The 40,377-nt window shown below is 68.1% G+C and carries 37 protein-coding genes and 1 tRNA gene (1 of these 38 running past the window's edge); 27 read left to right on the top strand and 11 right to left on the bottom strand.

All coding sequences use genetic code 11. From position 1 onward, the window contains the following. The first annotated feature begins 443 nt into the window (after positions 1 to 443). The 9 genes from Q7J39_RS05065 (at position 444) to Q7J39_RS05025 (ending at position 9,641) form a co-directional block, all read left to right on the top strand. The gene (locus Q7J39_RS05065) at positions 444 to 1,295 is read left to right on the top strand and encodes a flagellin (RefSeq protein ID WP_304821077.1); all 852 of its coding nucleotides are present in this window, start codon (positions 444 to 446) and stop codon (positions 1,293 to 1,295) included. Between the two features lie 310 nt (positions 1,296 to 1,605). Beyond that, positions 1,606 to 2,427, top strand: coding sequence for a flagellin (locus Q7J39_RS05060; protein ID WP_304821075.1), 822 nt, complete (start codon positions 1,606 to 1,608; stop codon positions 2,425 to 2,427). Between the two features lie 123 nt (positions 2,428 to 2,550). Beyond that, complete coding sequence (locus tag Q7J39_RS05055) at positions 2,551 to 2,838, top strand: hypothetical protein (protein ID WP_304821074.1); 288 nt, start codon at positions 2,551 to 2,553, stop codon at positions 2,836 to 2,838. Between the two features lie 184 nt (positions 2,839 to 3,022). Next, positions 3,023 to 3,850: a flagellin gene (locus tag Q7J39_RS05050; protein ID WP_304821072.1), complete on the top strand. Its 828-nt coding sequence runs from the start codon at positions 3,023 to 3,025 to the stop codon at positions 3,848 to 3,850. Positions 3,851 to 3,996: 146 nt separating this feature from the next. Then, the gene (locus tag Q7J39_RS05045) at positions 3,997 to 6,798 is read left to right on the top strand and encodes a hypothetical protein (protein ID WP_304821070.1); all 2,802 of its coding nucleotides are present in this window, start codon (positions 3,997 to 3,999) and stop codon (positions 6,796 to 6,798) included. A gap of 57 nt (positions 6,799 to 6,855) precedes the next feature. Continuing rightward, positions 6,856 to 7,557: a hypothetical protein gene (locus tag Q7J39_RS05040; RefSeq protein ID WP_304821068.1), complete on the top strand. Its 702-nt coding sequence runs from the start codon at positions 6,856 to 6,858 to the stop codon at positions 7,555 to 7,557. Positions 7,558 to 7,608: 51 nt separating this feature from the next. Continuing rightward, positions 7,609 to 7,986 carry a hypothetical protein gene (locus Q7J39_RS05035; protein WP_304821066.1) on the top strand — a complete coding sequence of 126 codons (378 nt, stop codon included), beginning with the start codon at positions 7,609 to 7,611 and terminating at the stop codon, positions 7,984 to 7,986. 155 nt (positions 7,987 to 8,141) lie between these two features. Then, a complete protein-coding gene (gene ssb / locus Q7J39_RS05030) occupies positions 8,142 to 8,633 on the top strand; it encodes a single-stranded DNA-binding protein (protein WP_304821064.1) in 492 nt (163 codons plus the stop codon). Between the two features lie 78 nt (positions 8,634 to 8,711). Next, positions 8,712 to 9,641 carry a hypothetical protein gene (locus Q7J39_RS05025; protein ID WP_304821062.1) on the top strand — a complete coding sequence of 310 codons (930 nt, stop codon included), beginning with the start codon at positions 8,712 to 8,714 and terminating at the stop codon, positions 9,639 to 9,641. Here the strand turns inward: Q7J39_RS05025 and Q7J39_RS05020 are convergent. After that, a complete protein-coding gene (locus tag Q7J39_RS05020) occupies positions 9,638 to 10,081 on the bottom strand; it encodes an SRPBCC domain-containing protein (protein ID WP_304821059.1) in 444 nt (147 codons plus the stop codon). The two genes, Q7J39_RS05025 and Q7J39_RS05020, sit on opposite strands and share 4 nt — an antisense overlap. A gap of 51 nt (positions 10,082 to 10,132) precedes the next feature. Between Q7J39_RS05020 and Q7J39_RS05015 the strand changes: the two genes are divergently transcribed. Continuing rightward, on the top strand, positions 10,133 to 10,462 hold the full coding sequence (locus tag Q7J39_RS05015; RefSeq protein WP_304821057.1) for a helix-turn-helix transcriptional regulator: 330 nt from the start codon (positions 10,133 to 10,135) through the stop codon (positions 10,460 to 10,462). Here the strand turns inward: Q7J39_RS05015 and Q7J39_RS05010 are convergent. Together Q7J39_RS05010 and Q7J39_RS05005 are read right to left on the bottom strand one after the other, a co-directional pair. After that, entirely contained in the window at positions 10,459 to 11,511 is a 1,053-nt protein-coding gene (locus Q7J39_RS05010; RefSeq protein ID WP_304821055.1) for a 2OG-Fe(II) oxygenase, read from the bottom strand. The two genes, Q7J39_RS05015 and Q7J39_RS05010, sit on opposite strands and share 4 nt — an antisense overlap. 248 nt (positions 11,512 to 11,759) lie before the next feature. Then, positions 11,760 to 12,287 carry a superoxide dismutase family protein gene (locus Q7J39_RS05005; protein ID WP_304821053.1) on the bottom strand — a complete coding sequence of 176 codons (528 nt, stop codon included), beginning with the start codon at positions 12,285 to 12,287 and terminating at the stop codon, positions 11,760 to 11,762. 110 nt (positions 12,288 to 12,397) lie between these two features. Here Q7J39_RS05005 and gyrA point away from each other — a divergent pair, with 110 nt between their 5' ends. The 6 genes from gyrA to Q7J39_RS04975 all read left to right on the top strand — a co-directional run bounded on the left by gyrA (position 12,398) and on the right by Q7J39_RS04975 (position 18,202). Further along, a complete protein-coding gene (gene gyrA / locus Q7J39_RS05000) occupies positions 12,398 to 15,178 on the top strand; it encodes a DNA gyrase subunit A (RefSeq protein WP_304821052.1) in 2,781 nt (926 codons plus the stop codon). A gap of 64 nt (positions 15,179 to 15,242) precedes the next feature. Further along, entirely contained in the window at positions 15,243 to 15,746 is a 504-nt protein-coding gene (gene coaD / locus Q7J39_RS04995; RefSeq protein WP_304821049.1) for a pantetheine-phosphate adenylyltransferase, read from the top strand. A 105-nt stretch (positions 15,747 to 15,851) separates the two neighbouring features. Continuing rightward, positions 15,852 to 16,724, top strand: coding sequence for a peptidylprolyl isomerase (locus tag Q7J39_RS04990; RefSeq protein WP_304821047.1), 873 nt, complete (start codon positions 15,852 to 15,854; stop codon positions 16,722 to 16,724). Next, the gene (locus Q7J39_RS04985) at positions 16,724 to 17,185 is read left to right on the top strand and encodes a peptidylprolyl isomerase (protein WP_304821046.1); all 462 of its coding nucleotides are present in this window, start codon (positions 16,724 to 16,726) and stop codon (positions 17,183 to 17,185) included. The genes Q7J39_RS04990 and Q7J39_RS04985 overlap by 1 nt, the downstream gene beginning before the upstream one ends. Beyond that, the gene (locus tag Q7J39_RS04980; RefSeq protein WP_304821044.1) at positions 17,182 to 17,739 is read left to right on the top strand and encodes a phosphohydrolase; all 558 of its coding nucleotides are present in this window, start codon (positions 17,182 to 17,184) and stop codon (positions 17,737 to 17,739) included. Before Q7J39_RS04985 ends, Q7J39_RS04980 begins: the two co-directional genes overlap by 4 nt. Positions 17,740 to 17,749: 10 nt before the next feature. Next, the gene (locus tag Q7J39_RS04975) at positions 17,750 to 18,202 is read left to right on the top strand and encodes a hypothetical protein (RefSeq protein WP_304821042.1); all 453 of its coding nucleotides are present in this window, start codon (positions 17,750 to 17,752) and stop codon (positions 18,200 to 18,202) included. Here Q7J39_RS04975 and Q7J39_RS04970 read toward each other — a convergent pair. Next, complete coding sequence (locus Q7J39_RS04970) at positions 18,199 to 19,173, bottom strand: endonuclease/exonuclease/phosphatase family protein (RefSeq protein WP_304821040.1); 975 nt, start codon at positions 19,171 to 19,173, stop codon at positions 18,199 to 18,201. The genes Q7J39_RS04975 and Q7J39_RS04970 overlap by 4 nt on opposite strands. 64 nt (positions 19,174 to 19,237) lie before the next feature. On the opposite strand from Q7J39_RS04970, the gene queA reads away from it, so the two are divergent. Together queA and tgt are read left to right on the top strand one after the other, a co-directional pair. Then, on the top strand, positions 19,238 to 20,308 hold the full coding sequence (queA, locus tag Q7J39_RS04965; RefSeq protein WP_304821038.1) for a tRNA preQ1(34) S-adenosylmethionine ribosyltransferase-isomerase QueA: 1,071 nt from the start codon (positions 19,238 to 19,240) through the stop codon (positions 20,306 to 20,308). Beyond that, positions 20,305 to 21,417: a tRNA guanosine(34) transglycosylase Tgt gene (tgt, locus tag Q7J39_RS04960; protein WP_304821037.1), complete on the top strand. Its 1,113-nt coding sequence runs from the start codon at positions 20,305 to 20,307 to the stop codon at positions 21,415 to 21,417. Before queA ends, tgt begins: the two co-directional genes overlap by 4 nt. Here the strand turns inward: tgt and Q7J39_RS04955 are convergent. Together Q7J39_RS04955 and Q7J39_RS04950 are read right to left on the bottom strand one after the other, a co-directional pair. Next, the gene (locus Q7J39_RS04955) at positions 21,414 to 22,001 is read right to left on the bottom strand and encodes a hypothetical protein (protein ID WP_304821034.1); all 588 of its coding nucleotides are present in this window, start codon (positions 21,999 to 22,001) and stop codon (positions 21,414 to 21,416) included. The genes tgt and Q7J39_RS04955 overlap by 4 nt on opposite strands. 79 nt (positions 22,002 to 22,080) lie before the next feature. After that, a tRNA-Lys gene (locus Q7J39_RS04950) sits at positions 22,081 to 22,155 on the bottom strand. Positions 22,156 to 22,349: 194 nt separating this feature from the next. Here Q7J39_RS04950 and Q7J39_RS04945 point away from each other — a divergent pair. The 4 genes from Q7J39_RS04945 to Q7J39_RS04930 all read left to right on the top strand — a co-directional run bounded on the left by Q7J39_RS04945 (position 22,350) and on the right by Q7J39_RS04930 (position 25,744). Beyond that, positions 22,350 to 22,784 carry an RcnB family protein gene (locus tag Q7J39_RS04945; protein WP_304821032.1) on the top strand — a complete coding sequence of 145 codons (435 nt, stop codon included), beginning with the start codon at positions 22,350 to 22,352 and terminating at the stop codon, positions 22,782 to 22,784. 207 nt (positions 22,785 to 22,991) lie between these two features. After that, a complete protein-coding gene (gene cysT, locus Q7J39_RS04940; protein ID WP_304821030.1) occupies positions 22,992 to 23,861 on the top strand; it encodes a sulfate ABC transporter permease subunit CysT in 870 nt (289 codons plus the stop codon). After that, positions 23,858 to 24,697, top strand: a complete 840-nt coding sequence (cysW, locus tag Q7J39_RS04935) for a sulfate ABC transporter permease subunit CysW (protein ID WP_304821028.1) — start codon at positions 23,858 to 23,860, stop codon at positions 24,695 to 24,697. The genes cysT and cysW overlap by 4 nt, the downstream gene beginning before the upstream one ends. 12 nt (positions 24,698 to 24,709) lie before the next feature. Beyond that, a complete protein-coding gene (locus Q7J39_RS04930) occupies positions 24,710 to 25,744 on the top strand; it encodes a sulfate/molybdate ABC transporter ATP-binding protein (RefSeq protein ID WP_304821026.1) in 1,035 nt (344 codons plus the stop codon). Between the two features lie 184 nt (positions 25,745 to 25,928). Here the strand turns inward: Q7J39_RS04930 and Q7J39_RS04925 are convergent, their stop codons facing one another. From Q7J39_RS04925 to Q7J39_RS04915, 3 genes are read right to left on the bottom strand one after another with little or no spacing between them, the layout of a single operon-like run. Continuing rightward, complete coding sequence (locus Q7J39_RS04925) at positions 25,929 to 26,906, bottom strand: transglutaminase family protein (protein ID WP_304821024.1); 978 nt, start codon at positions 26,904 to 26,906, stop codon at positions 25,929 to 25,931. Then, positions 26,906 to 27,847: an alpha-E domain-containing protein gene (locus Q7J39_RS04920; RefSeq protein WP_304821023.1), complete on the bottom strand. Its 942-nt coding sequence runs from the start codon at positions 27,845 to 27,847 to the stop codon at positions 26,906 to 26,908. Before Q7J39_RS04920 ends, Q7J39_RS04925 begins: the two co-directional genes overlap by 1 nt. Further along, positions 27,844 to 29,256, bottom strand: coding sequence for a circularly permuted type 2 ATP-grasp protein (locus Q7J39_RS04915; RefSeq protein WP_370689996.1), 1,413 nt, complete (start codon positions 29,254 to 29,256; stop codon positions 27,844 to 27,846). The genes Q7J39_RS04920 and Q7J39_RS04915 overlap by 4 nt, the downstream gene beginning before the upstream one ends. Before the next feature lie 294 nt (positions 29,257 to 29,550). Between Q7J39_RS04915 and Q7J39_RS04910 the strand changes: the two genes are divergently transcribed. Both Q7J39_RS04910 and Q7J39_RS04905 read left to right on the top strand, forming a co-directional pair. Continuing rightward, positions 29,551 to 31,341, top strand: a complete 1,791-nt coding sequence (locus tag Q7J39_RS04910) for an autotransporter assembly complex family protein (protein WP_370689993.1) — start codon at positions 29,551 to 29,553, stop codon at positions 31,339 to 31,341. Beyond that, the gene (locus tag Q7J39_RS04905) at positions 31,338 to 35,519 is read left to right on the top strand and encodes a translocation/assembly module TamB domain-containing protein (RefSeq protein ID WP_304821021.1); all 4,182 of its coding nucleotides are present in this window, start codon (positions 31,338 to 31,340) and stop codon (positions 35,517 to 35,519) included. Before Q7J39_RS04910 ends, Q7J39_RS04905 begins: the two co-directional genes overlap by 4 nt. A gap of 48 nt (positions 35,520 to 35,567) precedes the next feature. Here the strand turns inward: Q7J39_RS04905 and phhA are convergent, their stop codons facing one another. Continuing rightward, positions 35,568 to 36,425 (bottom strand): phenylalanine 4-monooxygenase, encoded by an 858-nt coding sequence (phhA, locus tag Q7J39_RS04900; protein ID WP_304821019.1) that lies wholly within the window; start codon positions 36,423 to 36,425, stop codon positions 35,568 to 35,570. 111 nt (positions 36,426 to 36,536) lie between these two features. Beyond that, the gene (hspQ, locus tag Q7J39_RS04895) at positions 36,537 to 36,923 is read right to left on the bottom strand and encodes a heat shock protein HspQ (RefSeq protein ID WP_293492923.1); all 387 of its coding nucleotides are present in this window, start codon (positions 36,921 to 36,923) and stop codon (positions 36,537 to 36,539) included. Positions 36,924 to 37,151: 228 nt separating this feature from the next. Here hspQ and Q7J39_RS04890 point away from each other — a divergent pair, with 228 nt between their 5' ends. From Q7J39_RS04890 to Q7J39_RS04880, 3 genes are all read left to right on the top strand, one after another. Beyond that, positions 37,152 to 38,276 (top strand): Ppx/GppA phosphatase family protein, encoded by a 1,125-nt coding sequence (locus Q7J39_RS04890; RefSeq protein ID WP_370689992.1) that lies wholly within the window; start codon positions 37,152 to 37,154, stop codon positions 38,274 to 38,276. Then, a complete protein-coding gene (locus Q7J39_RS04885) occupies positions 38,273 to 39,001 on the top strand; it encodes an RlmE family RNA methyltransferase (RefSeq protein ID WP_304821016.1) in 729 nt (242 codons plus the stop codon). The genes Q7J39_RS04890 and Q7J39_RS04885 overlap by 4 nt, the downstream gene beginning before the upstream one ends. A 191-nt stretch (positions 39,002 to 39,192) precedes the next feature. Then, positions 39,193 to 40,377, top strand: the 5' portion of a protein-coding gene (locus Q7J39_RS04880; RefSeq protein ID WP_304821015.1) for a sensor histidine kinase. Its footprint extends 162 nt past the window's final position; 1,185 of the gene's 1,347 nt are visible here — the first part of the coding sequence; the start codon lies at positions 39,193 to 39,195; the stop codon falls past the right edge of the window.

The following is a 40,377-nucleotide window of genomic DNA, read 5'->3' as shown; positions in this document are numbered from 1 at the left end:
CGGACGATCCCAAGCAGCGCCAGCCCGACATCTCCAAGGCCCGCGCCCTGCTGGACGACTGGCAGCCCACCATCGCCCTGGAGCAGGGCCTGGCGCGCACCATCGCCTACTTCGATGGCCTGCTGAAGAGCGGCGCGGCCTGACCTCCGGCGGCCAATGCGGCGAAGCGGCGCCCCTGGGCTTGCCGCACTAGGCAGAATCGAGTCCTGCCGACCGGGGCGTTGCTTTCCCCCCGGCAACTCATGCCGAGGCGGCAAATCATCCCCGGTGTGATTAATGCGCCCCTTGTCGGCCGGTTATAAAGCGCAATAAAAACAATGAGATAAAATGTGAACGCGCGGCCGAAATTGGCCCGCTGCTTGCGAGAGTGTTGGCAAGGCGAAAAACCCGCCCCGCAGGCAAAAGCCGCAAACTCTCTCCCGACCAGAATGGAAGGATCCCAAATGCCGTATAATTCGGTGAATACCAACGTGGGCGCGATGGTCGCGCTCCAAAACCTCAATGCGACCAACTCCGACCTGGCGATGGCTCAAAACCGCATCAACACTGGCAAGAAGGTGGCAAACGCCAAGGACAACGGCGCTGTCTGGGCTATCGCTCAGAACCAGCGCGCGGCGTCCGGATCGTTGAACGCCGTCCGGGATTCACTGCAACGCAGTCAGTCTACGGTCGACGTCGCCATTGCTGGTGGGGAGACGGTTTCGGACCTTCTGCTTCAGATGAAGGAAAAGGCTCTCGCGTCTTCCGACAGCAGCCTGGATGCTGCATCTCGCAATGCCCTGAACGAAGACTTCATGGCCCTGCGCGACCAAATCCAGAAAGCGGTCGGCAACGCATCGTTCAACGGCGTGAATATGTTGAACGGAGCCCTCCCGAGTGGTGCGGTGACGATCTCGGCCCTTGCCGATGAGTCTGGGATTTCCAGGCTCACGGTGCTGGCTCAGGATATGTCGCTGGACACTCCCGGGAGCGCGGTGGGGCTGTTGGCGACCGACTCCATTGGGACCCAAGCAGGCGCCACGGCTATGATTGCGACAGTCGGGGCCGCTATTGCGAATGTCTCGACCGCCCTGTCGAAGCTCGGCACCGGTTCCAAGTCGCTCGCCAATCACCTGACCTTCATCAACAAGCTACAGGACGCGGTCGACGCCGGCGTGGGCAACCTCGTCGATGCTGACCTCGCCAAGGAGAGCGCAAGGCTCACCTCGCTGCAGACGAAGCAGCAACTCGGTGTCCAAGCGCTGTCGATCGCCAACCAGATGCCACAGACGATTATGTCTCTGTTCCGCAGCTAGTTGGTCGCAGCGCCGGGCGGGCGCTCCCCCGAAAGGGGTGGCCCCGCCCGGCGAGCTCTTTGAACTGCTGGGCGCCGTTTGCCGCATGAGGTCGGCAATTTCTGCCCAAGCGCCGTTGAGGTAGGCAAGTCCTGCCGTGCGCAAACGTCCCTAACAAGGGTTTAATCCAACCATTTCAATATCTTGTGGCGGGACGATAGCCCGTGGGCCCTGCCGCTGACCTGGCCCAAAACTTGCTTTTAACCACGTGGGCAAAATGCCTGCGGTCAGCAAAATGCAGACCGGTGACCTGAGAACAAGGACACCTCTGATGCCGAATAGCGTCAATACCAACGTCGGGGCGATGGTCGCCCTGCAGAACCTCAACGCCACCAACGCCGACCTGATGACGGTTCAAAACCGCATCAACACCGGCAAGAAGATCGCTTCGGCGAAGGACAACGGCGCCATCTGGGCCATCGCTCAGAACCAACGCGCCACCTCCGGCTCCCTGAACGCGGTCAAAGACTCCCTTCAGCGCTCGCAATCCACCGTCGATGTCGCCATCGCCGGCGGTGAAGCTGTCTCCGATTTGCTTCTGCAGATGAAGGAAAAGGCCTTGGCCGCCTCCGACTCCAGCCTTGACACCGCCTCGCGGACCGCCCTGAGCGACGACTTCAACGCCATGCGCGACCAGATCGCGAAGTCGGTTTCGAACGCCACGTTCAACGGCGTGAACATGATTAGCGCCACCGGCACCACCATCGCCGCCTTGGCCAATGACGACGGCAGCTCGAAGATCACGGTCCAGGCCCAGGACCTTTCCCTGGCCGGCATCAGCCTGAACACCGGCTCGATTTCGACCCAGGCGACAGCCGAAGCCATGATCGCCACCGTCGGCGCCGCCATCACCACGGTCTCGACCGCTCTGTCGAAGATGGGTACGGGCTCCAAGTCGCTCGGGGCCCACCTGACCTTCATCGGCAAGCTGCAGGACTCGATCGACGCCGGGGTGGGCAACCTCGTCGACGCCGACCTGGCCAAGGAAAGCGCGCGACTCACCTCGCTGCAGACCAAGCAGCAGCTGGGTGTCCAGGCGCTCTCGATCGCCAACAGCTCCTCTTCGGGTCTGCTCAGCCTCTTCCGCGGCTAGGGCAGGCGCGCGAGGCGGAAACGCCTCGTCACCGGCCGGACCTGGCGGGGAGGGCGAAGTCCTCCCCGCCGATTTCGGTCAAACAGGGACGTTCACGGGTCACCCCCGTCAACGAAGGGAGAAATGGAAACCAAGGCGACAAATCTGGCGGCCATCACCGACCAAAACCTCAATCAGCAGCAGCATCCCGCACCGCCCGAACCCGCACCGCGCGCGGCCCGGGTCGCCGAAGGGGCTGAAGATCAGGCGGATATCCGGCTGATCATCGAGGAGCAGGACGGTTCCTACGTCTACAAGACAGTCGACCGGCGGACCGGTGACATTGTGGCGCAGTATCCGAGGGAAGAGCTCCTGAAGATGCGTGAGGAAGACGGCTACGCCGCCGGCACGGTCATCCGCGCCAAGATCTGACGGGGCTCAACAGCCTCTGAATCTGAAGGTTTTACTGCCCCGGGGACCCGGTTGGCAGGCGCTCGCATGTGGGCGTTAACCTTCTGGACACCATGATTCCATAGCTTCCAGCGCAGGAAGACCGCACCCACCGACTCGCAGAAGAGCCGGTTGAAGGGGGCGGGCGCGCCAAGGAGGCCGGGTAGTGTCAATCAGCGTTCACACCAACAAGTCCGCGCTCGTCGCGCTGCAGAACCTGAACAAGACCAACGACGAACTGAGCGACGTCCAGAACCGCATCAACACCGGACTGTCGATCGCGAACGCCAAGGACAACGCCTCGGTCTGGTCCATCGCCCAGGGACAGCGCGCCGACATCGGCGCCCTCTCGGCGGTGAAGATGAGCCTGGACCGCGCCCAGTCCATCGCCGAAGTCTCCATGGCGGCCGGGGAGTCCATCTCCGACCTGCTGGTCCAGCTGAAGGAAAAGGTGGTCTCGGCCCAGGACCCCTCCCTGGACGCCAACTCCCGCACGGCCCTTGACGCCGACTTCAAGTCGATCCTGCGTCAGATCACCCAGGTGGGCCAGAACGCCAACTTCGACGGCGCCGACATCCTGGACGGCACCACCACCTCGATCCGCTTCCTCGCCAACGCCGACGCCAACGCCTACATCACCCTGTCGGGCCAGGACATGAGCCTGGGCGCCGGGATCATCACCATGGTCGCGACGGCGTCGATCAACACCGTCGCCGACGCCCAGCAGGCGCTGGTCGATCTCGACGCCTCCATCGGCAACGTCAACCAGGCGCTCGGCGCGCTCGGCGCCCAGGCCAAGCAGATCGAGAACCACAACAAGTTCGTCTCCAAGCTGACCGACGTGCTGCAGGCCGGGATCGGCAACCTGGTGGACGCCGACGTCGCCAAGGAAAGCGCCCACCTGCAGGCCCTTCAGGTCCAGCAGCAGCTTGGCGCCCAGGCGCTGTCGATCGCCAACCAGGCGCCCCAGATCATCCTGTCGCTGTTCAAGTAATTGCGCGTGTCCCGCCGCTGGGAAGGTCTTGAGGCCCGAGCTCTCGAAGCTCGGGCTTTTGCCGTCTTAACGCTGCGGCTTAACCCCTCGTCATCCCCTGATGTGCAAAGGTCTGGTCGCGGATCTGCGTCCGCGGACGGCAGGTCATGACGATCACCTTCGACACCAATATTCTGCTGAACTACTATCAGGGCCGCGCCGGCGTGCCCCTGACCTCGGCTGGCGGCTCGACTGCGCCGGCCAAGAAGTACGCCCCGAGCGCCCCCTGGCTGCCGGGCGCCCAGACCGCATCCAACACGCCGGCCCTGATGACCACGGCGGTCAAGAACGCCATGCTGGGCCGCAAGCTGGTGGACGAGGGCGCCGCCCAGCTCGACCTGGCGGGCGCCAGCGCCGACTACAAGAAGCTGTTTGCGCTCTATCAGGGAATCGACACCCTGGCCGGCGTCGTCGACCAGATGGGCGGCAAGAACCTCAGCAGCACGGACAAGGCCCGGATCCAGTCGGTGTTCGCCAAGGGTCTGGCCGAGATCACCACCTATACCGAACAGCTCGACATGGACCAGTTGCGCCTGACCCGCGCGACGGTGGCCGACAAGGCCAAGTCCACCGTCGGCGTCAACCGCGTCAAGACCGACTACACGACGCCGCCCCTGGTGTCGGGCAATGTCAGCGCGCCGATCGACGCCTTCCAGGGCGAGGTGAAGTTCAACATCTCCATCAAGCGGGTCAACGTCATCCACGACGTGGCCATCGACCTGGACGAGATGGGCGCGACGCCGCGCAACATGGCCAACGTGCTGTCCTACATCAACGGCAAGCTCGGGGACGCCGAGGTGGGGACCAGCGTGTCTTCCCTGCGCATCCCCGGCGGCGACCGGATGATCACCATCGGCGGCAAGTCCACCAAGGTCGGGGTCAATCCCGACCAGTGGGCGATGAAGTTCAACATCGATTCCGGCGACACCCTGACCTTCTCGGCCCCCAAGACCGAGCCGGCCATCTACCTGGCCCAGAGCGTCGGTAATCCTGATCCCGACGGCAAGGCGGCCACCAAGGACGGGGTGATCATCAGCCAGCTGCTGAAGGTCCAGACCGACACCGCCGACGTGACCCCGCCGCCCCAGGCCACTGGGGAGGCCAACTACATCGACGGCCGGGTCTGGGCCAAGGACATGGAAAAGTCGGTGGGCGCGGTCCACGCCACCCAGGTCGCCGCCGACGGCTCGGTCTATGTCCTGGCCGATGTCTCCGACAAGGTCGGCGGCCAGCAGATCAAGGGCGATCAGGACGTCGCCCTGCTGAAATACGACTCGGCCGGCAAGCTGCTGTTCACCCGCACCCTGGGCGCCTCCACCAGCGCCAGCGGCCTGGCGCTCGCGGTCTCCGCCGACGGCAAGATCGCCATCGCCGGCAAGGTCACCGGCGCCCTGAGCGGGGCGGTCGAGGGGGCGCTGAACTCCGGCGCCACCGGCAGCTTCGCCACCCAGTCCGACAGCTTCGTCACCGTCATGGATGGCGACGGCCAGGAACTCTGGACCGAACGCCGCGGCGCGCGCCAGAACGACGAGGCCACCAATATCGCCTTCGGGGCCGACGGCAGCGTCTATGTGGCCGGCCGCGCCCAATCCAGCCTGCCCGGGACCACGGCGCTCGGCGGCTGGGACAGCTACATCGAGGGCTTCAAGGCCGACGCCAAGAACAAGGTCTCGACCCTGTTCGTCCATAGCGTCGGCTCGACCGGCTCCGACCGCCCAGGCGGCCTGGTGGTGGACGGCGACTCCCTGGTCATGGCCAACAACGAGGGCGGCCGCGCCGTCCTCCACCGCTTCGACATGTCGGGCGGCGGCGCCGTCGAGACCGCCACCCGCGACCTGGGCGACCTCTCCGGCGGCGCCATCGCCGGCCTGGCCCTGGACGGCGGCCAGCTGGTGATCGCCGGGTCGGCCGGCGGCGACAGCCTGTCGGCGGGCGTCACCACCCGGGCCTATACCGCCGGGCTCGACGCCTTCGCCGCGCGGATCTCGGCCGACCTCAGCGCGGGCGCCGGCGACCGGGTAGCCTATTATGGCGGGACCGGAGACGACAAGGTCGTGGGCATGGCCGTTTCCGAGGGGCGGGTTTTCCTGACCGGACAGGCGGGCTCTGATCTCCCCGACCTCGACGCCAAGGGCAAGAAGGACGGGTTCCTCACCGAACTGAACCTCGACACCGGCGCCACCGGCTTCACCCGCCGGTTTACCGGCAAGGACGGCTACGCCACCCCCACCGCCATCGCCGTGGACACCTCCGGGGCCAGCGCCCTGGACCGCCTGGGCCTGCCCAAGGGCACGATGGACATGACTGACGCCGTCCAGCTCAGCGCCGTCAGCGCCGTGCGCCCCGGCGACCAGTTCCAGGTCAAGGGCGGCAACGGCGGCACGTTCAAGACCATCACCATCGAGGCCGGCGAGACCATGGAGTCCCTGGTCGCCAAGCTGAAGCGGGGCCTGAACTACCAGGCCGACGTCAGCGTCGTGACCTCCGACGGCCAGCGCAAGCTGCAGATCAAGCCGCAGAACCCGCGCAACATCCTGGAGTTCGCCGCCGGCAAGGCCGGCAAGGACGCGCTGTCCCTGCTGGGCATCCCCGAGGGCGTGGTGCGCGCCACCGTGACGGGCAAGGACGGCAAGACCACCGCGGCGGACGGCAAGGGGATGTTCTACGGCCTGGGCATGGACATGGAGATGAACCTCAACAACGCCGAGGAAATCGCCCACACCAAGGCCGAGCTGGCCTCGGCGCTCAACGTGATCCGCACCGCCTACAAGGACCTCAAGGAAGCCGCCACGCCGGAGGCCCAGAAAAAGGCCGAAAAGGCCCAGGCCACCGGCACGGTCCCGGCCTATCTGACCAACCAGATCGCCAACTATCAGGCCGCCCTCGACCGCCTGAACGGCGGCGGCTAATTCGCCTGCCGATCACGAGCGCTTGAAACCGTCACACGCGCGGTCTAGCGAGAAGCCATGGATATGTTCAATGACCGACGGATTGTGCTGGCCCTGATCGGCGGCGCGCTCGCGCTCATGGCGGGACTCGGCATCGCCATCGGCATGGTGTCCAAGACCCGCAACGACCGCCACACCGCGCCGGCCGCCTCGCAGGGCGGCCTGGTGGTGGAGACCACCACCGCTGACGACGGCGGGATCGACCCGGCCCGGCCGCTGCGCTGCTTCGTCGCCGGCCAGTATGTCGGCGAGGTCACCCTGGCCGAGTGCGCCAAGAAGAACGGCGTGGCCACCGGCGCCCTTGATGTGGGCGTCGACTCCAGCGGCAATCTCGCCGCCGCCGACGACGCGGGCATGGTGCTGACCCCCCTGCCGCCGATCCAGACCGCCGCCGTCGAGCCCGCCCTGCCCACGACGGCGCCCACCGCGCCCACCGCGGCCTCGGCCCCCGTCTCGCCGGCCGCCGGCGGCCCGGCCGGAGCCTGCTGGCGCTATTCGGGCAACGCCTGGTCCCGGCTGCCGTCGGAGATGTCGCTCAACGGATGCGTCCAGGCCCTGTTCGCCGGTCGCTGCGAGCGTCCCGGCGGGGCGACCTATGGCCGCTGGATGACCCAGACCTTGCGTCTGGTGCCCGGCAAGGTCGAAGTCTCCGGCGACAACCGCAGCTTCCGCAGCCTGGTGGACCAGGGCGGCGGCTGCGCGATCCCGGCGATCGGCTAAGAACGACGAAGGCCACTCGCGCGCCGCAATCGGCCTGTGTAGTCTATGGCCATGGTTCGCAATCTTCTCCTGCTCGGCGCCGCCCTGATCGCCCTCGGCGCCTGCGCCAAACGCACCGTCCCGCCTGGCGACGTCGGCGTCTGCTACATGGTCGCGCCCCAGAAGGACGGGTCGCTGAAGTACAACAAGCTGCCTGCCGCCCAGTCGGACCTGGAGCACTGCGCCGCGGCCCTGGAGGCCATGCGCGTCCGCTTCCTCAGCCTCGGCGGCAGCCAGTACGAGATCACCGGCGCCTATCAGGGCAACTTCATCTTCCTCCAGAAGGAGGGGATCTTCACCGCCCCGTCCCTGGAGGCGCACCGCTATCCCGCCCTGGTCCGCACGGGCGACGGCCGGCTGGCGGTTCCGGGCGCCATGCCGCGCCAATAGGGCCGCGCGACTTCAGGCCGCGGCAATGGCCTGTGGACGGCGGGCGTCAAACGTGAACGAACCCAGAACATTAATATTGATCGGCTGATCCCGCTCGTCTAGCGTGCGCGCAGGACGTGAACGTCCGCATCTACGGAAAAGACAGGGAAAGCATCATGGCGGGCAGCGTCAACAAGGTCATTCTGGTCGGCAATCTGGGCGCCGATCCCGAAATTCGCAGTCTCGGCTCGGGCGACCGGGTCGCCAATCTGCGCATCGCCACCTCCGAAACCTGGCGCGACAAGTCCTCGGGCGAGCGCAAGGAAAAGACCGAGTGGCACCGGGTGGTGATCTTCAACGAGAACCTCGTGAAGGTGGCCGAGAACTACCTGAAGAAGGGCTCCAAGGTTTACATCGAGGGCTCGATCCAGACCCGCAAGTGGGCCGACCAGTCGGGCGTGGAGAAGTTCTCCACCGAGGTCGTGCTGCAGAAGTTCCGCGGTGAACTGACCATGCTGGACGGCCGCGGCGACGCCGAGCGCGAAGAGGGCGGCGGGTTCTCCAGCGGCGACCGCGGCGGCTTCTCGTCAGGCGGCGCCCCGCGCGCCCAGAGTTCGGGCCCGCGCGAAGACTTCTCCGCCGACCTGGACGACGAGATCCCGTTCTAGGCTTTGCGGCCGATGGGCTTGTAGAAAGAGCGGCCGGTTCCCCTGGGAGCCGGCCGTTTCTCGTTGTCGGGGGTTCCGATGTCCGCCTTCCAGACCGCTCTTGAAGCCGGTGATCTCGCCGGGGTCCGGGCCTGTCCCAAGGCCGACCTGCATCTTCATGCCATCGGCAGCGGCAACCGCGACTTCCTGCGCGCGCGCACCGGACGCGACATCGTCCCCGTCGACCGTGTGCTCACCTCCATGGACGACATGCACGCCTGGACCGGCGAGCATCTGGCCGGGCTGTTCCAGGGGCAGGGGAGGGCGTTGGCCTTCGAGGCCACCTTCGTCCAGGCCGCCTGTGACGGCGTCACCCGCATCGAGGTCGGCGCCGATGTCTGGGAGATCACCCACTACGACAACCAGGCCCAGCCGGTCTGGGACATGCTGCAGGCCGCCCATGCGGCGGGCGGGCCGCAGGTCGAGTGGATCCCGCAGATGAGCTTCTCCCGCCACTGCCCGTTCCGCGCGCTCGACTTCTGGATGACGCCGATGCTGGAGCTTGGGGTGTTCCGGACCCTGGACCTCTCCGGCGACGAATTCGCACAACCCATCGAGGTCTTCGCGCCCCTCTACCGCCGCGCCAAGGCCGCCGGTCTGAAGCTCAAGGCCCATGTGGGGGAGTGGGGGACCGCCGACGATGTCTGGCGCGCGGTGGAACTGTTGGAGCTCGACGAGGTGCAGCACGGCATCGCCGCGGCGCAGTCTCCCCAGGTGATGCGCGCCCTGGCCGATGCGGGCGTGCGCCTGCACATCTGCCCGACCTCCAACCTCAAGCTGGGCCGGGTGGGGCGGATGGAGGACCACCCGATCCGCGCGCTGGTGGACGCCGGCGTCAGGGTCACCGTCAACACCGACGACGTGCTGATCTTCGGTTCCAGCCTGTCGGAGGAATACCTGGCCCTGTTCCAGGCCGGCGTGCTCACCGCCGCCGAGCTGGACGCCATCCGCCTGGAAGGTTTGGCCTAGAAGGCGCCGCCGGCCCGCAGGTCGATGCCGTATTCGATATTCGCCTTCAGACAGCACATCATGTGCATCCAGCCCCCGGCGTTGCCGTGCGAGGCCTTGCTGCCCGCCGCCGTATCGGGCCAGCCGCCCTCGCGGATCTGGACCATGGTGTTGTCGGCGTCCAAGGTCTTGAAGATCATCTGGACATGGGTGCTGCCGCCGCCCGGCACGTCGGAGGGCCAGTCGAAGACGATCGTCTCGTCCTTCACCACCTGGCCCACCACCACGTCGTAGGTCTGGTCCACCTCGGCGAACTTCCACGTCACGGTGGACCCTTCGGCCAATGGCCCGCTGGAGGTCTGGAGGAAGTAGCCTGTGAGCTTGGCGGGGTTCACCACCGCCTCGAACACCTCGGCGACGGGCTTGCGGATCTTAAGCTGCACCTCGAATTTCGCCTCCATGGGAGCACCTTCCTGTTGCCTTCGCCGCCAAATATGTTATGAAAATATAACATGTCAACCGACGACGCAGATGACCTGGTCTTCAAGGCGCTCGCCGACCGCCGCCGGCGGGAAATCCTGGACCTGCTGAAGGCCGGGCCGCGCACCACGGGGGAGCTCTGCGCGCACTTCCTCGGCGCCCTGGATCGCTGCACGGTCATGCAGCACATCGGGGTGCTGGAGCGCGCCGAGCTGATCATCGCCCGGCGTGAGGGGCGCAGCCGCTGGAACTACCTGAACGCCTCGCCGGTGAAGGCGATCTCGGACCGCTGGATCTCGCCCTATGCGGCCCACGCGGTGGACCTGCTGACGCGTCTGAAGCGGGACCTGGAAGAAGTCTAGGCCTCGGCGCTGCCCAAAGCGTCCTGATTGGCCTCGCGGATCGCGGCGGCCGCCGCGTCGTAGAAGAACGGCAGGAAGGCGTAGCGCTTGCCGCGGGTCACCGGGGTCGCCTCGTGCAGCAGCGAGCAGGAGAACACCACCGCCCCGCCGGTGGGCGGGCGATAGGTCTTGGGCCCGAACTCCGCGAAGGTCAGGTCGCCGCCCTCGAAGTCCTCGGCGTTCAGGTTGATCGAACAGGCGAACCGCCGGTGGGCGGTGCCGCGCGTGGTGTCGTCCCGGTGCGGTTTGAAATAGCCGCCATCCTGCGCGTCATAACAGGCCACCATGTAGCGCTCGATGTAGCCGACCCGGAACTGGAAGACCTTGCGGATCTGCGGCAGCAGGCGCGTGCTCAGGGCCTCGCGGGTCTCGCGCGCCAGGTCGGGGTCGGTGATCATGGTGTCGCGGCGCTTCTTGTAATCGTCCAGGATGCCCACCGTCTTGCCGTCGATCTCCCGCATCACCCCGGAGGGCGAGCCGCCGTCGGCCTCGTAATAGGCGATCAGCCGGCGGCAGAGGTCGGGTTCGAAGATGCGGGGCGCGATCAGCACCGGGGCGTGCAGCGGAACCCCGGCGTGGTCCTGCGGCGCGGGCAGGGCGGCGATCTGGGCGAACAGGTCGTCGGTCTTGTCGATATCGGCGATCGCCAGCACGCATTCGGCGGGGTCCAGCAGCACCCAGCGGGGGCGGGCCTCGCCGTCGGCCGTCAGGGCCTCGAACAGCCGGCTCACCGCGCCGTCGCGGTCCAAGAACCAGCGCAGCCCGGTCTGGTCGCGGGCCATCTCGATCGCCTGGGCGTCGCGCAGAACGCCGTAGGCCGACAGCTTCACGTCGTCGAACAGGGCCCGGTGCGCGCCGATCGCCCCGAGCGCCGCGCGCCGTCCGGCCAGGTCGGTGGGCAGGAAGGCCAGCAGCACGTAACGGCCGCCGAAGGCCGCGGAGGTGTAGCGGGGATTGCTGGTCGTCGCACAGACAAACCGCGGCGCGAGCGCGCCCACGACGATGGACATTCCACAGGTTGCCGCCGGACGCCCGGCCTTGCAAGGCAAGGATTTTCCCTCTCTCCCTGCGGGGTCGATAGCCCCGTCCGGCAAAACCAACACGTCATCCCGGACGCAGCGCAGCGGAGAGCCGGGATCCAGGGGCGGTGCGCTGGGCCCCTGGGTCCCCGATCGGCCTGGCGGCCGTCCGGGATGACGGGAATAATTTGAGAGCGGAGCGCTCCCCCGGAAAGGGAGAAGGCGAGCAAACGAAGCGCCTACCCCTTCGGAATGACCCCGCAGGCCACCCGCGCGCCGGCGCCGCCGATCGGTTGGGTCTTGTGGTCGTCGGCGTTGGCGTGGATCACCAGGGACGAGCCGTCGGCATCCGTCAGGGCGGACCGGGCGCCCTGGCCGCTCAGCGAGACGTAGCCGGAGAACAGTTCGGCGGTCCCGGTCCCGTCGGCGGCGACATAGAGGTTGGGCAGGTCGCCGGCCTCGTTGCCGTCCGGGTTCAACAGTCCGTGAACCACGCTCGCCTGGCCGTGCACATGGGCCCCGGCCGAGGTGAATCCGGCCGCCGAGCAGTCACCCTTCTCGTGGAAATGCAGGCCGTGCCAGCCGGGGGTCAGGCCCTTGGCCTCCACCTTCAGCATCACCCCGTTGGGGGCCTCGGTCAGGGTCAGGGTCCCGGCGGAGCCGCCGGTGGAATTCTTGAGATCGATCCGAAGGTTGGCGGGGGCGGCTGCCGCGATGGCGGCCGTGGCGGCCAGACTGATGATCAGGCCGGGGAGGGCGAATTTCATACTGTCTCCATAGGCGTTTCCCAGGCTCACGAAGGTTGGCCTCGGGGGTCCTGGGATGGTAACAACTGAAGTCTGATTTCCAGTCCGATTCCAACGGCGAAAAATTCCCCTTGAGCGACGACAGCACTATCCCTCCGGACGACGGCCGGCGCGGGGGCATCGCCCCTATCGCCATCGAGGACGAACTCAAGAAGTCCTACCTCGACTACGCCATGAGCGTCATCGTCAGCCGCGCCCTTCCGGACGTGCGCGACGGCCTGAAGCCGGTTCACCGGCGCATCCTCTTCTCCATGAGCGAACAGGGGCATACGCCCGACCGCTCCTATGTGAAGTCGGCCCGCGTCGTCGGCGACGTGATGGGTAAGTACCACCCGCACGGGGACCTCGCGATCTACGACACCCTGGTTCGCCTGGCCCAGCCGTTCTCCATGAGCCAGCTGCTGATCGACGGTCAGGGCAACTTCGGCTCGGTGGACAACGATCCCCCGGCCGCCATGCGCTACACCGAGTGCCGCCTGACCAAGGCGGCCATGTCGATCCTGGCCGACCTCGACAAGGACACCGTCGACTTCAAGGACAACTATGACGGCTCGGAGCACGAGCCCACCGTCCTGCCGTCGCGCCTGCCCAACCTGCTGGTCAACGGCGGCGGCGGCATCGCCGTCGGGATGGCCACCAATATCCCGCCCCACAACCTGGGTGAGATCGTCGACGCCTGCCTGGCCTATGTCGACAATCCCGAGATCGGGCTGGACGAACTTCTGGACATCGTTCCGGGCCCCGACTTCCCCACCGGCGGTGAGATCATCGGCCGCACCGGCGCCCGCAACGCCCTGATGACCGGCCGCGGCTCGGTGATCATGCGCGGCAAGGCCGCCATCGAAGAGATCCGCAAGGATCGCGAAGCCATCATCATCACCGCCATCCCCTATCAGGTGAACAAGGCCGGTCTGGTGGAGCGGATCGCCGAACTGGTGCGCGAGAAGCGCATCGAGGGCATCGCCGACCTGCGCGACGAAAGCGATCGCCAGGGCATGCGCGTGGTGGTCGAGCTGAAGCGCGACGCCTCGGCCGACGTGGTGCTGAACCAGCTCTACCGGTTCACCCCGCTGCAGAGCTCCTTCGGCGTCAACATGCTGGCCTTGAACCGCGGCCGTCCGCAGCAGATGGGTCTGCGCGAGATGATCGTGGCCTTCATCGAGTTCCGCGAGGAAGTCGTTGTCCGGCGCGAGAAGTTCGAACTGTCCAAGGCGCGCGACCGTGGCCACGTCTTGGTGGGCCTGGCCATCGCCGTGGCCAATATCGACGAGTTCATCCACATCATCCGCTCGTCCAAGGACCCGGCCGAGGCCCGCGAGCGCATCGTCGCCAAGGGCTGGCCGGCCAGCGACATGATGCCCCTGGTGGAGCTGATCGCCGACCCGCGCACCATCCTGGAAGCGGGCGGCCTGATCCGCCTGACCGAGGAACAGGCTCGCGCCATCCTGGCGCTGACCCTGTCGCGCCTCACCGGCCTTGGCCGTGACGAGATCTTCGGCGAGGCCGAGACCCTGGCCGGCGCCATCCAGGGCCACCTGTCCATGCTGTCGTCGCGCGACAACATCATGGCCGTGGTCCGTCAGGAACTGGTGGAGGTGCGCACCGCCTTCGCCGTGCCGCGCCGCACCGAGATCGTCGACGGCGACGCCGACGTCGAGGACGAGGACCTGATCGCCCGTGAGGACATGGTCATCACCGTGACCCACGGCGGCTATGTGAAGCGCACCCCGCTGGTGACCTATCGGACCCAGCATCGCGGCGGCAAGGGCCGCTCGGGCATGTCCACCAAGGAAGAGGATGCGGTCACCCGCGTCTTCTCGGCCAACACCCACACCCCGATGCTGTTCTTCTCCTCCGGCGGCAAGGTCTATCAGCTCAAGGTCTGGCGCCTGCCGGTCGGCACGCCGACCTCGCGCGGCAAGGCCTTCGTCAACCTGCTGCCCATCGAGCCCGGCGAGAGCATCACCTCGATCCTGCCCCTGCCCGAGGACGTGGCCACCTGGGATCAGTACGACGTCATGTTCTCCACCCGCTCCGGCGGCGTGCGTCGGAACAAGCTGTCGGACTTCATCGGCATCAAGCGCAACGGCAAGATCGCCATGAAGCTGGACGAGGGCGACCAGATCATCGGCGTCGGCGTCTGCAACGCCCAGGCCAACGACATCCTGCTGACCACGGCTCTTGGCCGCTGCATCCGCTTCGCCACCGAAGAGGTGCGCGTGTTCGCCGGCCGTGAATCCACCGGCGTGCGCGGCATCCGCCTGGCCGAGGGCGACAGCGTCATCTCCATGGCCGTCCTGCGCTCGGTGAACGCCACGCCGGCCGAACGCGCCTCCTATGTGAAGCATGCCAACGCCATGCGCCGCGCCATCAGCGGCGAGGGCGAGGATATCGAGGACGTCGCGGCGCCCGAGGACGACGACGAGGCCGGCGAGGAAGCCGCCCTGTCGGGCGAGCGCATCGCCGAGCTGGGGGCGGCCGAGGAGTTCATCCTCACCGTCTCCACCGAAGGCTACGGCAAGCGGACCTCGGCCTACGAGTTCCGCCGCACCGGCCGGGGCGGGCAGGGCTTGCTGGCCCAGGACCTCACCAAGAAGGGCAAGGGCGGACGTCTGGCCGCCTCCTTCCCGGTGGAGGAGTTCGACGAGATCCTGCTGGTCACCGACCAGGGTCAGCTGATCCGCACGCCGGTCACCCAGGTTCGGGTCATCAGCCGCAATACCTCCGGCGTCACCATCTTCCGCACCGCCACCGACGAGCATGTGGTCTCTGTCGAACGCCTGGCCGACCAGGGCGGCGGCGAGGCCGAGGAGCCGGACGCCGAGCCACAAGCGGGACCCGACGAAACTTAGGGCTTGCCTTCAATCGCTTGCCCGGCCAAAGCCGAAGGCAAGAATAGTTGGGGGATACAGGCGAATGGCCACCCGCGTCGGGATCTATCCGGGGACGTTCGACCCGATTCACAACGGCCACACCGACATCATCGGCAGGGCCGTGAAGCTGGTCGACAAGCTGGTGATCGGGGTGGCGATCAACGCCGGCAAGGGGCCGCTGTTCACCCTTGAGGAACGGGTCGCCATTCTGCGCGACCTGGCCGCCGGCCTGCCCAAGGACATCGAGATCGTCGTCCAGCCCTATGAGGGCCTGCTGATCCACTTCGCCAAGGAGGTCGGGGCCAGCATCATCGTCCGCGGCCTGCGCGCCGTGGCCGACTTCGAATACGAATTCCAGATGACCGCCATGAACCAACAGCTCGACCGCGACATCGAGACCGTGTTCCTGATGGCCGACCCCCGCCACCAGGCGGTCTCCTCCAAGCTGGTCAAGGAAATCGCCATCCTCGGCGGCGACGTCACCAAGTTCGTCAGCCCCGGCGTCCGCGAAGCCCTGCTTTCCAAGGTCGCGGCGGCCGCCAAGTAGTTCGGCTTCCGAACTATCTTTGGGGTCTGGGGAACAACTGCAGGCGGCGCCCAAACCTGCCCGCGCGGGGTGGCGATCTTCGCCGGGCCCGGCTAGGAGTGAGCCATGATCCGCACCCTCCTGATCTCCTCCGCCGTCCTGGCGCTCGCCGGCTCGGCCCTGGCCGCGCCCAAGGCCAAGGCGCCGGCCGCCCCCGTCGCGCCCCCGGCGCCCGGTGCGCCCGGTCCCGCCGACTGGCGCACCCCCGACCCCGACAACGTCCTGGTGATCGATAGCACCAAGGGCCGCATCCTGGTGGAGCTGACCCCGCAGGTCGCCCCGAACCACGTGACCCGGGTCAAGGAACTGACCCGCTCTGGCCTCTATGACGGCCGCACCTTCTTCCGGGTGATCGACGCCTTCATGGCCCAGACGGGCGACCCGAAGGACTCCGGCGAGGGCGGTTCCGACAAGCCCGACATGGACGCCGAGTTCACCTTCCGCCGCGGCCCCGAGACCCCCTTCGTTCAGGTCGCCGACCAGACGGTGGCCGAGATCGGCTTCGTCGGATCGCTGCCGGTCATGACCCAGAGCTCGATGCTCATGCCCATGACCAAGGACGGCAAGATCTCCGGCTGGGGCCTCTATTGCCCGGGCGTCGCCGGCATGGCGCGCGGGGAGTCCGAGGCCAGCGCCAACAGCCAGTTCTTCCTGATGCGCCAGGCCTATCCGTCGCTGGAAAAGCGCTACACCGCCTTCGGCCGGGTGATCTCCGGCCTCGACGCGGTGCGCGCCATCAAGGTCGGCGAACCGGTGACAGATCCCGATAAGATGTTGAAGGTCCGCGTAATGGCGGATATCCCCGCCGCCGAACGCCCCAAGGTTCGGGTGATCGACCCCGCGAGCGCCTGGTTCAAGGCCGAGATCGCCAATGTGCGTGGCGAGATGGGGGCCGATTTCACGGCCTGCGCAATTCGAATTCCCTCAGAGGTGAAGTAATGGACGCCGAAAATACCCTGATCATGACGCTGGAAAGCGGCCCGGTGACGATCAAGCTTCGCCCCGACCTGGCGCCCGGCCACGTCGAGCGGATCAAGGAACTGGCCCGCGAGGGCTTCTATGACGGCGTGGTCTTCCACCGCGTGATCCCGGGCTTCATGGCCCAGGGCGGCGACCCCACCGGCACCGGCTCGGGCGGTTCCTCCAAGCCGAACCTGACCGCCGAGTTCTCCAAGGAGCCCCACATCCGCGGCGTCTGCTCCATGGCCCGCACGAACCAGCCGAACACGGCCAACAGCCAGTTCTTCATCTGCTTCGACGACGCCAAGTTCCTGGACGGCCAGTACACCGTCTGGGGTGAAGTGACCGAGGGCATGGACCTGGTGGACGGCCTGCCCAAGGGCGAGCCGCCGCGCGCCCCCGGCAAGATCGTCTCCATGAAGGTCGCGGCCGACGCGTGACCCCCGACCTGGAAGCGGCTTACGCGCAACCGCATAGGCGCTACCACACGCGGACCCACATCGAGCAGTGCCTGGCGCTGCTCGACCAGGTTCCCGACCTGATGGACTCCGAGCGCCAGGTGCTGACCTACGCCATCTGGTGGCACGACGCGGTCTACGACCCGACCGCCTCGGACAACGAGGCCAAGAGCGCGGAGATGGCCAAGCGCGATCTCCGCGACCTCGACGTCTCGCTGCACGCCCGCGAGGAGGTGGCCCGGCTGATCCGCCTGACCGCCGGTCACCTGGTGGAGGAAGAGGACCGCCTGGGCGAAATCCTGGTCTCCATCGACCTGGCCATCCTGGCCGCCGCGCCCCTGGACTACGACGCCTATGCCCATCAGGTGCGTGAGGAGTACGCCCACGTGCCGGACGCGGCCTGGCGCGCCGGTCGGGCCAAGGTGATGCAACACTTCCTGGACGCCCCGGTTATCTATCCCGATCCGGCCTTCCGCGCCCTGTTCGAGGACGTGGCGCGGGCCAACATCGCCCGGGAGATCGCCTCCCTGGCTTGAGGGAGCCGAGATGGCCGCCAAGCTCAAGGTCTTCGTCACCTCCGACGGCCTGGCCGACTACGTCGTGGCGGCCTCGTCGCGGCCCAAGGCCCTGGCCGCCTGGGAGGCCCACCAGGACCTCTTCGCCAACGGCGCGGCCTACGAGACCGACGATCCGGAGCTGGCGGCGGCCGCGCTCGCCAAGCCCGGCGAAGTGCTGCGCCGGCCCGCCAAGAGCCACACCCTGCCGGCGGCCCTGCCCAAGGCGCCCAAGCCCAGGGGGCCTTCCAAGGCGGCTCTGCGCAAGGTGGAGGAAGCTGAGCGGGCTCTGGCCGATATTGAGGCCGCCCATGACGAGGCGACCGCCGACCTCGCGCGCCAACGCGCCGCCCTCGAAACCCGCGAGGCCGAGGAGGTGGTACGCTACGAGACTGACCGTGACGTCGCTGGGCGGGCCCTGGCCAAGGCTCGCCGCGCCCTCTAGGGAACCCGCGCCAAGGTGACGATCACCGGATAGTGGTCCGAGCCCAGACCGGGTCCGCGCTTCACGCTGACGGTCCGCCAATCCTTGCCGGCATAGACGTGGTCGATCGGCAGGAAGGGGAAGGGGACCTTGACGCCGTGGCTGGAGAATGGCCCCGCTGGCCACGTGAACAACGCCTTGGTCCGGCGCTCCAGCCCAAACAGCTTATCCTCGCGACGGCGCGAGAAGGACCACGGGGTGGAGTTGAAGTCGCCGGTCAGGATCATGGCGTCCTTCGGATAGTGGTCCAGCGCCCAGGCCAGGCGCAGCCCCTGCTGCTGCTGGATCGAGCCTTGGGTCGGCCAAGTGTAGTGGGCGCCCAGCACCACGAAGGTCCCGCCGGCGTTGCGATAGGTCCCCCGCGCGATGGGCGGCCGTGGCAGGCCCGGAAGCGACGCCGGCGCACCGCTGTCCAGCGGCTTCAACTTGCTGAAGATCATCACCTGGCAGTCGCCGCAGACCACATGGTAGGCCCGGCGCTCGAGTATGGCGTCGCGGATGGCCGGCGAAGCCTCCTCGATCACCACGATGTCGGCGTCCTGCGCCACGATCCACTGCGCGGTGTCGCCCAGATCGGCGTTGCGGCCCCAGACATTGAACTGGACCAGCTTCAATTGTTCGGGTGCGTCGGCCGGCCCCCGCGGGCTCATCGGCCGGCTGAGTTCGGGCAGGATCAGGGCGCTCGCGGCGATCACCCCGACCCCGCCCACCGTCAGAAAAACGGTCCGCAGCGCCCTCGGCGCCAGCAACAGGGCATAGGCCACCACCACCACCGCGCCGGCCAGCCAGAAGGGCGCGAAATGGGCCAGGATGTCAGCCCGGGCCGAGATCCGGCCGCCTTGCGCGATCAGAGACGCAACCGCGCAAACCAGGCCCCCGGCGAACATCAACACGGCCAGCAGGCCTGAGGTGGCGATTCGAAACAGTCCCATGTCCGGCCTCTAGCATGGTCTGCCGCTTGACGCGTGGCGGCGCGCGTGGCCTTCACGCCTCGCCATGCAACTCGCCGACTTCGACTTCCATCTGCCCGACGCCAACATCGCCCTGCGACCGGTCAGCCCCCGGGATTCCGCTCGGATGCTGTTGGTGGCGCCGCTGACTGACCTCGCGGTGTCCGACCTGCCCGACCAGCTTCGGGCCGGCGATGTCCTGGTGCTGAACGACACCCGGGTGATCAATGCACGCCTGAAGGGGACGCGATACCGGAACGAAAACCTGCAGGCCTGCGAGGCCACCCTGCATCGGCGTCTGTCCCCCAGCCGCTGGACGGCCTTCATGAAGCCCGGCAAGCGCCTTGCGGTGGGCGACCGCGTCGCCTTCGGCGAGACCAACGACCGCGCCTGCCTGCTGGGGGTGCTGGACGCCACCATCACCGAGAAAGGGGAGGGCGGCGAGCTGACCCTGTCCTTCGACCTGATGGGCCCTGATCTCGACGCCGCCATCGCCGAGCGCGGCGCCATGCCCCTGCCGCCCTATATCGCCGCCAAGCGGGCGGAGGACGCCCAGGATCGCGCCGACTACCAGACCGTCTACGCCCGTGACGACGGCTCGGTGGCCGCGCCGACCGCGGGACTGCACTTCACGCCGGAGCTGATGGCGCGGCTGCAGGCCAGGGGTGTCGGCATCGCGTTCGTCACCCTCCACGTCGGCGCCGGGACCTTTCTGCCGGTGAAGACCGACGACCTGGCCGATCACAGGATGCATGCCGAGTACGGTGAAGTGACGGAGGAAACCGCCGCCCGCCTCAACGCCGCCCGGGCCGCCGGCGGCCGCATCGTCTGCGTTGGCACCACCTCGCTGCGGTTGCTGGAAAGCGCGACGGGGGAGGATGGTGTCGTCCGCCCCTTCGCCGCCGAGACCGCCATCTTCATCACCCCGGGCTACCGATTCCGCGCGGTGGACGGCCTGATGACCAACTTCCACCTGCCCAAGTCGACCCTGTTCATGCTGGTCTGCGCCTTCGCGGGCCACGACACCATGCGCGCCGCCTACGCCCACGCCATCGCCACGGGCTACCGGTTCTATTCCTATGGCGACGCTAGCCTGCTCTGGAGGGCCAACCCTTGAGCGCCTTCCCCTTCGAGATCACCGCCACGGACGGCAAGGCCCGCACCGGCGTGCTGAAGACCGCCCGCGGCGACATCCGCACCCCGGCCTTCATGCCGGTGGGCACGGCGGCCACGGTGAAGGCGCTGACGGTGGATCAGGTGGCCTCGACCGGCGCCGACATCATCCTGGGCAACACCTATCACCTGATGCTGCGGCCGGGCGGCGAGCGGGTGGCGCGGCTGGGCGGCCTGCACAACTTCATGCGCTGGGACAAACCCATCCTCACCGATAGCGGCGGCTTCCAGGTGATGAGCCTCTCGAAGATCGCCAAGGTCACCGAACAGTCGGTGGCCTTCCAGAGCCACATCGACGGCTCCAAGCATGTGCTGACCCCCGAACGCTCCATCGAGATCCAGGCTGATCTGCTGGGCTCCGACATCGTCATGCAGCTGGACGAGTGCGTCGCCTGGCCGGCGGAGGAGAACCGCGCGCGGGAGGCCATGCTGCTGTCGGCGCGCTGGGGCCAACGGTCCAAGGCCGCCTTCGGCGCGCGCGACCGCCAGGCCCTGTTCGGCATCCAGCAGGGCTCCACCTTCGAGCATCTGCGCAAGGAATCGGCTGAACGTCTCATCGAGACCGGCTTCGACGGCTACGCCCTCGGCGGCCTGGCGGTGGGCGAGGGGCACGAGGCGATGTGCGAGGTGCTGGACTATGCGCCGTCCATGCTGCCCGCCGACCGGCCGCGCTACCTGATGGGGGTGGGCAAGCCCATCGACCTGGTGGAGGCCGTCGCCCGCGGCGTCGACATGTTCGATTGCGTCCTGCCCACCCGCTCAGGCCGCCATGGCCAGGCCTGGACGTGGGAAGGGTCTCTCAATCTGAAGAACGCCCGCTTCGCCGAGGACGACACGCCCTTGGACGAGACCATCGCCTGTCCGGCCTCGAGCCACTATTCCAAGGCCTATCTGCACCACCTGGTGAAGTCCGAGGAGATTCTCGGCCAGGTCCTGCTCTCCTGGCACAACATCGCCTTCTTCCAGGCCCTGACGGGGCAGATGCGCGCGGCGATCTCCGAAGGCCGGTTCGAACAGTTCCGCCGGGACTTCAAGAGCCGGCAAGCCGCTTAGCGGATCGGGTAGCGGGGCTTGAGGGTTTCGGGCAGGGGCTCTTGCCGGTCCACCAGATCGTGAGACGGCCGGGCCGGCAGGTGGCAACCGCGGGATTCTCCCAGGCCCTTCAGATAGGCCCGCCGCACCGCGCCGGCGCCGATGGCCGCCGAGACCAAGCTGTCGTGCCGCTCGGCGCCCGATAGCTTGCGGACCCAACCCCGGAACGGAATGAGGTCCGAGGCGGCGCCCGCCACCGCCCCCAGCGCCGCGCCTCGGCCGCGCACCATCAGATCGTCCTCGTTCACCGGCGGCTCGTCCAGGTCAGCGCCCAGCGCCCCGTTCAACGGCAGGATCAGGGCGGTGATCCGCGTGCAGGTGGCTGGGACCGGCAGGGCGTAGGGATCGGCCATGGCGTCCAGCAGAACCTGGGGAATCTTGGTCCGCAGCACATTGACGTCGCGCAGGGGCGAGGCCACCGCGCCCTGCACGCTCTCGCGGTTGGCCGCCGAGCGCGTCTGAATCTCCGGCGAGCCGTCAGCCGGCGCCGTGGTGCAGGCCGCCAGCAGGGTCAGGACCGGAAGGATGAGGAGGGCAGGGCGCATGCCGCAATAGTAGAGCTTGGAGGTTCGGATTGAAAAGCCCGGGCGGCCGGGAGGGTGTCCAACATATGCAGCGATATGTTGGTAGGCCGGGTGGGGGTCGAACCCACGACCATTCGATTAAAAGTCGAATGCTCTACCACTGAGCTACCGGCCCTTGCGCGGCGAGCAAAAGCGCGCCGAGCGAAGCGGCGCGGACCATAGGGCGCGTCCCTGCGGTGAGCAAGCCGTGCTCGCCGCCATGATGAACGGGAGATGACCAAAGCTGTTCAAAACGGGTTCAGGGGCTGAGTCGCATCTTGGGGACAACGCGGAGAGCCAGCCGGTTCGAAGCTCCTCGAAAGGACACGCATGAAACGCGCAATCGCCGCCGCTCTCGCTCTTTCCCTGCTGGGCGGCACGGCCGCCATGGCTCAGCCGGCGCAGTATCAGCGCGACTATCAGGGCCAGTATCAGCAAGGCTACCAGAACGACCGCTACGACGACCGCTATGACGACCGCCGGGATGACCGCCGCGACAACCGCTACGACCGTCGCGACGATCGCCGGGGCCATGGCTACGGTTACGGCGAGCAACGCCGCCACGGCGGCCACGCCTGGCGTCGCGGCGAGCGTCTGCCCAGCCACTATCGCAGCTCGAACTACTACGTGAACGACTACGGTCGCTACGGCCTGCGCGCCCCGCCCCGCGGCCATCGCTGGGTCCGCGCCGACAACGATTACGTGCTGGCCGCGATCGCCACCGGCCTGATCGTTCAGGTCTTGAGCAACGGATACGGCCGCTAGGCTTCAAGCCCACCTAGTAGGTGTCGGGAGCCCCGTCCTCTTTGCCGAGGGCGGGGCTTTCTCGTGGGCGTCGGTCAGGCTTTCAGGAGTCGGCCTTAGAAATTCTATATTGTCGATCGGGTAACTGGGAATTAAGTCACACCCATCGCCATGCGGCAGTTGAATCTGCGTCCGGCGCCCTTGTGATCCCGAGGCTCCGAGCGCGACATGACCGCCAAAGCCCTGACGACGGCGCCTGCCGTGCCCCGCCGGCCGTTTGTCCGGCGCCGGTCGGCGATCCCGGGGTTCGCGCTAAGCCTGGGCGTGACCATCGCCCTATTGTCCATCATCGTGCTGATCCCGATGCTGTCGGTCGGCCTGAAGGCCACCCAGCAGAGCTTCCCCGACTTCCTGGACGCCGCCTTCAACGCGCGCGCCCTGGCCGCCTATCGCCTGTCCTTCGGGGCGGCCTTCATCGCCGCCGTGATCAACGGAGTCTTCGGCTTGGTCACCGCCTGGGCCCTGGTTCGCTATGAGTTTCCCGGCAAGGGGGTGATCAACGCCCTCATCGACCTGCCCTTCGCCCTGCCGACCGCCGTGGCCGGCATCGCCCTGGCCGCCCTCTATGCCGAGAACGGCTGGGTGGGGTCCCTGGTCGCCCCCCTGGGCTGGAAGATCGCCTTTACCCCGCTCGGCGTCGTCGTGGCCCTGACCTTCATCGGCCTGCCCTTCGTGGTCCGCACCGTCGAGCCGGTGATGCGTGATCTGTCGGCCGACGTCGAGGAGGCCGCCGCCAGCCTGGGCGCGAACCGCCTCGACACCATCATCCGGGTCATCCTGCCGGCCTTGGCGCCGGCCTGGCTGACCGGCTTCGCGCTGGCCTTCGCCCGCGGCATCGGGGAGTACGGCTCGGTGATCTTCATCGCCGGAAACATGCCCTACAGGTCCGAGATCGCGCCCCTGCTGATCATCATCGAGCTGGAGCAGTACGACTATGCCGGCGCCGCGACCATCGCGGTGGTGATGCTGGCCGCCTCGTTCCTGATGCTGTTCGTCATCAACGCCATGCAGGCCTGGGCCAGAAAGCGCTCCGCATGAGCCCCCGTCACGCCACCGAGGACGCCCCCTGGGTCAAGGCCCTGATCCTGGCTGTCATGGCCCTGTTCCTGGCTTTCATCCTGCTGCTGCCCATGATCTCGGTCTTCTACGAGGCCCTGCGCAAGGGCTGGGAGCCGGCCAAGGCGGCGATCCAGAATCCCGACGCCCTGGCCGCTATCAAGCTGACCTTGATCACCGCGGCCGTCACCGTGCCCTTCAACGCCGTCTTCGGCGTCTGCGCCGCCTGGGCCGTGGCCAAGCACAACTTCCCGGGCAAGAGCTTCCTGATCACCCTGATCGACCTGCCGTTCTCGGTGTCGCCTGTGGTGGCGGGCCTGATCTACGTCATGGTGTTCGGCGCCCAGGGCTGGTTCGGCGACTGGCTGATCGACCACGACATCAAGATCATCTTCGCGATCCCTGGCATCATCCTGGCGACCATCTTCGTCACCTTCCCCTTCATCGCGCGTGAACTGATCCCGCTGATGCAGGAGCAGGGGGTGGACGAGGAGGAGGCCGCGGTGTCGCTGGGCGCGTCGGGCCTGCGCACCTTCTGGAGCGTCACGGCGCCCAATATCCGCTGGGGCCTGCTCTATGGCGTCCTGCTCTGCAATGCGCGCGCGATGGGCGAGTTCGGCGCGGTCTCGGTGGTCTCGGGCCACATCCGCGGTCTGACCAACACCATGCCGTTGCATGTGGAGATCCTCTACAACGAGTATGACTTCGTCGGCGCCTTCGCCGTCGCCGCCCTTCTGTGCTTCCTGGCCATCGTCACCCTTGCCCTGAAGACCCTGCTCGAGATGGCTCAGCCGCAGTCGCGGCCGGCCCGTCACTGACCAAGAGACCCCATGACGATTTCCATCCGCTCGGTGGAGAAGACCTTCGGCCGCTACCCGGCCCTCAACGGCGTCAGCCTGGAGATCGCCGACGGCGAACTGCTGGCCCTCCTGGGGCCCTCAGGATCAGGCAAGACCACCCTGCTGCGCGCCATCGCCGGCCTGGAGTTCCCGGAGAAGGGCCAGATCCTGTTCAACGACCAGGACATGACCTATGCCAGCGCCGCCGCGCGCCAGGTCGGCTTCGTCTTCCAGCAGTACGCCCTGTTCCGTCACATGACGCTGGCCAAGAACATCGCCTTTGGCCTGGACGTTCGGAAGGGGGCGGCCAAGCCGCCCAAGGCCGAGATCGACAAGCGGGTCGACGACCTGCTGAACCTCGTCGAATTGCCGGGCCTGGGAAAACGCTATCCGGCCCAGCTCTCCGGCGGCCAGCGACAGCGCGTGGCGCTGGCCCGCGCGCTGGCCGTCAGTCCCAGTGTCCTGCTGCTGGACGAGCCGTTCGGCGCCCTGGACGCCACGGTGCGCAAGTCCTTGCGCAAGGAACTGCGCCGCATCCACGACGCCACCGGTGTCACCACCATCTTCGTCACCCACGACCAGGAAGAGGCCCTGGAACTCGCCGACCGCGTGGCGATCCTCAATCACGGCGTCATCGAACAGGTGGGGACGCCCCAGGAGGTTCACGACAGTCCGGTTGGCGCGTTCGTCGCGGGCTTCGTCGGCGAGGCCAATCGCCTGGAAGGTTCGGTCAAGGCGGGCCACTTCCAGGGCGGCGAGATCGCTCTCCCGGCCCAGGGAGCCGCCGACGGCGCCGCCGTGGCCTTCGTCCGCCCCCACGACCTGATCCGCGCCCCGGCCGGCGAGGAAAGCTTCTTCATCACCACCGATCGCATAAACGTGCAGGGACCCGTGGCCCGGATCGAGGGTAAGACCCCAGGTGGCCAACGCATCGAGGCGGCCTTCGAGCGCAACTCCGCCGAAGGCCTGAGGCGCGGCGACAAGCTCGGTCTGACCGCCCAGAAGGCATACGTCTTTAGCGCGTAATGAGAGCTGTTCAACTTTAACTAGAGATTCACCAATTGGCGGCGTTATGCCGCGCATGGAAAATCTTCTTCGATTTCTGATGACCCTGCGGACCTCGCCGGAGCGCGCGGTGCTCGTGGAAGTCGGCTTTATCGTGGTGGGCGCCTTCCTGCTCGGATTGACGCTGTTTCGCCCGCTCTAGCCGTTACTGCTGCTGTTGCTGCTGCTGGTCATATTGCAGGGAGCCGGGCGGGCCGCGCCGACGGCCGGCGCGGCTGAAGGACGGCTGGGCCACCCGGATGAATTCCGGTTCGGTCAGGGCCGCCTTGGCGCGGCGCACCGATACGCCCACCGCCAGCTGGCTCTCGGCCTCGCCCTTGTAGACCCCCCGCGACGGCGGCACGTCGTTGTAGTCGCGGCCGACGGCGGCGGCGATGTGGCGCTCGCCGGCCTCCACATTGTTGGTGGGGTCCAGCCCCACCCAGCGCAGGCTGGGCAGGAAGACCTCGACCCAGGCGTGGGTGGCGTCGGGATCGGAGCGGTCGCCGCCCTTGCGGTCGGTGAACAGATAGCCTGACACGTAGCGCGCCGGGATGCCCCAGGACCGGCAGATGGCGATCATGATGTGGGCGAAGTCCTGGCACACCCCGCGCTTTGCGTTGAGCGCCAGGTCGATGGGACTCTCGGCGTCGGTGACGCCCGCCTCATAGCCGAAGGACTGGTAAATGATGGTCGACAGTTCGCGCACGGCGCTGAGCGGATCGCGCACCCGCAGCTGGTCGATGCCGGCCTCGGCCACGAAGGTCTTCAGGGCCTGGGTCTCCACCGCGAAGCCATGGTGGTGCAGGAAATCGAAGTTTTCGCCGCGGACGAAGTCGCTCTTCAACCGGTCCCATTCCCCCAGGTCCAGCGCGTTGGGCAGGGGATTGGCGGGTTGGGTCTCCACCGCCGAACGCGCCAGGATGTTCAGCCGGTCGTGCGGCTGCGGCACGTCGAAGTGATAGACGGCGTTGCCGAAGGCGTCGGCGTACGAGAACAGCTGCGCCGGCGGATCCAGCTCCAGCTCGAAGCTCACCAGCCGCTGGCGCGCGCCCTTCTGGGGCTGCATCCACAGTTCCATGACGCTTTCGCGCACGTCGGCGGCGTAGTGGTACTGGGTGACGTGGCGGACTTCCAAAAGCATCAGGCCGGCAACCTCATCTCGAGGGAATAGGCGACGAAGGTGTCGTAGATCGCCGTGTGGATCGCCGCGCATTCGTCCAGCACGGTGGTGAGCAGCGCCCCGGCGCCGCCCAGTTCGATGTTTTCCACGTCGGCATACTGCAGGCGCGCCTTCAGGCGGCCGGCGAGGCGCTCGGGCCCGGCGTGGGCGGCGTCCACATAGCGGCTGGCGGCCGATAGGTGTTCCTCGATGCGCGCGGTGGAGAACCGGATGGAGCGGGGGAAGTCCTCGTCGAACATCAGGAATTCCAGGATCAGCTCGGGCCGCACGTCGGCGGTGTAGCGCCGCAGATAGGGCTCCAGTGCGCAGCTCATCCGCAGCAGGCTGGTGAGCGCGAAGTGGTCGGTGATCGGGCGTTTGCGGGCGTCGCCGAAGAACACCTCCAGCAGCCGGCCGTTCAACTGAGCCCGCTCCAGGTACATGCCCAGCATCAGGAACCGCCAGCCCTCGCCGTGGCTCATGGTGGCGTCGGCCGCGCCGCGGAACAGGTGCAGATCGGCGATGATGTCGTGCAGGAAGGCCGAGGAGCCGTCATCGAAGGCCTTGGCCGCGCCGGGACCGGTGACCCGCAGATAGATGAGGTTCAGCCGCTCCCAGGTCTCGGTGGTGATCTGGTCGCGCACCTGACGGGCGTTCTCGCGGGCCCGGGACAGGGAGGCGGTGATGGAACCGCCGTCCCCGCGATCCAGGGCGAGGGAGCGGGCGGCGTCATAGGGGCTCCTGGCCTTGCCCGAATCGTTGTCGCCCACGGCGGCGAGCACGATGCGCGCGACCTGCGTGGCGGCGTCGCTGCGATCCAGGGTGGCGTTGAGCATGACGTCCGACAGCCGGCACATGTGCTCGGCGCGCTCCACATAGCGACCCATCCAGTAGAGGCTGTCGGCGACGCGGGCGAGCATCATGGCTGGGGCTCCTCGGTCTCGCCGGCCAGGATCCAGGTATCCTTGGAACCGCCGCCCTGGCTGGAGTTCACCACCAGCGAGCCCTTCTTCAGGGCCACGCGGGTCAGGGCGCCCGGCGTCACGGTGATCTTCTCGCCCGACAGGATGAAGGGCCGCAGGTCCACATGGCGCGGATCGATCTCGCCGTCGATCAGGCAGGGCGCGGTGGAGAGCTGGATGGTGGGCTGGGCGATGTAGTTGGCCGGGTCGGCGCGCAGGGCGTCGGCGAACTCGCTGCGCTCCTTGGCGCTGGCGTGCGGCCCGATCAGCATGCCGTAGCCGCCCGAGGCGCCCACCGCCTTGACCACCAGCTTGTCGAGGTTGGACAGGACATGGCTGAGCTGAGCCGGTTCGCGGCAGAGGAAGGTCTCGATATTGGGCAGGATGGCCTCCTCGCCCAGGTAGTATTTGATGATCTCCGGGACATAGGCATAGACCGCCTTGTCGTCGGCGACCCCGGTGCCCGGCGCGTTGCAGATCACCACATTGCCGGCCCGGTAGGCGTTGAACAGGCCGGCCACCCCAAGCCCGGAATCCCGGCGGAAGGTGAGGGGGTCGATGAAGTCGTCGTCCACCCGGCGATAGATCACGTCGATCCGGCGCAGGCCGGTGGTGGTTCGCATGTAGACCATGTTGTCATGGACCACGAGGTCGCGACCCTCCACGAGCGGGCAGCCCATCAGGCGGGCCAGGTAGGCGTGCTCGTAATAGGCCGAGTTGTAGACGCCCGGCGTCAACACCACGACCTGGGGATTGGGCCGCCAGTCGGCCGCCATGCCCTTCAGGGTCGAGAGCAGCAGGTCGGGATAGCGGTCGATGGCGCGCACGTTCGACGCGCGGAAGGTGCCGGGGAAGGTCCGCTTGGAGGCCTCGCGGTTGGCCAGCATGTAGGAGACCCCCGAGGGCACCCGCAGATTGTCCTCCAGCACCGCGAAAGCCCCGTCCGGCTGGCGGATCAGGTCCGAGCCGCAGACATTGGCGTAGGCCTGATGCGGCACATAGAGGTTCTGCATCTCGCGGCGATAGGACGGCGCCATCAGCACCAGTTCGCGCGGCACGACCCCGTCCATCAGGATCTGCTGCTCGCCGTAGATGTCGGCCAGGAACATGTTCAGCGCGCGCAGGCGCTGGGTCAGGCCCTTCTCGATGGTCGCCCATTCCTCGGCCGGGATGATGCGCGGCAGCAGGTCGGTGGGGATGATCCGTTCGGTGGAGCTCTCGGCTCCGTAGACGGTGAAGGTGATGCCCTGCAGGAGGAAGAACCGCTCCAGGGTCCGCTGGCGCTCAGCCATGTCCGCGGACGCCAGGGTGGCGATGCGCTCATCCAGCCCCGTGTAGTGGGAGCGGACCTCACCGGCGAGCGTGAGCATCTCGTCGTAGGGGATCGCCCCGTCCGAGGTCTCAATGGCGCTGGTGTCCGATCTCTTCGCCGTCGCCACGCCCCACTCCACCTTTGCAACAATCCTTCTGCTTCACCTTGGTTCCGACCCTAGGGAGCGGCCCGGCCGAACGGGCGGCTTTTCGGAATCGGCGGGGGTGGCGATTGTCGCTGCTCACTATTTGGGCAGGCTTCTGCTGAAGTTGAAAGCACCTTGCGCGTGTCCCGCGGGGTGACAAGAGGAGGCGACCCGCGATAGACCCGCAGGTGGGGACGGCAGGGATTCTTGACCTTGGGACGACTGGTCTTCGCCGTCGCCGCCTCAGCGGCGCTTTGCGCCCAAGGGGCGGCTGGTTCCGCTCACGCTGCGGCGCCGAAGGCTGCCGTGGAGGGCGAGCTGAGCTCGAGCCTGCGCGCCGCCATCACCAACGCGGTGGGCGAAACCGACAAGCCGATCGAGAACCGCTTCGAAGCCCGCCGTCGCGCCCGTGAGGCCGCCGAGGACGCCATCGCCGTCCTGCGGTCGGAGGGCTACTACGCCAACGCCGTCGAGGCGCAGGTCACCGAGACCGAACCCGCCCGGCCGGTGGTCAAGGTGACGCCCGGCGAGCGCTTCCGGATTCAGAACCCCGAGGTCGAGTGGATCGCGCCGGCGCCTGCGCCCGGCGTGCAGATCGCCGGCGAAGCGGTGGTGGGCCTGGCCAATGGTCAGGCGGGCCGTGCGGCCGATGTCCTGGGCGCCGAGGGGCGCATCGTGGCGGCGGTGCAGAAGCGCGGCTATGCCGACGTGACCAGCAGCGACCGCCAGGTGATCGTCGACCACGCCGACCACAGCGTCCGCCCCACCTTCCGGATCGTCTCCGGCGAACTCGTGCGCCTGGACGGCCTGGAGGTGGTGACGCCCGGCCGCACCAACCCCGCCTGGCTGCGCCGCCTGGCGCCCTGGAAGGCCGGTGACCCCTACGATCCGGACGACGTGGGCGAGCTGGAGCGCCGGCTGCTGGACACCGGGGTCTATGACAGCGTCACCGTCGCCCTGGCCGGCAAGGAGAAGGCGAGCGCCGGCGGGCTGCGCCCGGTCATCGTCAATCTCGCCGACCGCAAGCGCCGCACCATCGAGCTGGGCGCCAGCTATTCCACCAGCGAAGGCGCCGGCGCCGACGCCCGCTGGACCCGCTACAATGTGCTGGGTCGCGCCGACACGCTCTCCTATTACGGCCGCGCCTCGACGGTGGACAGCCGCCTGGGCGCCGATCTGACCCTGCCGCACTGGCGCCGCGCTCAGCAGACGCTGAAGGGGCAGGCCGGCCTCTACCGTGTGCACACCGACGCCTATGACGAGACCGGCGTCGGTGTCCGCGCCGACGTCGAGCGCCGCTTCGGCAAGACCTCCTATGTCACGCTCGGCGCCTCCCTGGACTACAGCCAGACCCAGGAGCGGCAGGCGATCACCCTGTCGTCCCTGGGCCGCAAGCTGGTGACCGCCTCAGTGCTGGGCGCCATGGCCCTCGACCGCTCCGATGACCCGCTCGATCCCAAGCGCGGCTGGCGGGTGGAGGCGCGGCTGGAGCCGACCATGATCGTCGGCGCCGACACCCTGCCGTATCTGAAGGCCCAGTCGCAGGGGTCGATCTACTTCCCCTTCGACGAGAAGGGCCGCACCGTCGTGGCGGGGCGCCTGAAGGCGGGCTCCATCGTCGGCGGCCTGATCCCGGAGGTCCCGGCCTCTCGGCGCTTCTATTCCGGCGGCGGCGGTTCGGTGCGCGGCTACGCTTACCAGGCCATCGGACCGCGTCTGGCCGACAACACCCCGCAGGGGGGACTGTCCCTGTTTGAGGCCTCGGTGGAGCTGCGCCAGAAGATCGGCAAGCGGTGGGGCGTGGTGGCCTTCGTGGACGCCGGCTCGGTCGGCTCCGACCAGATCCCCAGCGGCAAGGACATCAGCGTCGGCGCCGGGATCGGGGTGCGCTACGACCTGGGCTTCGGCCCGATCCGCGCCGACATCGCCATTCCCCTGGAGAAGCGTCAGGGTGACGCGCCCTTCCAGGTCTATCTCAGCATCGGACAGAGCTTTTGAGCGGCCCGTCCGACATCGAAGAGGTGGTCCACGAGGTGGAAGAGGCGGTGGTCAAGGTCGCCAGGAGCCGCGGCCTGCCCAAGGCCATCGTCGCGGCCTGCGCCATCATCGCCATCGTGCTCTCGGGCCTCCTGCTCACCACCCGCTACGGCGTCCTGCTGCCGCAGGGCCGCCTGCTCATCGAGGCCCGCGCCAACGGCCTCAAGCTCGGCCGCTTCGGCAAGCTGCAGGTCGAGGGTCTGTCTGGTGACGTCTGGCGACACTTCACGGTTCGCCGCCTGACCATCTCCGACGAGAAGGGCGTCTGGCTTGAGGCCAGGAACCTCGATATTTCATGGCGGTACGCCGAACTCCTGCAGCGTCGGCTGCACGCCGAGGCGATCACCGCCCAGCAGGTCACCATCCTGCGCCGGCCGACGCTCACGCCGAAGCAGACGTCCCGAGGCCTGCCGGTCTCCTTCGACATTGACCTGATCAAGGCCCGTCTGGAGCTGACGCCGGCCTTCAGCTACCGGCGGGGTGTCTACGATGTGACCGGGAACCTCGACGTTCAGCGGCGTGGGCGGGGCCAGCGGGGCAGGATTTCCGCCGCCAGCGTCCTCCATGCCGGCGACCACCTCAACCTGCAGTTCGACCTGGGCAAGACCCGGCCGCTGCTGCTGGTGGCTGATGTCCACGAGGCTCGGGGCGGAGCCCTGGCGGGCGCCGCCGGGCTGCCCGCCGACCAGGCCTTCGACCTCAAGGCCCGCGCCGACGGCCAGATGTCCAACGGCAAGCTCGCCGCCGTGGCCACCTCCGGCGCCGCAAAGCCGCTGGCGATCCAGGGCGCCTGGACCCCGCAAGGCGGGCAGGCCAACGGCCGCCTGGACCTCACCGCCTCGACCCTGACCCGCAAGCTGTCGGGCCGCCTGGGACCCCAGGCTCTTTTCGTCGTCACCGGGCGCAAGGCTGAGCCCGGTCTCTACGACCTCGCGGCGCGGGTGCAGTCGGCCAACCTGACCGCGGTGGCCAGGGGCAAGGGCAATCTCGGCGAACGCCGCACCGGCCCGAAGGGCCTGGCCCTGACCCTGGACACCCCCAACCTGTCCAAGATCAGCGGTGGGCCGCAGATGGGGCCGGCCCGGGCAGCGGGCATCCTCACCGGAACCTCCGACGACGCCCGTTTCGTCGGGACCGTGGCGGTGGATCGCCTGAAGCTCGGATCCTACGGGCTGGACCGGATCAGCGGCCCGGTCCAGCTCACCCGCAAGGCCGGCCTCCTGGGCGTGAAGGGGCAGGCCACCGGCGCGGGCGGGCAGGGGACCGGCGTGCTCGCCGCCATCCTCGGCGCCAAACCCAGCGTCAGCTTCGATGCCCAGCGGCTGGCCGACGGACGCCTCTCCCTGCGCGATCTGCAGGCGACGGGCGCGGGCTTGAAGGTCCAGGCCAGCGGCGGCCGGGGCCTGATCGGCGGCCTCAACTTCAAGGGCCGCGCCGAGGTTTCCAACCTCGCGGCCGCCAGGACCGGCGCCAAGGGCTCGGCCTCGGCCACCTGGAGCGCCACCCAAGGCGGCCCCGGCAAACCCTGGACCCTGTCGGCCGACGCCAAGGGCGCCGGGTTCGCCTCCGGCTTTGCCGAACTCGACCGGCTGCTGGGCGCGGCCCCCAGCCTGTCGGCCAAGGGCAATATCCAGAGCGGCAAGATCTCCCTGGCCAGCGCCGTGCTCAACGGGGCCGCCGTGAAGGCCTCCAGCGCCGGGGTGCTGGAAGACGGCGCCTTGAAGTTCAAGCTGGACTGGTCCGCCGACGGCCCGTTCCGCGCCGGCCCCGTGGAGATCACGGGCAAGGCCAGGGGTTCCGGCGCGATCACCGGCACGCTCGGCGAACCCCGCGCCGACCTGCTGGCCGATTTCGACGCCCTGGACGTGCCGCGCCTGCCGCTGGAGGCCGCGCACATGACCCTGACCTTCATGCGCCGCCCCGACGGCTCCAGCGGTCTGGTGACCCTGGCCGCCACCAGTACCTACGGCCCGGCGGTCGGCAAGGCCGCCTTCCGCTTCCCGCAGGGCGGCGTCGACCTGAGCGATGTCGCCATCGACGCCGGCGGCCTGAAGGCGTCAGGCGCCCTGGCCTTGCGCCGGTCCGCACCGTCGTCCGCCGACCTGAAGATTACGCTCTCCAAGGGCGCCTTCCTGGCCGCGGGTCAGGTGACCGGGGCCGTGAAGATCATCGACGCCTCGGGCGGCCCTCGCGCCAGCCTCGATCTGCGGGCCGTGAACGCCGTCCTGCCGGGATCCCGCGTCGCCGTCAGCACCGGCCGGGTCACCGCCGACGGCCCCCTCGACCGATTGCCCTATGCGGCCGACGTCAAGGGCGCGTCGAGCAACGGCCCCTGGGGCTTCAACGGCAAGGGCGTGATCACCGGGGCCAAGCCCGGCTACGTGATCGCCTTCGACGGCATGGGCCGCTATGGCAGCCGCGACCTGCGCACCCTGGAGACCGCGGTCATCAAGGTCGGCGGTCCGGAGCGCAGCGCACGCCTGCGCCTGGCGGCGTCCGACGGCGGCGAGATCGAGCTGGACGGCCGTCTGGTCGGCGACACCGCCCAAGTCCGCGCCCAGCTGCGTCAACTGGGTCTGGGCCTGTTCAACGAGGACCTCACCGGCAAGATCGACGCCGACCTCAACCTGGCCGGCAAGGGCGCGCGCCTGGACGGGACCCTCGACGCCAAACTGGACGACGCCCGCGCCAAGGGCTCCGATGTCTCCCAAGGCCTGGATGGGGTGCTGAAAGCCCGCCTGGCCGACAGCAGCATGACCATCGACGCCGACTTCACCAACACCGGCGGGCTGAAGGCCACCGCCAACCTGGTCCTGCCGGCGGAGGCCTCGGCCGCCCCGTTCCGCGTCGCCATCAACCGCCAGAAGCCCATCCGCGGCCGGGTCTTCGCCGACGGCGAGGTCAAGCCGCTCTGGGACCTGCTGGTCGGCGGCGAGCGGGAGCTGGCAGGCCACGTGCGGCTGGATGGGACCCTGGGCGGGACGCTGAACGACGTCCGGACCCGGGGCGAGGCTTCGGTGGACGACGGCCGGTTCTCCGACGGCGCCACCGGCCTGACCCTGCGCAACGTAATCCTGCGCGCCACCCTGACCGACAATGTGATCAACGTCACCCGCGCCACCGGCGCGGACGGCCACGGCGGTTCGGCCACGGGCTCCGGCCGGATCAGCCAGGATGGGGTCAGCACGTTCAAGCTCGACCTCACCGGCTTCCGGCTGATCGACAACGACCAGGCCACCGCCGCGGCCAGCGGCCAGGTCACCCTGGACCGCGATGTCGCGGGGAAGGTTCGCCTGGCGGGCAAACTGCTGGTGGAACGCGCCGATGTCTCGGCCCGCACGCCCACCCCCTCCGGCGTCGTCCCCATGGACGTGATCGAGGTCAACAAGCCGGTCGACCTGCGCGCCGCCCAGCAGGCCGTCGCCCGGCAGGGGCTGAGCGTGAATCTCGATGTCACCCTGACGGCGCCGCGTCGGATCTATCTGCGCGGGCGTGGCCTGGACGTGGAGCTGTCCCTTGACGCCCATGTCGGCGGGACGACCAACCGGCCGGTGCTCTCTGGGGTGGCCCGTGTCGTGCGCGGCGACTACGACTTCGCCGGCAAGCGGTTCGAGTTCGACGAGCGTGGCGTGGTCTATCTGGCCACCTCGCCCAGGGACATCCGCCTCAGCCTCTCGGCCACCCGCGATGACCCCTCGCTGACGGCTGTGGTCAGCATCCGCGGCACGGCGGCCAAGCCCGAGATCACCCTGTCCTCGACGCCCACCCTGCCCAATGACGAGGTGCTGTCGAACGTGCTGTTTGGCCGCTCGGCGTCGCAACTGTCGCCGCTCGAAGCCGCGCAACTGGCCTCGGCGCTTTCCTCCCTGGCGGGCGGTGGCGGCTTTGACGTCATCGGCAACCTGCGGACCTTCGCCGGTCTCGATCGCCTGGCGGTCGGCGGCGGCGGCGAAAGCGGCATGACAATTTCTGGCGGCAAGTATCTGACCGAAGACGTCTATCTGGAATTGACCGGCGGCGGCCGCGAAGGCCCCTCGGCCCAGGTGGAGTGGCGCGTCCGCAAGAACCTGTCCATCATCTCCAAGCTCGCCAGCCAGGGGGACGGCAAGCTGGCCGTGCGGTGGCGCAAGGACTACTGATGCGGAACCCGCTCCGTCATCCCGGCCGCAGCGCAGCGGCCGGGCCGATCATGCCATCTTAGCCTTGGCCGCCGCGTAGGCCTGCGTTCCCCGGGTGAACGCTTGATCCCCCGGCTCGATCGCCGCGATGGGAATGTCACCCGACAGGGCCAAGCGCCCATACAGCGCCTCGAAGTCCTGCAGGGTGGCGTCCAGCAGGGCCTGCAGCGACGGGATCACGAAATAGACCTGCTGGAAGTCGTCGATCCGGTAGGGGGTGCGCATCACCCGCTCCAGATCGAACCCCAGGCGGTTGGGGGAGGGGTCGTCGAGGGCGAAGAGCGACTCCGCGTGCGACGAGACGATGCCCGCGCCGTAGATCCGCAGGCCCTGCAGGGTGTCCAGCAGCCCGAACTCGACGGTGTACCAGTAGAGCCGCGCCAGGTTGTGCAGCTGGCCCCGGTCCAGAGCGCGCAGGCCGCCCTCGCCGTAGGCCTGCATATAGTCGGCGAAGGTCGGATCGGTCAGCATCGGCACGTGGCCGAATACGTCGTGGAAGATGTCCGGTTCCTGCAGGTAGTCGAGTTGGGCGGGCCTGCGGATGAACCGGCCGGCCGGGAACCGGCGGTTGGCCAGGTGTTCGAAGAACACCGCGTCGGGCACGAGGCCCGGGACGGCGACCACGCTCCAGCCGGTCAGTCGGTTCAGTTCCGCGTTGATCCGCGAGAAGTCGGGAATGCCGCCGCGATGCAGATCGAGCGCGTCCAGGCCGTGCAGGAAGGCGTCGCAGGCCCGGCCCGGCAACAGCCTGGATTGCCGCTCATAGAGGGTCATCCAGACCTGGTGCTCAGCCGGGGTATAGGACTGCCAGTCCTGGTCGATGGTCCAGTCGGACCGTGTGCCTGGGGGCGGGCCGTCAGCGCTCATGGCCCCAGAATGGAGCCAATCGACTGGAAGTTCCGTTCGAACTGCGCCGCTTTTCGGGGGTCGTCCGCGAAAACCTTGCGTCGTGGGGCGCGAAAGCGCCCCCGCCGTGCCTTAGTGGCTGATGCGCGGCCGCAGCGTGTAGTGGCCCTCGGCGAAGGATTCGAAGATCAGCGGCGCCTGCGGGTGGCCCACCGGCTCGCCGCTGTCGTCGGGCAGCAGGTTCTGCTCGGAAACATAGGCGACGTAGGAGTTATCGTCGTTCTCGGCCAGCAGATGGTAGAACGGCTGGTCCTTGCGGGGCCGGATATGCTCCGGGATCGACTGCCACCACTCCTCGGTATTGGCGAAGGTGGGATCGACGTCGAAAATCACGCCGCGGAACGCGAACACGCGATGCTTCACAACATCGCCGATGGCGAACTTGGCCAGCCGAACGTCCGCGATCGCCGCGGGGTTGGGCAGGTGGCCAGCGTTTGGCTTTGCGAGTCGAGCGTCCATGAACAGAATCTACACCGTCGTACCTAACTGGGAGGTGAACGTAACGCTCACGCGCCCGTGTTCAAGAGCGCGCCTTCCGGCAGGCGAATGGTCTTGCTACAGTCGCCTTGAAACGAGGCGCCCGTACCGGTGTCTGCGAAGGACTTAAGGTTGGTCCATGTCTGAGGCGCGCAGAAACACGCGATGCGTGTTTCCCCCTCTTGGTCTACGCGCTTTCCGGGCGCCTGAATGAGCGATCAGGCTGGAAGCGCGTCTGCGCCCGGCGCCATGCGGGATGGCCGGGACAGGTCGGGGAGTGATGCGCCCTGCTATGGCGCCCTCGACCTTGGCACCAACAACTGCCGGCTTCTGATCGCCACGCCGTCGGGCAAGAGCTTCCGCGTGGTGGAGGCCTATTCGCGCATCGTGCGGCTGGGCGAGGGGCTCAGCGCCAGCGGACGGCTGTCGGAAGCCGCCATGGAACGCGCCATGGCCGCCCTGAAGATCAGCGCCGAGAAGGTCCGCCGCCGCCGAGTCGTCAAGCTCAAGGCCATCGCTACCCAGGCCTGTCGCATGGCCGAGAACGGCCAGGAATTCATCGACCGCGTCTTCGAGGAGACCGGCCTTCGCCTGCAGATCATAGCGCCCCGCGAGGAGGCCCAGCTCTCCGTCGCCGGCTGCCTCAACCTGCTGGACCGCACCGCCGACGCCGCCCTGGTGGTGGACGTCGGCGGCGGCTCCACCGAGCTCTCCTGGGTGGATCTCAAGGGCGAGGGCCTGGGCGGGGACCTGAGCACCTTCGTGGCCTCGAAACTGCCCATCAAGGCCTGGCTCTCCATCCCCATCGGCGTCGTCACCCTGGCCGAGCAGTTTCCGGAGGGGGAGGAGCCCACGCAGGCCTGGTTCCGCGCCATGGTCGACCGGGTGAAGCTTGACCTGGCCGCCTTCCGCCACGCCGACCCGCTGCGCCCGATCTTCGATGAGGACCGCGCCCACCTGATCGGCACCTCGGGCGCCATCACCAGCCTGGCCGGCATGCACCTGCGCCTGCCGCGCTATGACCGCTCCCGTGTCGACGGCATCTGGATGACGCGGGACGAGTGCGAGGGCGCCGCCAACCTGCTGCTCGGCCTCACCGCCCAGCAGCGCGCCGACCAGCCCTGCATCGGCCCCGACCGTTCCGACCTGGTCCTGGCCGGCGCCGCCATCCTCCAAGCCGTGCAGGAGCTCTGGCCCTGCACCCGCGTCCGCGTCGCCGACCGTGGCCTGCGCGAGGGCATCCTGATGTCCCTGATGTCCGAGAGCGGCGGCGGGCGCCGCCGCAAACGCCGCCGCGGCCGTCGCGGCAAACCCATGCCCCAGGCCGCCGAATGACCGACGAACTCCCCCCGGCCCGCAAGCGCATGGTCAAGCCGCCCATGGGCGGCACCGAGGAAGGCCGCGGCAAGCCCGCGCGTCTGAAGACCGCCAAGATGCGGACGCCCTCGTCGCAAGCCTGGCTGTCGCGCCAGGTCAACGACCCGTTCGCCGCGAAGGCTAGAGCCCACGGCTACCGCTCGCGCGCGGCCTACAAGCTGACCGAACTCGACGACCGCCTGCACCTGCTGAAACCGGGCATCCGGGTCATCGACCTTGGTGTTGCGCCCGGCGGTTGGACCCAGGTGGCCGTCGAGCGCGGTGTCACCAGCATCGTCGGCGTCGACCTGCTGCCGGTCGATCCCATCTCCCCGGCCCAGATCATCGAGATGGACTTCACCGACCCTGCCTGCGGTCCCCTGCTGATTCAGATGCTGGGCGGGCCGCCCGACGTGGTGCTGTCGGACATGGCCCCCAATACCGTCGGCCACCGCAAGACCGACCACCTGCGGATCATGGGCCTGATCGAGATCGGCGTGGACTTCGCCATCAGCGTGCTGAAGCCCGGCGGGTCTTTCATCGCCAAGGCCTTCCAGGGCGGCGAGACCTCGCTGGTCATCGCCAACCTCAAGCACCACTTCACCGAGGTGAAGAACATGAAGCCCAAGGCCAGCCGCGCCGACAGCTCCGAGACCTACCTGGTGGCGACCGGGTTCAAGGGGCGGAGCGGCGAGCGGCGTTAGCGGTTGGTGTATGCTCGTGCAGGTTGCTACAAGCGGCCTGTTCACCGGCTGAGTCCTCAGGTTATCCTCTGCGGTGCAAGGTCGCGGATCTGAGAGTCTGGAAATCGCCCGGGTTCAGGGCGGATGTCGCGCACAAGGATTGGCCGGGGGTGGAGTTGGACGGGCGCGCAGACACCCCGGGCGATGATGGCATGCTCCGGGCCGCCGCCGACGCCCTGACGGACACCGAGGCCGAACTTCGCCGACTGAACTGGGCGCTGGCGGCCTATGGGCGCTCGTCCTCTGCCCTGATCCACTTCCAGACCCTCGACGACCTGGTGGCCAGCATCTGCGGCGCGATCATCGCCCAGGAAGAATACGTCATCGCCGCGGTGGGCCTGGCGGAGTCCGACCCGGGCAAGCCGGTGCGCCTGCTGGCGGGGGCGGGGCCCGCCCTGGCCTATCTCGACGGCATCAACCTCAGCTGGGACGAGAGCCGGCCCGAGGGCAATGGCCCCACCGGCCGCGCCGTCCGCAGCGGAGAGTCCCTGATCATACGCGACGCGCTGACGGAGCCCCTGTTCGCGCCCTGGCGGGAGCGGGCCCGCCCCTTCGGTATCCGGTCGAGCGTCACGGTGCCCTTCCGGCGCGACGGACGCGTGGTGGGCGTCATCCTGGTCTACGCCTCCCGCCCTCACGCCTTCGGGGCCAAGGAACTGGAGCTGTTCTCGGAGCTTGGCAGCGAACTGGCCTTCGCCATGTCTGTGGCCGAGGACCGGGCGCAGCTGAAGGCGGCCGAGGCCGCGCGGCTCACCGCCGAGGACGCCGCCCGCGAGGCTCAGGCGGAACTGGCGAGGGCCGGGCGGTTGCTTTCGGTGGGGGAATTCGCGTCCTCCATCGCCCACGAGATCAATCAGCCGGTGGCGGCGATCATCACCAACGGCGACGCCGCCCTGCGTTGGCTGGCGCGCGACCCACCTGACCTGGACGAGGTGAGGGCCGCCATTGAGCGCATGAGCCGTGACGCCAAGCGCGCCAGCGGCGTGGTCGCCCGGACCCGGGGGCTGCTCGCGAAGTCCCGGACCGACGACGCTCCCCTTGACGTGAACGAGGTGGCGGAGGAGGTCCTGCTCTACACCGCCGACGAGCGGCGGCGATCCCAGGTGAGCGTGTCGACAGATCTCGCGTCGGGACTTCCCCTGGTGCGGGGAGACAGGATTCAGCTGCAACAGGTGATGCTCAACCTCATTCTCAACGGCATGGACGCGATGAAGGGCGTCAATGACCGGCCCCGCCTGCTGCAGGTCCGGTCCATGCTCAGGGCTGAGGGCGAGGTCCTGGTGGAGGTCGAGGACTGCGGGGTCGGGCTGGACCCCGCCACCAGCAATCGCCTGTTC

The organism is Phenylobacterium sp. (assembly GCF_030651185.1).
In the GTDB taxonomy this organism is placed as follows: domain Bacteria; phylum Pseudomonadota; class Alphaproteobacteria; order Caulobacterales; family Caulobacteraceae; genus Phenylobacterium.
Note: the sequence above shows the minus strand (reverse complement) of the source record. Positions and strands in the feature narration are given on the sequence as shown.

Coding starts and splice junctions, on each gene's coding strand:
- Q7J39_RS05020 (WP_304821059.1), bottom strand. CDS start 10,081: ATGGAGGCGAAATTCGAGGTGCAGCTTAAGATCCGCAAGCCCGTCGCC.
- coaD (WP_304821049.1), top strand. CDS start 15,243: ATGGCCACCCGCGTCGGGATCTATCCGGGGACGTTCGACCCGATTCAC.
- hspQ (WP_293492923.1), bottom strand. CDS start 36,923: ATGGACGCTCGACTCGCAAAGCCAAACGCTGGCCACCTGCCCAACCCC.
- Q7J39_RS04985 (WP_304821046.1), top strand. CDS start 16,724: ATGGACGCCGAAAATACCCTGATCATGACGCTGGAAAGCGGCCCGGTG.
- Q7J39_RS05015 (WP_304821057.1), top strand. CDS start 10,133: ATGTCAACCGACGACGCAGATGACCTGGTCTTCAAGGCGCTCGCCGAC.
- ssb (WP_304821064.1), top strand. CDS start 8,142: ATGGCGGGCAGCGTCAACAAGGTCATTCTGGTCGGCAATCTGGGCGCC.
- Q7J39_RS04915 (WP_370689996.1), bottom strand. CDS start 29,256: ATGCTCACGCTCGCCGGTGAGGTCCGCTCCCACTACACGGGGCTGGAT.
- Q7J39_RS04930 (WP_304821026.1), top strand. CDS start 24,710: ATGACGATTTCCATCCGCTCGGTGGAGAAGACCTTCGGCCGCTACCCG.
- Q7J39_RS04945 (WP_304821032.1), top strand. CDS start 22,350: ATGAAACGCGCAATCGCCGCCGCTCTCGCTCTTTCCCTGCTGGGCGGC.
- Q7J39_RS04925 (WP_304821024.1), bottom strand. CDS start 26,906: ATGCTTTTGGAAGTCCGCCACGTCACCCAGTACCACTACGCCGCCGAC.
- Q7J39_RS04970 (WP_304821040.1), bottom strand. CDS start 19,173: ATGGGACTGTTTCGAATCGCCACCTCAGGCCTGCTGGCCGTGTTGATG.
- Q7J39_RS05065 (WP_304821077.1), top strand. CDS start 444: ATGCCGTATAATTCGGTGAATACCAACGTGGGCGCGATGGTCGCGCTC.
- Q7J39_RS04920 (WP_304821023.1), bottom strand. CDS start 27,847: ATGATGCTCGCCCGCGTCGCCGACAGCCTCTACTGGATGGGTCGCTAT.
- Q7J39_RS05045 (WP_304821070.1), top strand. CDS start 3,997: ATGACGATCACCTTCGACACCAATATTCTGCTGAACTACTATCAGGGC.
- Q7J39_RS05060 (WP_304821075.1), top strand. CDS start 1,606: ATGCCGAATAGCGTCAATACCAACGTCGGGGCGATGGTCGCCCTGCAG.
- Q7J39_RS04975 (WP_304821042.1), top strand. CDS start 17,750: ATGGCCGCCAAGCTCAAGGTCTTCGTCACCTCCGACGGCCTGGCCGAC.
- Q7J39_RS04955 (WP_304821034.1), bottom strand. CDS start 22,001: ATGCGCCCTGCCCTCCTCATCCTTCCGGTCCTGACCCTGCTGGCGGCC.
- Q7J39_RS04885 (WP_304821016.1), top strand. CDS start 38,273: ATGACCGACGAACTCCCCCCGGCCCGCAAGCGCATGGTCAAGCCGCCC.
- Q7J39_RS05035 (WP_304821066.1), top strand. CDS start 7,609: ATGGTTCGCAATCTTCTCCTGCTCGGCGCCGCCCTGATCGCCCTCGGC.
- Q7J39_RS05025 (WP_304821062.1), top strand. CDS start 8,712: ATGTCCGCCTTCCAGACCGCTCTTGAAGCCGGTGATCTCGCCGGGGTC.
- queA (WP_304821038.1), top strand. CDS start 19,238: ATGCAACTCGCCGACTTCGACTTCCATCTGCCCGACGCCAACATCGCC.
- cysT (WP_304821030.1), top strand. CDS start 22,992: ATGACCGCCAAAGCCCTGACGACGGCGCCTGCCGTGCCCCGCCGGCCG.
- Q7J39_RS05040 (WP_304821068.1), top strand. CDS start 6,856: ATGGATATGTTCAATGACCGACGGATTGTGCTGGCCCTGATCGGCGGC.
- cysW (WP_304821028.1), top strand. CDS start 23,858: ATGAGCCCCCGTCACGCCACCGAGGACGCCCCCTGGGTCAAGGCCCTG.
- Q7J39_RS04990 (WP_304821047.1), top strand. CDS start 15,852: ATGATCCGCACCCTCCTGATCTCCTCCGCCGTCCTGGCGCTCGCCGGC.
- Q7J39_RS05005 (WP_304821053.1), bottom strand. CDS start 12,287: ATGAAATTCGCCCTCCCCGGCCTGATCATCAGTCTGGCCGCCACGGCC.
- Q7J39_RS04890 (WP_370689992.1), top strand. CDS start 37,152: ATGAGCGATCAGGCTGGAAGCGCGTCTGCGCCCGGCGCCATGCGGGAT.
- Q7J39_RS05010 (WP_304821055.1), bottom strand. CDS start 11,511: ATGTCCATCGTCGTGGGCGCGCTCGCGCCGCGGTTTGTCTGTGCGACG.
- Q7J39_RS05055 (WP_304821074.1), top strand. CDS start 2,551: ATGGAAACCAAGGCGACAAATCTGGCGGCCATCACCGACCAAAACCTC.
- phhA (WP_304821019.1), bottom strand. CDS start 36,425: ATGAGCGCTGACGGCCCGCCCCCAGGCACACGGTCCGACTGGACCATC.